50 protein-coding genes, 2 pseudogenes and 1 riboswitch (2 of these 53 only partly in view) are annotated in these 56094 nt (G+C 68.6%); of the genes and pseudogenes, 32 read left to right on the forward strand and 20 right to left on the reverse strand.

The features are described 5' to 3' along the window. The 6 genes from ACFV6V_RS06505 to ACFV6V_RS06530 all read left to right on the forward strand — a co-directional run. A protein-coding gene (locus ACFV6V_RS06505; RefSeq protein WP_067395620.1) for a DUF2469 domain-containing protein crosses the window boundary here: on the forward strand, window positions 1-7 show its end. 302 nt of this gene lie to the left of the window's left edge; 7 of the gene's 309 nt are visible here — the last part of the coding sequence; its start codon lies beyond the left edge, outside the window; it ends in the stop codon at window positions 5-7. Between the two features lie 117 nt (window positions 8-124). Then, complete coding sequence (locus tag ACFV6V_RS06510; RefSeq protein WP_385559954.1) at window positions 125-532, forward strand: YraN family protein; 408 nt, start codon at window positions 125-127, stop codon at window positions 530-532. Next, window positions 532-2166, forward strand: coding sequence for a YifB family Mg chelatase-like AAA ATPase (locus tag ACFV6V_RS06515; RefSeq protein ID WP_385559955.1), 1635 nt, complete (start codon window positions 532-534; stop codon window positions 2164-2166). The genes ACFV6V_RS06510 and ACFV6V_RS06515 overlap by 1 nt, the downstream gene beginning before the upstream one ends. Continuing rightward, on the forward strand, window positions 2163-3341 hold the full coding sequence (dprA, locus tag ACFV6V_RS06520; protein ID WP_385559957.1) for a DNA-processing protein DprA: 1179 nt from the start codon (window positions 2163-2165) through the stop codon (window positions 3339-3341). The genes ACFV6V_RS06515 and dprA overlap by 4 nt, the downstream gene beginning before the upstream one ends. A gap of 249 nt (window positions 3342-3590) precedes the next feature. Continuing rightward, window positions 3591-4427 carry an RNA polymerase sigma factor WhiG gene (gene whiG / locus ACFV6V_RS06525; RefSeq protein ID WP_385559959.1) on the forward strand — a complete coding sequence of 279 codons (837 nt, stop codon included), beginning with the start codon at window positions 3591-3593 and terminating at the stop codon, window positions 4425-4427. Between the two features lie 111 nt (window positions 4428-4538). After that, window positions 4539-5099, forward strand: coding sequence for a TetR/AcrR family transcriptional regulator (locus ACFV6V_RS06530; protein WP_385560212.1), 561 nt, complete (start codon window positions 4539-4541; stop codon window positions 5097-5099). Between the two features lie 274 nt (window positions 5100-5373). Here the strand turns inward: ACFV6V_RS06530 and ACFV6V_RS06535 are convergent. Continuing rightward, window positions 5374-5829 (reverse strand): annotated as a pseudogene (locus ACFV6V_RS06535) (peptidoglycan DD-metalloendopeptidase family protein); the annotation flags it as partial. Window positions 5830-6083: 254 nt separating this feature from the next. Here ACFV6V_RS06535 and rpsB point away from each other — a divergent pair. The 5 genes from rpsB to ACFV6V_RS06560 all read left to right on the forward strand — a co-directional run bounded on the left by rpsB (window position 6084) and on the right by ACFV6V_RS06560 (window position 10806). Further along, window positions 6084-7034: a 30S ribosomal protein S2 gene (gene rpsB, locus ACFV6V_RS06540; protein WP_385559961.1), complete on the forward strand. Its 951-nt coding sequence runs from the start codon at window positions 6084-6086 to the stop codon at window positions 7032-7034. Window positions 7035-7130: 96 nt separating this feature from the next. Further along, window positions 7131-7967, forward strand: a complete 837-nt coding sequence (gene tsf / locus ACFV6V_RS06545; RefSeq protein ID WP_385559964.1) for a translation elongation factor Ts — start codon at window positions 7131-7133, stop codon at window positions 7965-7967. Window positions 7968-8129: 162 nt separating this feature from the next. Continuing rightward, window positions 8130-8912 carry a UMP kinase gene (pyrH, locus tag ACFV6V_RS06550; RefSeq protein WP_385559966.1) on the forward strand — a complete coding sequence of 261 codons (783 nt, stop codon included), beginning with the start codon at window positions 8130-8132 and terminating at the stop codon, window positions 8910-8912. A 209-nt stretch (window positions 8913-9121) separates the two neighbouring features. After that, complete coding sequence (gene frr, locus ACFV6V_RS06555) at window positions 9122-9679, forward strand: ribosome recycling factor (RefSeq protein ID WP_385559969.1); 558 nt, start codon at window positions 9122-9124, stop codon at window positions 9677-9679. Next, entirely contained in the window at window positions 9679-10806 is a 1128-nt protein-coding gene (locus ACFV6V_RS06560; RefSeq protein WP_385559972.1) for a phosphatidate cytidylyltransferase, read from the forward strand. Before frr ends, ACFV6V_RS06560 begins: the two co-directional genes overlap by 1 nt. Before the next feature lie 75 nt (window positions 10807-10881). On the opposite strand, the gene ACFV6V_RS06565 is transcribed toward ACFV6V_RS06560, so the two are convergent. Then, complete coding sequence (locus ACFV6V_RS06565; RefSeq protein ID WP_385559974.1) at window positions 10882-11691, reverse strand: hypothetical protein; 810 nt, start codon at window positions 11689-11691, stop codon at window positions 10882-10884. Between the two features lie 141 nt (window positions 11692-11832). Here ACFV6V_RS06565 and ACFV6V_RS06570 point away from each other — a divergent pair, with 141 nt between their 5' ends. Then, window positions 11833-12087: a hypothetical protein gene (locus ACFV6V_RS06570; RefSeq protein WP_385559976.1), complete on the forward strand. Its 255-nt coding sequence runs from the start codon at window positions 11833-11835 to the stop codon at window positions 12085-12087. An 81-nt stretch (window positions 12088-12168) separates the two neighbouring features. Here ACFV6V_RS06570 and ACFV6V_RS06575 read toward each other — a convergent pair whose 3' ends face one another. From ACFV6V_RS06575 to ACFV6V_RS06585, 3 genes are all read right to left on the reverse strand, one after another. After that, window positions 12169-12303 (reverse strand): hypothetical protein, encoded by a 135-nt coding sequence (locus ACFV6V_RS06575; protein ID WP_385559978.1) that lies wholly within the window; start codon window positions 12301-12303, stop codon window positions 12169-12171. 465 nt (window positions 12304-12768) lie between these two features. Next, window positions 12769-13197, reverse strand: coding sequence for a hypothetical protein (locus ACFV6V_RS06580; RefSeq protein ID WP_385559980.1), 429 nt, complete (start codon window positions 13195-13197; stop codon window positions 12769-12771). 2 nt (window positions 13198-13199) lie between these two features. After that, the gene (locus ACFV6V_RS06585; protein WP_385559982.1) at window positions 13200-13637 is read right to left on the reverse strand and encodes an ATP-binding protein; all 438 of its coding nucleotides are present in this window, start codon (window positions 13635-13637) and stop codon (window positions 13200-13202) included. A gap of 495 nt (window positions 13638-14132) precedes the next feature. On the opposite strand from ACFV6V_RS06585, the pseudogene ACFV6V_RS06590 reads away from it, so the two are divergent. Beyond that, window positions 14133-14688 (forward strand): annotated as a pseudogene (locus tag ACFV6V_RS06590) (proteasome ATPase); the annotation flags it as partial. A gap of 249 nt (window positions 14689-14937) precedes the next feature. After that, window positions 14938-17676, forward strand: coding sequence for a LuxR C-terminal-related transcriptional regulator (locus ACFV6V_RS06595; RefSeq protein WP_385559984.1), 2739 nt, complete (start codon window positions 14938-14940; stop codon window positions 17674-17676). Window positions 17677-18142: 466 nt separating this feature from the next. On the opposite strand, the gene ACFV6V_RS06600 is transcribed toward ACFV6V_RS06595, so the two are convergent. Beyond that, complete coding sequence (locus tag ACFV6V_RS06600) at window positions 18143-19177, reverse strand: hypothetical protein (RefSeq protein ID WP_385559986.1); 1035 nt, start codon at window positions 19175-19177, stop codon at window positions 18143-18145. A 755-nt stretch (window positions 19178-19932) separates the two neighbouring features. Here ACFV6V_RS06600 and rlmN point away from each other — a divergent pair. From rlmN to ACFV6V_RS06620, 4 genes are all read left to right on the forward strand, one after another. Continuing rightward, window positions 19933-21039, forward strand: coding sequence for a 23S rRNA (adenine(2503)-C(2))-methyltransferase RlmN (gene rlmN, locus ACFV6V_RS06605; RefSeq protein ID WP_385559989.1), 1107 nt, complete (start codon window positions 19933-19935; stop codon window positions 21037-21039). Window positions 21040-21092: 53 nt separating this feature from the next. Next, a riboswitch (TPP riboswitch) is annotated at window positions 21093-21203 on the forward strand. Window positions 21204-21291: 88 nt separating this feature from the next. Continuing rightward, a complete protein-coding gene (locus ACFV6V_RS06610) occupies window positions 21292-22377 on the forward strand; it encodes a thiamine ABC transporter substrate binding subunit (RefSeq protein WP_385559992.1) in 1086 nt (361 codons plus the stop codon). Between the two features lie 74 nt (window positions 22378-22451). Continuing rightward, window positions 22452-24068, forward strand: a complete 1617-nt coding sequence (locus tag ACFV6V_RS06615) for an ABC transporter permease (RefSeq protein WP_385560215.1) — start codon at window positions 22452-22454, stop codon at window positions 24066-24068. Further along, window positions 24068-25105, forward strand: a complete 1038-nt coding sequence (locus tag ACFV6V_RS06620) for an ABC transporter ATP-binding protein (protein ID WP_385559995.1) — start codon at window positions 24068-24070, stop codon at window positions 25103-25105. Before ACFV6V_RS06615 ends, ACFV6V_RS06620 begins: the two co-directional genes overlap by 1 nt. 25 nt (window positions 25106-25130) lie before the next feature. Here ACFV6V_RS06620 and ACFV6V_RS06625 read toward each other — a convergent pair whose 3' ends face one another. The 6 genes from ACFV6V_RS06625 to ACFV6V_RS06650 form a co-directional block, all read right to left on the reverse strand. Next, entirely contained in the window at window positions 25131-26042 is a 912-nt protein-coding gene (locus ACFV6V_RS06625; protein ID WP_385559998.1) for a hypothetical protein, read from the reverse strand. 100 nt (window positions 26043-26142) lie between these two features. Continuing rightward, complete coding sequence (locus tag ACFV6V_RS06630; protein WP_385560001.1) at window positions 26143-27276, reverse strand: LOG family protein; 1134 nt, start codon at window positions 27274-27276, stop codon at window positions 26143-26145. A gap of 43 nt (window positions 27277-27319) precedes the next feature. Next, on the reverse strand, window positions 27320-28474 hold the full coding sequence (locus ACFV6V_RS06635; RefSeq protein ID WP_385560004.1) for a hypothetical protein: 1155 nt from the start codon (window positions 28472-28474) through the stop codon (window positions 27320-27322). Continuing rightward, window positions 28456-29184: an ABC transporter ATP-binding protein gene (locus ACFV6V_RS06640; RefSeq protein WP_385560007.1), complete on the reverse strand. Its 729-nt coding sequence runs from the start codon at window positions 29182-29184 to the stop codon at window positions 28456-28458. The genes ACFV6V_RS06635 and ACFV6V_RS06640 overlap by 19 nt, the downstream gene beginning before the upstream one ends. Before the next feature lie 180 nt (window positions 29185-29364). After that, window positions 29365-30753, reverse strand: coding sequence for an aspartate aminotransferase family protein (locus tag ACFV6V_RS06645; protein WP_385560010.1), 1389 nt, complete (start codon window positions 30751-30753; stop codon window positions 29365-29367). Next, window positions 30738-31229 carry an Lrp/AsnC family transcriptional regulator gene (locus tag ACFV6V_RS06650; protein WP_361288339.1) on the reverse strand — a complete coding sequence of 164 codons (492 nt, stop codon included), beginning with the start codon at window positions 31227-31229 and terminating at the stop codon, window positions 30738-30740. The genes ACFV6V_RS06645 and ACFV6V_RS06650 overlap by 16 nt, the downstream gene beginning before the upstream one ends. Before the next feature lie 218 nt (window positions 31230-31447). Between ACFV6V_RS06650 and ACFV6V_RS06655 the strand changes: the two genes are divergently transcribed. After that, the gene (locus ACFV6V_RS06655) at window positions 31448-32887 is read left to right on the forward strand and encodes a gamma-aminobutyraldehyde dehydrogenase (protein WP_385560013.1); all 1440 of its coding nucleotides are present in this window, start codon (window positions 31448-31450) and stop codon (window positions 32885-32887) included. Between the two features lie 77 nt (window positions 32888-32964). Here the strand turns inward: ACFV6V_RS06655 and ACFV6V_RS06660 are convergent, their stop codons facing one another. Both ACFV6V_RS06660 and ACFV6V_RS06665 read right to left on the reverse strand, forming a co-directional pair. Further along, window positions 32965-33522, reverse strand: coding sequence for a TetR/AcrR family transcriptional regulator (locus ACFV6V_RS06660; RefSeq protein WP_385560016.1), 558 nt, complete (start codon window positions 33520-33522; stop codon window positions 32965-32967). After that, window positions 33519-33881: a DUF1304 domain-containing protein gene (locus ACFV6V_RS06665; RefSeq protein WP_385560018.1), complete on the reverse strand. Its 363-nt coding sequence runs from the start codon at window positions 33879-33881 to the stop codon at window positions 33519-33521. Before ACFV6V_RS06665 ends, ACFV6V_RS06660 begins: the two co-directional genes overlap by 4 nt. A gap of 160 nt (window positions 33882-34041) precedes the next feature. Here ACFV6V_RS06665 and ACFV6V_RS06670 point away from each other — a divergent pair, with 160 nt between their 5' ends. Together ACFV6V_RS06670 and ACFV6V_RS06675 are read left to right on the forward strand one after the other, a co-directional pair. After that, on the forward strand, window positions 34042-35214 hold the full coding sequence (locus tag ACFV6V_RS06670) for a spermidine/putrescine ABC transporter substrate-binding protein (protein ID WP_385560021.1): 1173 nt from the start codon (window positions 34042-34044) through the stop codon (window positions 35212-35214). Between the two features lie 144 nt (window positions 35215-35358). Further along, entirely contained in the window at window positions 35359-35886 is a 528-nt protein-coding gene (locus ACFV6V_RS06675; RefSeq protein ID WP_385560024.1) for a hypothetical protein, read from the forward strand. A 111-nt stretch (window positions 35887-35997) separates the two neighbouring features. Here ACFV6V_RS06675 and ACFV6V_RS06680 read toward each other — a convergent pair whose 3' ends face one another. Then, window positions 35998-36714 (reverse strand): glycerophosphodiester phosphodiesterase, encoded by a 717-nt coding sequence (locus ACFV6V_RS06680; RefSeq protein WP_385560026.1) that lies wholly within the window; start codon window positions 36712-36714, stop codon window positions 35998-36000. A gap of 10 nt (window positions 36715-36724) precedes the next feature. Next, window positions 36725-37834, reverse strand: coding sequence for an adenosine deaminase (locus ACFV6V_RS06685; RefSeq protein WP_385560029.1), 1110 nt, complete (start codon window positions 37832-37834; stop codon window positions 36725-36727). Window positions 37835-37863: 29 nt separating this feature from the next. On the opposite strand from ACFV6V_RS06685, the gene ACFV6V_RS06690 reads away from it, so the two are divergent. Beyond that, window positions 37864-38649, forward strand: coding sequence for a DUF4190 domain-containing protein (locus ACFV6V_RS06690; RefSeq protein WP_385560032.1), 786 nt, complete (start codon window positions 37864-37866; stop codon window positions 38647-38649). Window positions 38650-38727: 78 nt separating this feature from the next. Here ACFV6V_RS06690 and ACFV6V_RS06695 read toward each other — a convergent pair whose 3' ends face one another. Beyond that, window positions 38728-39318: an NADAR family protein gene (locus ACFV6V_RS06695; protein WP_385560035.1), complete on the reverse strand. Its 591-nt coding sequence runs from the start codon at window positions 39316-39318 to the stop codon at window positions 38728-38730. A 175-nt stretch (window positions 39319-39493) separates the two neighbouring features. Between ACFV6V_RS06695 and ACFV6V_RS06700 the strand changes: the two genes are divergently transcribed. The 6 genes from ACFV6V_RS06700 to ACFV6V_RS06725 all read left to right on the forward strand — a co-directional run bounded on the left by ACFV6V_RS06700 (window position 39494) and on the right by ACFV6V_RS06725 (window position 46798). Continuing rightward, on the forward strand, window positions 39494-41008 hold the full coding sequence (locus ACFV6V_RS06700) for a gamma-aminobutyraldehyde dehydrogenase (protein ID WP_385560038.1): 1515 nt from the start codon (window positions 39494-39496) through the stop codon (window positions 41006-41008). A 108-nt stretch (window positions 41009-41116) separates the two neighbouring features. Continuing rightward, the gene (locus ACFV6V_RS06705; protein ID WP_385560040.1) at window positions 41117-42367 is read left to right on the forward strand and encodes a PotD/PotF family extracellular solute-binding protein; all 1251 of its coding nucleotides are present in this window, start codon (window positions 41117-41119) and stop codon (window positions 42365-42367) included. A gap of 55 nt (window positions 42368-42422) precedes the next feature. Next, window positions 42423-43574 carry an ABC transporter ATP-binding protein gene (locus ACFV6V_RS06710; protein WP_385560043.1) on the forward strand — a complete coding sequence of 384 codons (1152 nt, stop codon included), beginning with the start codon at window positions 42423-42425 and terminating at the stop codon, window positions 43572-43574. Next, complete coding sequence (locus tag ACFV6V_RS06715; protein ID WP_385560046.1) at window positions 43571-44512, forward strand: ABC transporter permease; 942 nt, start codon at window positions 43571-43573, stop codon at window positions 44510-44512. Before ACFV6V_RS06710 ends, ACFV6V_RS06715 begins: the two co-directional genes overlap by 4 nt. Next, entirely contained in the window at window positions 44512-45318 is an 807-nt protein-coding gene (locus ACFV6V_RS06720) for an ABC transporter permease (RefSeq protein WP_385560049.1), read from the forward strand. The genes ACFV6V_RS06715 and ACFV6V_RS06720 overlap by 1 nt, the downstream gene beginning before the upstream one ends. 64 nt (window positions 45319-45382) lie before the next feature. After that, complete coding sequence (locus ACFV6V_RS06725; RefSeq protein WP_385560052.1) at window positions 45383-46798, forward strand: NAD(P)/FAD-dependent oxidoreductase; 1416 nt, start codon at window positions 45383-45385, stop codon at window positions 46796-46798. A gap of 32 nt (window positions 46799-46830) precedes the next feature. Here the strand turns inward: ACFV6V_RS06725 and ACFV6V_RS06730 are convergent, their stop codons facing one another. The 3 genes from ACFV6V_RS06730 to ACFV6V_RS06740 all read right to left on the reverse strand — a co-directional run bounded on the left by ACFV6V_RS06730 (window position 46831) and on the right by ACFV6V_RS06740 (window position 49345). Then, entirely contained in the window at window positions 46831-47400 is a 570-nt protein-coding gene (locus tag ACFV6V_RS06730) for a phosphatase PAP2 family protein (protein ID WP_385560055.1), read from the reverse strand. A 391-nt stretch (window positions 47401-47791) separates the two neighbouring features. Beyond that, entirely contained in the window at window positions 47792-49126 is a 1335-nt protein-coding gene (gene gabT / locus ACFV6V_RS06735) for a 4-aminobutyrate--2-oxoglutarate transaminase (RefSeq protein WP_385560058.1), read from the reverse strand. 48 nt (window positions 49127-49174) lie between these two features. Continuing rightward, complete coding sequence (locus ACFV6V_RS06740; protein WP_385560061.1) at window positions 49175-49345, reverse strand: hypothetical protein; 171 nt, start codon at window positions 49343-49345, stop codon at window positions 49175-49177. Between the two features lie 51 nt (window positions 49346-49396). On the opposite strand from ACFV6V_RS06740, the gene ACFV6V_RS06745 reads away from it, so the two are divergent. The 4 genes from ACFV6V_RS06745 to ACFV6V_RS06760 form a co-directional block, all read left to right on the forward strand. Further along, window positions 49397-51526, forward strand: a complete 2130-nt coding sequence (locus ACFV6V_RS06745) for an ATP-binding protein (RefSeq protein WP_385560064.1) — start codon at window positions 49397-49399, stop codon at window positions 51524-51526. A 141-nt stretch (window positions 51527-51667) separates the two neighbouring features. After that, complete coding sequence (locus ACFV6V_RS06750; RefSeq protein WP_385560067.1) at window positions 51668-53236, forward strand: PucR family transcriptional regulator; 1569 nt, start codon at window positions 51668-51670, stop codon at window positions 53234-53236. Between the two features lie 389 nt (window positions 53237-53625). Beyond that, window positions 53626-54597: an EamA family transporter gene (locus tag ACFV6V_RS06755; protein WP_385560069.1), complete on the forward strand. Its 972-nt coding sequence runs from the start codon at window positions 53626-53628 to the stop codon at window positions 54595-54597. 141 nt (window positions 54598-54738) lie between these two features. Then, window positions 54739-56094, forward strand: partial view of an aldehyde dehydrogenase family protein gene (locus tag ACFV6V_RS06760; protein ID WP_385560072.1) — the 5' portion only. It continues 90 nt past the right edge of the window; the window shows 1356 of its 1446 coding nt (coding positions 1-1356); the start codon lies at window positions 54739-54741; its stop codon lies beyond the right edge, outside the window.

Below are 56094 nucleotides of genomic sequence, written 5' to 3' on the forward strand. Positions count from 1 at the left end.
CGGCTGAGTGCCACCCTTCCGGGTGACGGGGATATCCACAGCGAACCGGTTGTCCACCGAGAACCACCAAGATCCACCAGCGGGGGAGTGACGCGTCAGAGTCGGTGCCGGAGGTGGTGCCGAGATGAACGCGACACGGGCACTGGGACGCTACGGCGAAGAGCTCGCCGCACGTCGGCTGGTCGAGGCCGGCATGGTCGTGCTGGCGAGGAACTGGCGGTGCGGGCGGGCCGGTGAGATCGATATCGTCGCCCGCGACGGCGATGCGACCGTCATCTGCGAGGTGAAGACCCGCAGGGGGGCGCCCCCGGGTGGTCCTGGCCCATCGGGCCGTTCTGGCGGGGGACCCTTCCAGCATCCGATGGCCGCGGTCACTCCGGCCAAGGCGGACCGGCTCAGACGGCTGGCCGCATGCTGGCTGCACCGATGCGGTGCGCCACCACCGCAGGGCGGGGTACGGATCGATCTCGTCGGTGTGCTGGTGCCCCGACGGGGTGCGCCGCTCGTCGAGCACGTGCGGGGAGTGGCCTGATGGGATTCGCGCGCACATGCTCCGTGGCACTGGTCGGAGTGGAGGGCGTGGTCGTCGAGGTCCAGGCCGATCTGGAACCGGGTGTCGCGGCCTTCACCCTGGTCGGCCTGCCGGACAAGAGCCTTGTGGAGAGCCGGGACCGGGTCAGGGCGGCCGTCGTCAACTCCGGGGCCGAGTGGCCGCAGAAGAAGCTCACCGTAGGCCTCAGCCCCGCTTCCGTGCCCAAGAGCGGTAGCGGTTTCGATTTGGCGGTCGCCTGCGCCGTGCTCGGCGCGGCGGAGCGTATCGACCCCGCGGCGATCGCCGATCTGGTGCTCATCGGCGAGTTGGGCCTCGACGGGAGGGCCCGGCCGGTGCGCGGAGTGCTGCCCTCGGTTCTCGCGGCGGCCGAAGCCGGATACCGGCATGTGGTCGTCCCCGAGCAGACGGCGGGCGAGGCCTCGCTGGTGCCAGGGGTGTCCGTGCTGGGTGTGCGCAGCCTGCGCCAGCTGATCGCCGTGCTCTGCGAGGAACCGGTGCCCCAGGAGGAGCCGGAGGACGAGGGACGGCCCGATGCGATGCTCGCCGGGCTGCTGGTGCCCGGAGCCGGCGTCGGCACGGGGCTGGCGGGCGACAGGAGAGCCGGTGCGGGGCACACCCCCGACCTGGCGGAGGTGGTCGGGCAGCACACCGCCCGCACAGCGCTGGAGGTCGCTGCCGCGGGAGCGCACCACCTGCTGCTCCAGGGCCCGCCAGGAGCGGGCAAGACCATGCTGGCGGAGCGGCTCCCCGGGCTGCTCCCGCCGCTGACCAGGCGGGAATCCCTCGAGGTCACGGCCGTCCACTCGGTGGCGGGCATCCTCCCACCGGGTGAGCCTCTGGTGCGCACGGCCCCGTACTGCGCGCCCCACCACTCCGCGACGATGCAGTCCCTCGTGGGAGGCGGGCAGGGCCTGCCGAGACCCGGGGCCGTTTCGCTGGCTCATCGTGGGGTGCTCTTTCTGGACGAGGCTCCCGAATTCTCGGCCAAGGTCCTCGACGCGCTCCGCCAGCCGCTGGAGTCCGGGCATGTGGTCGTGGCACGCAGCGCCGGTGTGGTGCGGCTTCCCTCCCGCTTTCTGATGGTGCTGGCCGCCAACCCATGTCCGTGCGGACAGCACACCCTGCTGGGTACCGGCTGTGAATGCCCCGCCGCGGTGATCCGCCGCTATCAGGCGAGGCTGTCCGGGCCGCTGCTCGACCGGGTCGACCTGCGGGTGGGGGTGGAGCCGGTCAACCGCCTCGATCTGCTGGGACGCGAGGGCCAGGAGGGACGGGGAGAGTCCAGCGCCGTGGTCGCCACCCGTGTCCAGGAAGCCAGGTCCAGGGCGGCCGCCCGGCTGGACGGCACACCGTGGAGCGTGAACAGCGAGGTGCCGGGACATGAGCTGCGCGTCCGCTGGCGGGTGGCGTCCGGCGCGCTCGCCGCGGCCGAGCGGGACATGGAGCGGGGGCTGCTCACCGCCCGGGGACTGGACCGGGTCCTGCGGGTCGCCTGGACCGTCGCCGACCTCCGCGGCCGCGACCGCCCCGCTGCCGAGGACGTCGATCTGGCCCTGCAACTGCGCACGGGCATCTCCCGGGGTGTTCCGGCCGCTGTCGGAGGCTGGCCATGAGCGCCCGGACAGCCGCCGGGGTGAGCGAGGAGGAGCGGCTGGCGCGGGTCGCGTTGACCAGGGTCGTCGAACCGGGTGATGAACACGGCGGGCGGTGGCTGCGCGACCACGGTCCGGTGGGGCTCATGGAGCGACTGTGCTCCCGCGGCCGCCCTGACCTCGCGCACTCCGGAGCCGGAGATCAGCGGATCGAGGGATACCGGGTACGGGCCCAGGCGGCACGCCCCGAGCAGGACCTTGAGGCGGTGACGGCGCTCGGCGGCCGTTTCCTCTGCCCTGGCGACCTGGAGTGGCCCACCCAGCTCGATGACCTCGGCGACACCAGACCGGTCGGCCTGTGGCTGCGGGGAGGCGCCGACCTGCGGAAATGGGCGCTGCGGTCGGTGGCGGTGGTGGGAGCCCGGGCATGCACCGCCTACGGGGCGCACATGGCGGCACGTCTCGGTTCAGGTCTCGCCGAGCGCGGCTGGGTCATGGTCTCCGGAGCGGCCCACGGGGTCGACGGAGCCGCTCACCGCGGTGTTCTGGCTTCCGAGGGGGCGACCGTCGCCGTGCTCGCCTGCGGGGTCGATGTCGCCTATCCACGCTCCCACGCCGGGCTGATCGGCCGCATCGCCGAACAGGGCCTGGTGGTCGCCGAGTTGCCGCCGGGCGCCCACCCGACACGCAGCCGGTTCGTGCTGCGTAACCGGGTGATCGCCGCCCTCACCCGGGGCACGGTCGTCGTGGAGGCCGAGCTGCGCAGCGGCTCGCTGGTCACTGCCCGCGCCGCCCAACGGCTCGGACGCTGCACCATGGGGGTGCCCGGCCCGGTGACCAGCGGACTCTCCGCGGGAGTGCATGAGCTGCTGCGCGCGGGGGCGGTGCTGGTGACCGACACCGACGAAGTGGTCGAGGTGGTCGGGGACATCGGTGAGCTCGCACCCGTCCGGCGCGGCCCGGTGCTCCCACGGGATCTCCTGGGCCTCGAGGAGACCAGGATCCTGGAGGCGCTTCCGGCGCAAGGCGTGCTGAAGGGGCGGGATATCGCCCTCAGGGCGGGGACCACCCCGGATGAGGCGCTCGGCAGGCTGTACGAACTCCAGTCGCTCGGCTTCGTCGAACGGCTGGGCTCAGGCTGGCAGTTGGCGTGGGGCGCGCTCCAGGCGGCGAACTCCCGGCGAGGCGGTGCTTGACCTGGAGCATTCGGGTGAAAGGGTGATCCCGACGACCTTCGCCGTGCCCCCGAGGTCCCCCGGACACCGGCGCGGACGACGGTGGGCGCGCTAATCGAAGGTCTGCCCGATGCCCCCTACCCTCACAGGCGCGATCCACCGCTGTTCGCGCACCGCAACCGTTCAGTCACGCTACGCTCCAGATTCCCTCACCGGCCAACCCCACCGACAGCCCCTCACACCCCACAGCAGAACGGCTCAAGGCAACGCATGCCCCAGCACACCTCCGGGTCTGACCGCGCGGCGGTGCCCCCCGCCGCCCGTGGCCCTGTGCGCCCGCCGGCGCCCTCGTCGCTCGACGAGTTGTGGCGGTCGTACAAGGCCACCGGTGACGGACGGCTGCGGGAGCAGCTGATCCTGCACTACTCGCCGCTGGTGAAGTACGTCGCTGGACGGGTGAGCGTCGGACTGCCGTCCAACGTGGAGCAGGCCGACTTCGTCTCCTCCGGGGTCTTCGGACTCATCGACGCCATCGAGAAGTTCGACATCGAGCGGTCGATCAAGTTCGAGACATATGCGATCACCCGCATCAGGGGCGCGATGATCGACGAACTCCGGGCGCTGGACTGGATCCCCCGCTCGGTCCGGCAGAAGGCCCGGGCCGTGGAGCGTGCCTACGCCACGCTGGAGGCGCAGCTGAGACGCACACCGTCCGAGAGCGAGGTCGCCGAGGAGATGGGCATCGGGCTCGAAGAACTGCACGCGGTGTTCAGCCGGTTGTCCCTCGCCAATGTGGTGGCCCTGGAGGAGCTGCTGCACGTCGGAGGTGAGGGCGGCGAGCGGCTCAGTCTCATGGACACCCTGGAGGACACCGCCGCCGACAACCCGGTCGAGGTCGCGGAGGGCCGGGAGCTGAGACGGCTCCTCGCCCGCGCGATCAACACGCTGCCCGACCGCGAGAAGACCGTTGTCACGCTGTACTACTACGAGGGCCTCACCCTCGCTGAGATCGGCAACGTCCTCGGCGTCACCGAGAGCCGGGTCAGCCAGATCCACACCAAGTCGGTCCTCCAGCTCCGGGCCAAGCTCGCGGACGTCGGCCGCTGACACGTGCCCCGCGCGTAGTCGCCGTGGCCAGCCCTCAATCCTGTTCGTCCATGTCCGCCGGGACCACGCCGCCCGTACAGTGGTTCCGTGCCAAGGATTCGAGCGGCCTCTGTGGCCGAGCACCGGACCATGCAGCGCGGCGCCCTCCTTGATGCCGCGCGCTCCCTGCTGTCCGAAGGCGGTACGGATGCACTGACCTTCCCCGCCCTCGCCGAGCGCACCGGGCTCGCCAGGTCCTCGGTCTATGAGTACTTCCGCTCACGGGCCGCAGTCGTCGAGGAGCTGTGCGCCGTCGACTTCCCGGTCTGGGCCGCCGAGGTGGAAACCGCCATGGAGCGGGCCGCGACGCCCGGTGGCAAGGTCGAGGCCTATGTCCGCCGCCAGCTCGATCTGGTCGGGGACCGGCGCCACCGGGCCGTTGTCGCGATCTCCGCGAGCGAACTGGACGACGGCGCACGCGAGAAGATCCGCGCCGCGCACGGCGGCCTCGTCGCGATGATCGTCAAGGCCCTCGAGGAGCTCGGCCACCAGCAGCCCCGTCTCGCCGCCATGCTGCTCCAGGGCGTCGTGGACGCCGCGGTCCGCCGTATCGAGCTCGGCGCCGCCGAGGATCCCACCGAGATCGCCGAAGCCGCGGTGTCCATGGCCCTGCGGGGCGTCCGGGGCGACTGACCCGTCCGAGCGGCGGCGGGCCGCGTAGCGCGCGGTGCGACCAGACCGCCACCGCGGCCAGGGCCACCCCCTGGAAGACGTCGGCTCCGGCCCGCGCCGGCCGTGCCGCGGCAGCCATCAGACGCCCGGACCCCGACGCGGGCAGTGGCACTCCGAAGACCGGCAGCAGCCGGGAAGGACCACGTCGCAGCGCGGACGCGGGCAGCAGCGACAGCGGATCGAGATAGGCGTCCCCACGCCGCAGACCCCAGTGCAGACACCCCTGGGCACAGTGCGAAGGCGCCTCGGCGCGGACGGCCACCACCTCCCCCCTGATGACCTCGGTGCCCGGCCGGACCAGCGGGCGCACCGGCTCATAGGTGATGCGCAGGGGAGGCTCCCCGGTGCCCGCCAGAACGATCGACAGCACCCCGCGCCCCGCCACCGGTCCCGCGAAGGACACCCGCCCCGCCATCGCAGCCCGCACCTCCGCGCCGGGTGGCGCGGCCAGATCGACCCCGCGATGCCCAGGTCCATAGGGCCCGGCCGGGGGCTCGAAGCCCCGGACCACCACCGGCCGCGGCTGTCCCAACGGCCTCACCGGCCAGGTCCCGGCCGGCTCCGGCTCCTGCTTCGGCGCCCCGCCCCGGGCCTCGGCGCCCGCGCTCACCAGGCTCACCCACGCGAACACCACCACGGCGAGCGCCCGGGCGAGCAGCGCGCCCCTCACGGACTTCGCTACGCGTCTCATGCCCCGACCGTGCCGGATTCGCGTCAACCTCGCTGATCATGGCCGGGATCTGTGGACAACCGACCGCTTGTGGACAGTGCCGTCACCCGGCACTGCGCGGGTCCCGTACACTTCTTCTGGCGATCCGGGCCACCGGGTCGACTTCGCACGCCCCGCCACCACCCCTTTCAGCGGTCGGTGGTCGCGCCCCTCGGTCCTCGCGGCACGGCGCGCCGGGGCGTCAGGACATAACCGAGAATCAAGGAGATACGGCCATGGCCGTCGTCACGATGCGGGAGCTGCTGGAAAGCGGCGTCCACTTCGGTCACCAGACCCGTCGCTGGAACCCGAAGATGAAGCGCTTCATCTTCACCGAGCGCAACGGCATCTACATCATCGACCTGCTCCAGTCGCTGTCGTACATCGACCGCGCCTACGAGTTCGTCAAGGAGACCGTTGCCCACGGCGGTTCCATCATGTTCGTCGGCACCAAGAAGCAGGCCCAGGAGGCCATCGCCGAGCAGGCGACGCGCGTCGGGATGCCGTACGTCAACCAGCGTTGGCTGGGCGGCATGCTCACCAACTTCTCCACCGTCTACAAGCGCCTTCAGCGTCTGAAGGAGCTTGAGGCGATCGACTTCGAGGATGTGGCCGCCTCCGGCCTCACCAAGAAGGAGCTCCTGGTCCTCTCCCGTGAGAAGGCCAAGCTGGAGAAGACCCTTGGTGGTATCCGCGAGATGCAGAAGGTGCCGAGCGCCGTCTGGATCGTCGACACCAAGAAGGAGCACATTGCCGTCGGTGAGGCGCGCAAGCTCAACATCCCGGTCGTCGCGATCCTCGACACCAACTGCGACCCCGACGAGGTCGACTACAAGATCCCGGGCAACGACGACGCGATCCGCTCCGTCACCCTGCTCACCCGTGTGATCGCCGACGCCGTCGCCGAGGGCCTCATCGCCCGCTCCGGCGTGGCCACCGGTGACTCGAAGCCGGGCGACAAGGCCGCGGGCGAGCCGCTGGCCGAGTGGGAGCGCGACCTGCTCGAGGGCGAGAAGAAGGCCGACGAGGCCCCCGCCGCCGAGGCCGAGAAGAAGGCCGACGAGTCTCCGGCTGCTGAGGCCGAGAAGCCGGCCGAGGCCGCTGCCGAGGCCCCGGCCGCGGACGCCGAGCAGGCCCCGGCCGCGGACGCCGAGCAGGCCCCGGCCGCGGACGCTGAGCAGGCCTGACACCTCAGGTCCGGAAGCTGACGGCGGGGGCCCAAGAAGCCCCCGCCGTTCACCCGTAGATCGTTCGACTCTTCGACTCCAGAGAGATTCACAGACATGGCGAACTACACCGCCGCTGACGTAAAGAAGCTCCGCGAGCTCACCGGCGCGGGCATGATGGACTGCAAGAAGGCGCTGGACGAGGCCGAGGGCAACGTCGACAAGGCCGTCGAGGCGCTGCGCATCAAGGGCCAGAAGGGTGTCGCCAAGCGTGAGGGCCGCTCCGCCGAGAACGGCGCCGTGGTCTCCCTGATCGCTGACGACAACACCTCCGGCGTCATCCTCGAGCTGAAGTGCGAGACGGACTTCGTCGCCAAGGGTGAGAAGTTCCTGGCCGTGGCGAACACCCTGGCCGCCCATGTCGCCGCCACCGGCCCGGCCGACCTCGAGGCGCTGCTCGCCTCCGAGATCGAGTCCGGCAAGACCGTCCAGGCGTACGTGGACGAGGCCAACGCCAACCTCGGCGAGAAGATCGTCCTGGACCGCTTCGCCCAGTACTCCGGTGCCTACGTGACCGCGTACATGCACCGCACCATGCCCGACCTGCCCCCGCAGATCGGTGTGCTGGTCGAGCTCGACAAGCCGAACGCCGAGGTCGCCAAGGGCGTCGCGCAGCACATCGCCGCCTTCGCGCCGAAGTACCTCTCCCGTGAGGACGTCCCGGCCGAGGTCGTCGAGACCGAGCGCCGTGTCGCCGAGGAGACCACCCGCGCCGAGGGCAAGCCCGAGGCCGCCCTCCCGAAGATCGTCGAGGGTCGCATCAACGGCTTCTTCAAGGACGCCACCCTCCTTGGCCAGCCGTACGCGCTCGACAACAAGAAGTCCGTCCAGCAGATCCTGGACGACGCTGGTGTCACCCTGAAGCGCTTCTCGCGCATCAAGGTCGGCATCTGAGCCGGTACGCGAGCTACACGGGAGCCCGATAGGGTTTTCCCAGCAGTCGTAGGCCGCGTGAACGCCGGACGACGACCGCAGATCTGACGAGGAGGCCATTGCCGCAGGGACACCAGCACCCATCGGCAGTGGCCTTCTTCGTATGTGCACGAGGAGATCTCCATGAACAAGGGCGCGGACGCCAACCAGGCAGCCGACGACAAGAGCGACCACACCGGCATGAAAGCCGGCCGCTTCATGCTGAAGCTGTCCGGTGAAGCCTTCTCGGGCGGAACCGGTCTGGGCGTCGACCCCGACGTCGTACACGCCATCGCACGGGAGATCGCCGCGGTCGTCCGTGACGGGGCAGAGATCGCGGTCGTCATCGGCGGCGGCAACTTCTTCCGCGGCGCCGAGCTCCAGCAGCGCGGTATGGACCGGGCCCGCTCCGACTACATGGGCATGCTCGGCACCGTCATGAACTGCCTCGCCCTCCAGGACTTCCTGGAGAAGGAGGGCATCGACTCGCGTGTCCAGACCGCCATCACCATGGGCCAGGTCGCGGAGCCGTACATCCCCCTGCGGGCCGTACGCCACCTGGAGAAGGGCCGCGTCGTGATCTTCGGCGCCGGTATGGGCATGCCGTACTTCTCCACCGACACCACCGCGGCCCAGCGCGCCCTGGAGATCGACGCCGAGGCGCTCCTCATGGGCAAGAACGGTGTCGACGGTGTCTATGACTCCGACCCCAAGAGCAACCCGGACGCGGTGAAGTTCGACGCGCTGGAGTACGGCGAGGTGATCTCCCGCGACCTCAAGGTCGCCGACGCCACCGCCATCACCCTCTGCCGTGACAACTCGCTGCCCATCCTCGTCTTCGAACTGCTCGCCGCGGGCAATATCGCGCGGGCCGTCCGGGGTGAGAAGATCGGCACGCTGGTGAGCGACCAGGGCACCCGGGGCTGACCCGGCCCGCCCTCCTCTCCAGGGGGGCGGGATGGACAAAGCCCTGCCGGTCGGACACCGTGCAGGGGAACGCGACGCCAAGTTTCTCCGGCCTCGTACTCGTAACGCGCACTCGAAACCGGACTCGCGAGCGCAGTCGTCACGCGGATTCGTAGAGTGAACCGTCACACGTACACGCCGGGCCCACTCAAGACACGCAGGAGCAAGTGGTGATCGAAGAGACCCTCCTCGAGGCCGAGGAGAAGATGGAGAAGGCCGTCGTGGTTGCCAAGGAGGACTTCGCCGCGATCCGCACCGGGCGTGCGCACCCGGCGATGTTCAACAAGATCGTGGCCGACTACTACGGTGCGCTGACACCGATCAACCAGCTGGCCTCCTTCTCGGTGCCCGAGCCGCGGATGGCCGTGGTGACCCCGTTCGACAAGAGCGCTATGCGCAACATCGAGCAGGCGATCCGGGACTCCGACCTGGGCGTCAACCCCAGCAACGACGGCAACATCATCCGAGTGGTGTTCCCCGAGCTCACCGAGGAGCGCCGCCGCGAGTACATCAAGGTCGCCAAGGGCAAGGCCGAGGACTCCCGGATCTCGATCCGTTCCGTGCGCCGCAAGGCCAAGGAGGCCATCGACAAGCTGATCAAGGACGGCGAGGTCGGCGAGGACGAGGGCCGCCGGGCGGAGAAGGAGCTCGACGACACCACCGCGAAGTACGTGGCGCAGGTGGACGAGCTGCTCAAGCACAAGGAAGCCGAGCTGCTCGAGGTCTGATGAACGACTCTTCCTGGGGAGCCCCGCCGAGTGCGGGCTACAGCCCCGACCACTGGGGGCCGCCCGACCAGCGGGCCGCCTCGGCGGGTCCCGCATACGATGTGCATGACGCCCGTCAGACGCGGCCCATGCCCGTCGTGCCGGACGTTCCCGACACAGGTAGAGACGCAGAAGACCGCGACGACCGCTACCGGGGGGCTGCTCGATGGAGTGGCTCCCCGGTCCGCGAAGAGATGCCGCAGGAGCCCATGCCCATCCCCCCGCCGTCTGCGGCTTCCGAGCCGCCGCAGCCCTCGCAGCCGCCGCAGAAGAAGCGTGCCGGCCGGGATCTGCGGGCGGCGATAGGTGTCGGTGTGGGGCTCGGCGCGGTGATCATCGCGTCCCTCTTCATCGTCAAGGCCGTCTTCGTGGCCGTGATCGCGGCTGCCGTGGTCGTCGGCCTGTGGGAGCTGACCTCGCGCCTCAAGGAGCGCAAGGGCATCAACGCGCCTCTGGTGCCGCTCGCGGTGGGCGGGGCGTGGATGGTCGTGGCCGGCTATGTGCGCGGTGCGGAGGGCGCGTGGGTGGCCACCGCGTTCACCGCGCTGGCCGTGCTCGTCTGGCGGATGACCGAGTCCCCCGAGGGCTACCTCAAGGACGTGACGGCGGGGCTCTTCGCCACCTTCTACGTGCCGTTCCTCGCCACGTTCGTGGCGATGATGCTCACCGCCACCGACGGGCCGCAGCGGGTTTTCACATTTCTGCTGCTGACCGTGGTCAGTGACACCGGTGCCTATGCGATCGGCTGGCGATTCGGCAAGCACAAGCTCGCGCCCCGCATCAGCCCCGGAAAGACCCGCGAGGGTCTGTTCGGCGCTCTGGCCTTCGGTATGGCGGCCGGTGCGCTCTGCATGCCGCTGCTGATCGACGGCGGCACCTGGTGGCAGGGCCTGCTGCTGGGTCTCGCGATCGCCGCCAGCGCCACCCTGGGCGACCTGGGCGAGTCGATGATCAAGCGTGACCTCGGCATCAAGGACATGGGCACACTGCTGCCCGGCCATGGCGGGATCATGGACCGTCTGGACTCGCTGCTGCCGACGGCACCGGTCGCCTGGCTGCTGTTCGTGCTGTTCGTGGGCACCGGCTGACGATCCGCCGTCGTCACACCGAGGGGGCTCACCGGTCCCGCCGACCAGGGTGAGCCCTCTCGGCGCGTCCGGGATCTATTCGACGGGGCGTTTCGCCTCTTCCTCCGCGGAGTCGGGCTTCAGCGCCCGGGCCCCCAGCAGGCCGACGACGATCAGGGCGATGCCCAGCCAGGTCGCGTCCTCCGCGATCAGGACGACGACGCCCAGCGGGATCAGCAGTCCGACCAGCGGGTAGATCAGACCGCCCGCCGTCGGCACGTGCTCGCTGCCACGTGCCTTTGCCCGTACGTAGTCCGGGTACCACTCGGTGAAGCGGATCGCGACGATGATCGCCAGGACCGGGAAGATCCACGCGGTCCAGATGTTGTCCGGCTCGCGCAGGACGAGATCACCGATGCCGCCCGAGACGGCCGCAACCAGGAACGTGAGCCCCCAAACGGCCGTGATCACGTAGTTGGTCCGCACGAAGGCGGGGGTCTTCCAGTACTGGGGGTCCACCTGTTCGCGGGCGTACTGCACGGTGAAGGGCACCCGGGCCGCCATGGAGCCGAAGGCGATGAGCGCGAGGACGACGTTGGCCACCTCGTCGGCGTACGTCTCCAGCCACTCGTGGGTCGCGTCACTGGCGGTCGCGCCGATGATCGCCAGTATCGCGAAGAACACCACATCGGCCACTTCGAGGATCTTGAACGAGGTGCCCGGGTGCAGGACCCTTCCGAGGACGACGAAGACGACCGAGATCCCGAGGGCGATCAGCACCGCCACCTCGAAGCGCCCCGGGCCGGAGAGAACGGCGAAGACGATCCACGGAGCCATCCCCACGACCGGCTGCTCCAGGAAGCCCGCGAGCCACTTGCCCACTGCGGAATCGGCCACGGCTTTCATGGGCGCACCCCTCGGGACTACGACGTGCGGAATTCCAGCCTGAACCCGAAGCGACGAATGCGCGACAGCGGTGTTCGACGGCCGTGCACGACGTGCAGCCAGGGCAGCGGATTCGATCTGCGACACTGGTACGCCGACACGTTGGACCAGCTGCTGGGCTACCTGGTTTGGCGCGACACGAAGGCCGCTCTCCTGCTCTTCATCCGTACGGAGAATCCCACGGAAGTCATCGCCAAAGCCGCAGCCAAGTTCGGCGAGCACCCGAACTTCAAGCGGCTCGGACGCTACGCCAGCGATGAGAGGCACGACTTCATCTTCCGCTCGAACGAAGATCCACACCGAGAGATCAAGCTCGCCTTCATGCCCTTCCACTTGCCGCGGTCGACCCCCGCTTGATCCGCGGGCGGCGTCAGTGCTGGTGGTGCCTGGCACGCTGCCCTCGTCGGTCTCGGTGCGCTTAACCCAGCCGCGCAGGGCTTAGGGATGCACGTCGAGCTGGTCAGCGATCCCCTTGATCGCACCGGCCCTGCCGGTGGGGTCCTTGCGCGCCTCGACCGCCAGCCGCGTCGCACGTTCGCGCAGTTCGTCGGCGTCCTTACGGGGAGCAGCCATGATCGGCATCCTTCCGGGTCTACGATGTCTCCATAAAACCCGGGGCGATTCACCGGAATGTATGGCAGCAGCTCGCACCCTGGCCTGGAGAGTCGAAGGAGCCCGGTTGCGGTCGGGTCTCATCGGCCCGGATCCCTTGGATGCGTTGACGGATGCGCGGTCATCGATCTGAGTCGGCGCTCTTCCGGCACGCTGTACGTGTTTTCGATCAAGTCAAGGAACAGCGACTTCATCTTCGCTGGGGAGGGGTTCTTGCAGGGGCAGGTTGAAAGGCAGTGCATGAGTTCTCCCAAGATCGTGGCAATTTCTGCAGAGTAGATCTCCCATTCAGGGGTCGCTGTCCTCGCGAGGATTTCTATCTCGTGAGCTCACGGTGCCCTGTTCGCACCAGAGCGAGAACGCTATGGTTGCGATGGCGATACCAATGATCGGAATGGCTGCGATCATATTCAGGACCATTTTGGATCACTGCCTTCCGCTTACGTTCCACTGCGGGACCAGCAGGGAAAGATCGACACCCGGAAACGCTCGCTGTAGCGTGCCTTTTCGCCTTGCTGAAGCTCTAATGGATGCGGTGATCTCACCGCCGAGCCGCACTCCCGCGATCGAGGTGAATGCATGTGTCTCGGTGAGGTGAAGTTCAGGCAGATCGACCCGGTCGATGCGCAGGAACCGCACGTGAGCGTAGGGGATATAGAGCCATGCGAGCTCAGGCTCGTTGGGGTCGGCGTTGCATGCGGCGAGGACGAGGACATCGCCGGGTAGGACAGGCTCAAGGTGGCAGCTGGTTCCAGTCCTGCAGTCCTGCGGAAGGCGCCATTCCTGCAGCTTTCGTGCGCTGTTCAGCCTGGCTTGCTGGGCTATCTCGCTGGCTGCGACATGCAGGGCAAGCATTCTCACGAATCCTCCCAGTGGTTATGGATTGTGAAGACGCTACCGGGCTCCATGGAAATGGTGTCGACTACGAGGTGACCTCGGCCGTGCTCTTCCGGCTCGCAGCTTCTCGTCCACGTGCCATCCTGTGTGGCGGGGCCGCCATCCGTGACTTCGATGCCTACGGCTGCTTTTCCCTGATCTTGGAGTATGTGCAGCTCCAATACCACAGGGGGGAGGGCATGTTCAGTTGAGTTCGTGACCAGTTCTGAGACGACAAGAAGCGCGTCGTAGATCTCTTCCTCACTCAGATTCCATCCTTCCAATACGGCCCTGGCCTCTTGGCGCGCGGTTGATGCGGCTGTGGGGCAGTGGGGGAGTCGGTACTGGTAGCTGTCGGTTGCGCACGACTCCGATGCCTGCACCGGCGGCAACCCCGATGTCTCTCGCAGCGTGTTCATGTCTCAAGCGAACAGCAAGAGCGAGCTGCGGCACATGCGCCGTACATACCTATTTGCACCCTGCGGGACAGGAAGCGGCTTACGCGCCTGGCCGAGCCTGGGCGGGAAGGCGGTGAACCTTGCTCGTTGGCTTCGCTGCCCCGACTGCCCCGTCTATGCCCATCCACCGGATTGGCAAGGAATGGGCATGTGTGACTCATGTTCCTGGGGCGAGCGATGCGGTGCAGTGCGAAGACGAGAGCAGCACCGCAGCACACTGGAAGGGATCTTGATTGTGAATGGCGTGAATCTGCGCAGCCTGGATGTGAGTGATCTTGCGGAGGAGTTTCCGCTGGTTGCATTGTGCGCGGCGTTCGGGTGTCGGGAGGGGTGCGGGGGCTGTGGGGTGGAACGGCGGTGCAGGAGCGGCGGAAGGCGGAGTATCCGCCGCAGCGTAGAGCTGATCCCTCGGAGTTCTTCAAATCGCGGGAGAGTGGGCGATGGCGTCCACACAGGGTGAGGACGAGCAGGCCACAGGGGGCAAGCCCCAGACAGACCGGTTCGGATCCTGCCGGCCAGGTCGCCTCCCTTCGGGAAGAGGTTGCGGTTCTGTGCCGCAGGCAGGGTGACTGGTCCGCGGTCGCACGAGGATTCTCGAGAAGAGGGTCGTCGAGCTGCAGACAAACCTGGCCGGTGTTTCCGCGCAGAACGAACAGCTGGCGAACACGCTCCGTGAGGCTCGATCAGAGCGTGGCCCTCCAAGAGGAGGTCGACCGGTTGAGCCCAGCCGCCAGCCGGCTTCGGTGTCTTCCTCCATGCCAATGAGGACGACACCACCGACATCTTCACCGGGGGCCGCAAGCTCCGAGTCGATGTCAGCCCGAGCATCGAGAGCGACGATCTCTGGCGCGGCCAGGAAGTCATGCTCATCGAGGCGCTCGTCGTGGTCGAGGCCATGGAGTTCGAGCACACCGGGGAGCATCGTCACCCTCAAGGAGATACGAGGAGCGGTTGGTACGGCACGCCGAGCCGCTAGGCCACCATCCGCCCGGGCGACGCCCTGCTGCTCGAGCTGGCCGTGGCTCAGAAGCCGTGCTGTTTACTTCCCACGAGCGACATAGGACCCGGCCGCAGTCGCGTGATCCGATATCGGCGACACGGCGTCAAGTCGCGATGCGGTCCGCGGAACCATGTTCGCCGTAGAATCCTAGGCACGCCACGGCGACTGCGGTCACGTGCCTAGGCTCTGTCGGCAAGACCATGCGGACACCGAGGGGTTTTCGACAGCAACTGCCATGAGCGCGGGTGTGGCACCAGAGGAATGCGCAACGCGCACCCGGAAACTCTCTCCACGAACCGATCCATCTACCTTGTCGAAGAGCAGGTGTGTGCGTTGGTCAGAGTAACTGGGACTTGGCCGTTCACCGGACGGGACTCCGAACTCGCCATTTTTAGGGAAGCTTTGGCAGATTCCTCCTGCCGTGCATTTCTCATCGCTGGGCCGCAGGGAGTGGGGAAGAGTCGGCTCGCTGAGGAGTGTTTGAGAGCAGCCGAGGATGCTGGATACAAAACGTGGCGGACCATTACTTTGTCTGGGGCACTCTTCCCTCTCGACGCACTGGCTAATGCGGTTCCTCAAGGGCTCGATCCAAATAATCCATTGGCGTCATTCCGGAAGATCGTCGAGTACCTTCGAAGTGGGAGTAAGCGGAGGGGGGGCGACAGGCCTATTGCGATTCTTGTGGACGATGCCAATCTACTGGATGACGCGTCGGCTGCCGTGCTGGAACTGCTAACCGGTTCGGGAATCGCATTTATGATCGTCTCGATAGATGAGTACAGGGAAACACCGCGAAGTGTATCCAGACTTGTATACCGCGACTCTACCGCGCGCTGCAATTTGTCCTACCTGGATAGGGAAGCGATTGTAGAACTACTGGAGGCCACTCTCCAAGGGCTGATCGAACCGCGTAGCGTCGACTACCTCTTTCACGTGAGCGAAGGGAATGTGCTTTACCTGCGCGAGTTAGTGATTGGTGCATTTGGTGCGGGAACCCTGCGCTTTGACGGTAATCTGTGGGAAATCTCTGGCGTGCAGAAACCAACTCCTCACCTCATGGATTTGGTCCAGAAAAGAGTCGACAGCGTCGAACCAGAGGGGAGAGCTCTCTTGGAGACGCTGGCACTTTGTGGAGTCTCCGGCGTATACAATCAGAAGGAAGTCTCCGCTCTCGAGTCAGCAGGCCTTGTAAAAGTAATTTGCCACGGGCGCCGGACAGTGTTGGAGCTTACCCACCCTGTCTATGGTGAGGTTCTTCGCGCGCAAGTAACCCCAACACGCAAGAGCGAATTGCTGTTGGAGCAAGCTGAGCGTGTACGTGCGGTCGGAGCACGTAGGGAGGAAGACTTCCGCTTCATCGCTCAGTGGGAACTCTCAGCGCGGGCTGAAGTCGATGCCAGCACCCTACTTAAGGGGACACGAGTAGCGAGGCGGTCGTATGACTATGAGCAGGTGAAGGTCCTGGCCGAGGCTACATGCCGAGTGGACGACGGATTCTGGCCGCGGTTCTTGCTAGGCGAGGCTTTGTACGAGCTGGGGGAAGTGCAGAGGTCGGTTGAGGTGCTGAAATCGGCAACTGCGCGGGCGCGAGGTGAAGACCAGTATGTCTATGCCACTTTGGCCCTCTGTCGCGTGCTGCTCTGGGCGTTGGCCGACCCTGACGAGGCATTCCGGCTAAACTCAGTAGCTGCAGAACGCTCACATACACCAGAAGGCAAGGCCACGCTGACTACGGCGCGTGGCGTGGGGCTGGCGTGCATGGGCAAGATGGATGAGGCTTTTGAGCACTTGAGAAACGTTTCCGACATCCCTAACGTTCACATCCGAGCGGTCGGTCAGGGAGCACTCGGTGCTGTCCTCGCCTTGCGAGGGAGGGTAGAAGAAGGCCTCGCCACCGCGCGGGAAGCCTATGAGGAGCGTCAAAACTTGATCGACCCTCCAGCGCTCCTCCACCCCTCGGAGAACATTGGAGCCGTAGCATGTGCCCTCCAAGAGGCTGGATCACTAAATGAAGCCTACACGCTCATTCTCAAAGGCTGGAATGACGCAAGCGCTGACAATGATCCCGTAAGTATGACCTTGATGGCTTCCTCGCTGGCTCGCGCAGCCCTGCTTAACGGGCGCCCGCGGACTGCCCGTCGCTGGGCATCACAGGCGGCGGCCCTAGCGCGTCGACAGAAATACGATGGACCGCTTTATCCAGCGCTAGCGCTTCTTGCGGAATCTTTTGCCCTCATTCAGGATAAGGCAGCTGCCCTACGAATCGTCAACGAAATGCAAGGTATGACACCATGGGGCACCTTTCTACCGGAGTTGTGCCTAGGTAAGGTTTGGCTGGCCGCTACCAGGGGACAGCTAAGCAACGCGCGCGCTTACCTAGTGGACGGAATCGCTTTCGCGCGTTCTATGGGACACCACTCCAGTGAAGCGCGACTGCTCACGGACTTCTGCAGACTTGCCGGCACGGATAGTCGGATAGTTGAGAGGCTGTCTTCCCTAGCAGAAGTTTCGTCTGGCGGCTTCACTGCGATGCGTGCTCGATTCGCAAAGGCGACGCAGCATCGCAATGCGGACGATCTAATGCGTTCCGCTCGCGAATTCAAGGATGCTGGAGCACTGCTACTGTGTGCAGATGCTACGGCACAATCAGCAGCCGTATTGCAGCGCAACGGAAACACTCGAGGAACAATGGCCTCCATTCGCCTAATGAACCGGATGCGAGGGAAGTGTGAGGGTGCCTGGACCCCGATGATGGCTGCAGCGGCAGCAGAAGTGCCTCTCACTGGTCGCGAATTGGAGATTGCACTGCTCGTTGCCGACGGGCATACCAATGCCGAGGTCGGTGAACAGCTATTTGTGTCCAAGCGGACCGTGGACAACCACCTCCTCAGTGTCTTCCGTAAACTGGGAGTGGACAGTCGACGAGATATCAAGCGTGCCCTTTGGGATACGTGCAAACACGAACCCGTTTCGGGAGGAGAGGAATCTACAAAGAACTAGTACGGTCGTTGTAGGTTTAATATCATCGATAATTACTTGATATCTGCCCGTCCGACTGTGGTGTATGCCCGCATGTGAGTCACCCCCCGAATTCCGGAGAGCGAACCCGGTAAATTTTCTACCGTGTCAGTTCGTGAGGAGATACCATTGCTTCGCGCGGTCTGCCCTTGTGTTCCAGACCTCTGCTGCAATACTGCGGCCTCAGCGCACAGAAGCAGTGCCCCGATTTCTTGTACTCGTCTGCCGATTTCATGAGGTGTTGCTGGTTGGGCCACCAGGGAGAAAGGGGCCCCAACGCGCTGATTGCGATTACGGTGAAGCGGCAGGTCCAGCGCGGGGCAGGGTGAGACATCAACAGAAAGATGCCCCGGGTGCGACGGCTGCTCTCAACGAAGCGAAATGAAGCCGTGGAGACGGCCTGACCGAGCCAGTCTCCACGGCACTCTCTATTTTCTAGAATTGATCCCTAGTCCAACCAGGGCTGGGGCCATACCTTCATCTTGAAATTTTGCGCTGGTCGATACACGCCCGTACTATCTCTACAGTCTACGCGAATGTATGCCCCAGCAGGGCCAGGTGATGTGATTCCTGCTGCCGTGCTTTCAGTTCCCGCTCGGGTGTACTGGTATACGCCAAGTTTTGATCCAGTCATAGGGTATACGTAAGTCTGTGCGACGATCGGAGACTTGCCGACAGCTTGAACCGATACTCTGGTGTATCCGCTACACCCGGCGCTTCCCGGGTTGTACGAAATCGCGAAGTATTTCCATGGCTTCAAATTTGCGCGCATTGTTACTACGCCATTCTTGGGGTTCTGACCAGCGTTCCCAGACCATTCGGCAACGTTACAACCGGCGGTGCCGGGCACTTCAGCGGCTGACATGAAGATTGACTTCATTGTCATCACCGACTGCGAACCTTTGGCCGGCAGATTTATGGTGAAGTGGCGGTAGGATTCTTTATTTCCGTACTGGAAGGTCAGTGGATTCATTCCCCCCAATCCCCAACGAGGTGGGCTGCTGCTTTGGTCGCCGAGGTACCACACCTTTCCGTTGGCTTCCACCGGATACCCGGCCGGGAGGCCCAGAATATCCGCCCCGGTCAATTCGACGCGATACTTTTGAAGAATCGGTGCGAAGTAGGCCGACGCCTTGCTCAGAGGATCTCCCTTCCAGAAGCGCCTGAACTCCGTGCCGCTCGATGTTTCCGCCGAGGTCTCGTATCCGAATTGCGTTTCAAAGGCCTGCTCGAACGAATAAGTGAACGTATTTGAGATCTTGGTCTCTATTCCGGATCCCAGGAGCCCCGCCTTCTCTGTGAGTTCGATCGCAAGAGAGTTGCTGATTCCCGTCGTTGTGGACTCGCTGGTAGATATGCTTTTTGTTACCGAGTCCTTCACCGATCTGCTGGTGACGTACTGATTGTCTGACAGGTTATCCGTGCAATTTTTGTTGATTGTAGATCCGGCCAGATAGTCTGTGCCCTTAAACGTCCCTCCCACGGGAACTAGATTCCACTTGCAAGCCCCTGCATGCCTGCCACACCATTCCAAGTAGTCAGCCATAGCGGCCGCGGAGTCCGAAGCTGTATTGAAGCGATGATGAACAAAGTCCCCCGAAGATGCATAGTCGTACCATGTGTAATTATACGATCTACCGTTGTAGGTCGTTCGCGTCTCCGCCTGTGCTGCCGTCGGGGTTAGACAGGAAAGTATTACCGAAGGGGCAAGCAAGCTAATGACCGCAGTTCGTCTGAGTCGTGCTGGGCTCATCTTTCCTCCACTCTTGTTTGATTTCTTGAATCCGTTCTCTATTGATGTCCACCTTTGAATGGGAAGGGTAAACGTATGCATCGCTTGTAGCCTGAGTACGTTGTACTCAGAAAGCTCATGGGTGATTGGCGCTGGCACGTCAAAGCGTTGATTCCTGATCACGTGCGCGTGGTGGAGAACGGACGCGTTCAGTGGTCGTCCACCGGCAGAAACAGCCGGGATCGAGAGGGCCTACCACTGGCGCCGCCGGCAAGCCGCACTCGGCCGGCTGACATCAGTCGAATGCGAGACCGTCATGACCACGCCGGCCCTCCAGGCCGCGTGACAGAACCTGTCACCCGAACCTGCACCAGGCCCCCGCCTCGGACTGGGCCGTGTGTGGGCCGTCCAAGGAATGCCAGTCACGACCAGTGACGACTAATGACGACCAGGTTCACCGGTTGGCGCCCAGGGCAGCGGATTCGATCTGCGACACTGGTACGGCCATGCCTAAGCCCGGAGAACTCACTTTCGTCGCGCCCCGCGGAGCCAAGAAGCCCCCGCGGCACCTCGCCGACCTCTCGCCCGCCGAGCGCAAGGAAGCGGTGGCCGCGATCGGCGAGAAGCCGTTCCGCGCCAAGCAGCTCTCGCAGCACTACTTCGCGCGGTACGCGCACGACCCCGGCCAGTGGACCGACATCCCCGCCGCTTCCCGGGAGCGGCTCGCGGCGGAGCTGCTGCCGGAGCTGATGTCCGTCGTGCGGCATGTCTCCTGCGACGACGACACCACCCGCAAGACGCTGTGGCGGCTGCATGACGGCACGCTGGTCGAGTCGGTGCTGATGCGCTATCCCGACCGGGTCACCATGTGCATCTCCTCGCAGGCGGGCTGCGGTATGAACTGCCCGTTCTGTGCGACCGGCCAGGCGGGGCTCGACCGCAATCTGTCGACCGCCGAGATCGTGCACCAGATCGTCGACGGTATGCGGGCGCTGCGCGATGGTGAGGTCCCCGGCGGACCGGCGCGGCTCAGCAACATCGTGTTCATGGGCATGGGCGAGCCGCTCGCCAACTACAACCGGGTCGTGGGAGCCGTCCGCCGCCTCACGGACCCCGAGCCGGACGGCCTCGGGCTCTCGCAGCGGGGCATCACCGTCTCCACCGTCGGGCTCGTCCCGGCGATGCAGCGGTTCGCCGACGAGGGCTTCAAATGCCGGCTCGCCGTCTCCCTGCACGCTCCCGACGACGAGCTGCGCGACACCCTCGTGCCGGTGAACACCCGCTGGAAGGTGCGGGAGGTGCTGGACGCCGCCTGGGAGTACGCCGAGAAGTCGGGCCGCCGCATCTCCATCGAGTACGCCCTCATCCGCGACATCAACGACCAGGCATGGCGCGGAGACCTCCTGGGACGGCTGCTCAAGGGCAAGCGGGTGCATGTCAACCTGATCCCGCTGAATCCCACGCCGGGCTCCAAGTGGACGGCCTCCCGTCCCGAGGACGAGAAGGCGTTTGTCGAGGCGATCGCCGCTCATGGGGTGCCGGTCACCGTGCGCGACACCCGGGGGCAGGAGATCGACGGGGCCTGCGGTCAGCTCGCCGCATCCGAGCGCTGAGCCTTCGGCCGGGTCTCCAGGGGGCCCATGTACGCTGGGCCCCGAACATTCACATATTCCGACAGGGGAGCGCCACAGCGCTGAGAGTGCGGTGATCGTCAGACCGCAGACCCTCTGAACCTCGCCCGGGTCATTCCGGGTAGGAAGTTCGGACGAGACTCAAGCTGTTGCGCCCTGCCCGGCTCCGGATCCCCGGGATCCGCTGACCTGGCAGGGCCGCGTCTCTTCCTGGTCACCCCAGGAGGAAGCTCAGTGAGCACCACCAAGAAGATCACGGTCGCGGCCCTGTTCGCGGCCCTCGGCGCGGGCACGCTCACGGCCTGCGGCGGGGAGTCCGAGGACAGCGGCTCCGGGGCGTCCAAGACCGTGACGCTCGTCAGCCATGACTCCTTCGCCGCCACCCCGGCGGTGCTCAAGGAGTTCACCCGGGAGACCGGTTACACGGTCAAGGTGCTCAAGAGCGGCGATGCCGTCGAGGCCCTCAACAAGGAGATCCTCACCAAGGGATCCCCGCAGGGCGACGTGTTCTTCGGCGTCGACAACACCACTCTCTCGCGGGCCCTCGACAACGGCGTCTTCACGCCGTACGAGGCCAAGGGCCTGGACCGCGTCCCCGAGGACCGGCAGCTCGACAAGGACGAGCACCGGGTCACGCCCGTCGACACCGGCGACATCTGCGTCAACTACGACAAGAAGTACTTCGCCGACAAGAAGCTGGCCCCGCCGCAGACCTTCGACGATCTGGCCAAGCCCGCCTACAAGAACCTCCTCGTGGTCGAGAACGCCGAACGCTCGTCGCCGGGCCTCGGCTTCCTGCTCGGCACCGCCGCCACGTACGGGGACAAGAACTGGCCGGACTACTGGGCCAAGCTCAAGGCCAACGGAGTCAAGGTCGTCGACAGCTGGGAGCTCGCCTACAACCAGGAGTTCTCCGGTTCAGCGGGCGGCAAGAAGGCCAAGGGCGACCGGCCGCTCGTCGTCTCGTACGCCTCCAGCCCGCCGGTCGAGGTGCTCTACTCCGAGCCGCAGCCCAAGGAGGCGCCCACCGGAGTCGCCACCGGCACCTGCTTCCGCCAGACCGAGGCCGCGGGTCTGCTCAAGGGCGCGAAGAACGAGGCCGGGGGCAAGGCCCTGCTGGACTTCCTGATCAGCAAGAAGTTCCAGGAGGACATGCCGCTCAACATGTTCGTCAACCCGGTCGTGAACGACGCCAAGCTGCCCGCGCTCTTCACACAGTTCGGTGCCGTGGTCGACAAGCCGGAGACCATGGCACCCCAGAAGATCGCCGACAACCGCGACCAGTGGATCCAGTCGTGGTCCTCACTCGTCCTGAAGTAGACGAGCTCGCCAGGACACCCGAGTCGCCCGGGTCGCCGGGGACGCGAGGGGGCAACGCGGCGCGGCTCGCCCTGATGGCGGTGCCCGTCGCGTTCTTCGCGGTCTTCTTCGCGTACCCCGTGGCCGGGATCGTCGGCCGCGGGCTCCGGCCGGACGGCGTCTGGCGTTTCGGCCACATCGGCGAGGTGCTGAGCCGACCGGACATCCTGGACGTCCTCTGGTTCACCCTGTGGCAGGCGCTGGCCTCCACCGGTCTCACCCTGCTGCTGGCACTGCCCGGCGCCTATGTCTTCGCCCGCTTCGACTTCCCGGGCAGACACCTGCTGCGCGCGGTCGTCACCGTGCCGTTCGTGCTGCCGACCGTGGTGGTCGGCACCGCCTTCCTGGCCCTGCTCGGGCGCGGCGGGCTGCTCGACGAGCTGTGGGGCGTGCGCCTCGACACGACCGTGTGGGCGATCCTCCTCGCGCATGTCTTCTTCAACTACGCCGTGGTCGTACGGACCGTGGGCGGACTGTGGTCGCAGCTCGACCCGCGCCAGGAAGAGGCCGCGCGGGTGCTGGGTGCCGGACGGTTCGCCGCCTGGCGGAAGGTCACCCTGCCCGCGCTCACCCCCGCCGTGGCCGCGGCGGCGCTCATGGTGTTCCTGTTCACCTTCACCTCCTTCGGCATCGTCCAGATCCTGGGCGGACCCGCCTACTCGACGGTCGAGGTCGAGATCTACCGGCAGACCGCCGACCGGCTCGACCTGCCGACGGCCGCGGTGCTGACACTGCTCCAGTTCGCCGCCGTCGGCGCCATCCTCGCCGTGCACGCGTGGACCGTACGGCGGCGTGAGACGGCCCTGAAGCTGGTCGACCCCGCGCTGACCGCGCACCGGCCGCGCGGTGTGGGCCAGTGGGCGATGCTCGCGGGCGTACTCGCCACCGTCGCCCTGCTGATCCTGGCCCCGCTGGGCGTGCTGGTCGAAAGGTCCCTGGACGGTCCGGGCGGCTACGGCTTCGCCTTCTACGAAGCCCTCCGGTCGGCAGAGGCCAGTGGCGGCACCTTCCTGGTACCGCCACTGGAGGCGGTCTGGAACTCCTTGCAGTACGCGCTCGCCGCCACGGCCATCGCCCTGCTGATCGGCGGGCTGGCGGCAGCAGCCCTGACCCGCAGGGCCGGGCGGCTGATCCGCGGCTTCGACGCCCTGCTGATGCTGCCGCTCGGGGTTTCCGCCGTCACCGTCGGCTTCGGCTTCCTGATCACCCTCGACGAGCCGCCGTTCGATCTGCGGACCACGTGGATCCTGGTGCCGCTGGCCCAGGCGCTGGTCGGGGTGCCCTTCGTGGTGCGGACGATGCTGCCGGTGCTGCGCGCCGTGGACGTACGGTTGCGCGAGGCGGCGGCCGTTCTCGGCGCCTCGCCCCTGCGGGCCTGGCGCGAGGTCGATCTGCCGCTGGTGCGCCGGGCGCTGCTGGTGGCCGCGGGCTTCGCCTTCGCCGTCTCGCTCGGTGAGTTCGGGGCGACCGTCTTCATCGCACGCGCGGACAACCCCACCCTGCCGGTCGCCGTGGCCAGATTGCTCGGCCGCCCGGGCGAGCTCAACTACGGGCAGGCGATGGCGCTGTCCACCATTCTCATGCTGGTCTGCGCGGCGGCGCTGCTGCTGCTCGAACACATCCGGCCCGACCGTTCCGCAGGGGAGTTCTGATGCTGACGCTGGAGGCCGCGACCGTACGGTTCGGGCAGCGGGCGGCTCTCGACACGGTGGATCTCGAAGTCGCCGACCAGGAGATCGTCTGTGTCCTGGGGCCGAGCGGCTGCGGCAAGTCCACGCTCCTGCGCGCCGTCGCCGGACTCCAGCCGCTGTCCGGCGGCCGGGTCCTGCTCGGCGGAGCGGACCAATCGGGCGTACCCGTGCACCGGCGCGGGGTCGGGCTGATGTTCCAGGACCATCAGCTCTTCCCGCAGCGCGATGTCGCCGGGAACGTCGCCTTCGGCCTGCGTATGCACGGCGTGCCCCGCACGGAGCAGCAGCGCCGGGTGGCGGAGCTGCTCGACCTGGTGGGACTCCCGGGCGCCGGGCAGCGGGCCGTCGCCTCCCTGTCGGGCGGTGAGCAGCAGCGGGTCGCCCTCGCCCGGGCGCTCGCCCCGCGCCCGAGACTGCTGATGCTCGACGAACCCCTGGGCCAGCTCGACCGTACGCTCAGGGAACGGCTCGTCGTGGAACTGCGCGGCCTCTTCGGGCGACTGGGCACCACCGTGCTCGCCGTGACGCACGACCAGGGCGAGGCGTTCGCGCTCGCCGACCGTGTCGTGATCATGAGGGACGGGGCCATCGCCCAGAGCGGCACCCCGCGCGAGGTGTGGCAGCGCCCTGCCTCCTCGTTCGTCGCCCGGTTCCTCGGCTTCGACAACATCGTGTCCGGAGAGGTGAACGGCCAGGCCGCCGACACCCTCTGGGGCAGGATCCCGGTACCGGACGGCTCTCCCCAGGGACCGTGTGCTCTGCTGGTCCGCCCCGCCGGTGTCCGGCTGGGCGGCCCGGGGGACGGCCTGGACTGCGAGGTGGTCTCCCGCACCTTCCGGGGTACGCATGCCGCCGTACGGCTGCGGCCCGCGAGCGGCCCCGCGCTGGAAGCCGAATGCCGCCTGACCGACGCCCCCGAGCCGGGGACCCGCGTCGGCGCCGGCTTCACCGCGGACGACGTGGTGCTGCTTCCGGCTCGTGGCCCGGACGCTCCCTGAGCCGGTCCCGCCGGTCCGGACGGTCTCACCGGACTCCGGCGGGCTCCCGATCGGGAAGGGATACGGGAACGGGGTCCTCGGTCTCCGGCCGTCCGAACCAGGCCACCGCCACCGCCCCCGCCACGGCCAGCACGAAGCCGGCGACCGCCAGCCAGCCGTATCCCGCACGGGACGTGTCGTTCAGCCAGAGCACACCGACCGCGCCGGGCAGCACGGTCTCGCCCACCACCAGGGCTGCCGTGGCCCCGTTGACCGAACCGATCTGGAGCGCCACCGTGTGCAGATACATACCGCCGGTGCCCGCGATCAGGATCGCGTAGAACGCCGGGTCGCAGACGAGAGCGACCGGGTCGAACGGGTCGATACCGTTGAGCACCCGCACACCGACCCCGAGGGCGCCGAAGCCCATTCCCGACAGCAGCCCCGCGAGGATCGCGGCCCGGGCGCCGAGTAGCCGCACCACGACGGTGCCGCCCACGATCAGCAGCAGTGAGATCGCCAGCAGCCACCAGTGGGTGGCGACGGGGGTGTGTCCGCTCCCCTCCGGACCGGCAGCCGTGGCCAGCAGGATGAGGGCGGAGCAGACCACGGCGATGGACGTCCACTCGGCACGTGTCAGCCGGATTCCGAGCAGCCGGATGCTCAGCACCGCGGTGATCACCAGATTCGCGCTGATGATCGTCTGCGACAGGAACAACGGCAGCAGCCGGGCCGCCACCGCCCCCAGCCCGAATCCGACGAAGTCCAGGATCGTGCCGACGATGAACTCCCAGGTCATCGCGGCCTTCGCGGTCGAGGAGAGGCTCGGGCCGCCGTGCTGGGTGACACCGCCGGAAGCCTCTCGCCGGGCGGACTTGCGGGAGCCCACGGCTTGCAGCACCGACCCCGTTCCGTAGCAGATCGACGCCGCCACGGCGGTCAGCAGTCCTATGAGCACCGAAGGCCCCCCTTTTTTTCACGCTGGTCGGCGGGGCAGCGGTGCGGCCCCGTATGTTCCGATTGCCAGACGTGAGCCGGGGCCCGGAAGTTGCTTCCGGTTATCCGGCCCGCATGGCGGCCAAGGCCTCGGGTACCTCGTCCACCGAGTCGACGAGGGCGATGCGGGACTCCATCGAGCGGCCCGCGGCCAGCGACCGCAGCAGGGGCCAGGCGGGGAGCCGCTCCGTCCAGTGGGCGCGGTCCACCAGCACCATCGGGGTGGGCTCCCCGCGGGATTCGTAGTAGTTCGGGGTTGCCTTGTCGAAGATCTCCTGAAGGGTGCCCGCGGCGCCCGGCAGGAACACCACGCCCGCGGTGGAGCGGGCGAGCAGCCCGTCCTCGCGCGTGGCGTTGGCGAAGAACTTGGCGATATGGCCCGCGAAGGGGTTCGGCGGCTCATGGCCGTAGAACCAGGTGGGGATGCCGATCGAGTCGCCGCCCCGCGGCCAGCGCGAGCGGACCTCGAAGGCCGCCGACGCCCAGTCCGAGACGGATGGGGCGAACGAGGGGGCCTTGGCCAGCAGTTCCAGGGACTCGTCGAGCATCTCGTCCTCGAACGGGGCCGCGTATCCGCCCAGGTTCGCCGCCTCCATCGCACCCGGTCCGCCACCGGTGGCGACCAGCAGTCCGCTGCGGGACAGTGCGCGCCCGAGCCGGGCGGCGCCCGCGTACGCGTCTGTGCCGCGGCGCATCGCGTGCCCGCCCATCACCCCCACGACCGGGACATCGGCGATGAGTTCGTCGAGGGCGTCGGATATGGCGTCGTCATGGATCGCCCGGAGCATCGAGGCGTAGATGTCGCGGTCGTCCTTGGTCTGCTGGAACCACTCGTACGCGAGGGCGTCGGGAGTGCCTTCGTAACCGGCCTCGGCGAGCCCGGCGAAGAGCTCGTCGGGGGAGTACAGCAGCCCGCGGTACGGGTCGAAGGGCAGATCGGGAATCGGCGCGAAGACCAGCGCGCCGTCACCGCGCACCTTGGCGCACGCATCCGGTTCCATGGCGCAGCCGAGGAACACGGCACCGGTGGTGTCGCTGGACAGGAGTGCGAAGGTGCGCTGCGTCAGATCGACGGACTGGACGCGCTGGCCCGCCAGGGTGCCGCGCCCGACCACCTGGTCGAATTCCTCGATGGTCTCTATCTCACGGTCGTCGTCGTAGGACGACCCCAGCTTGTGCCTTTGTCCCAGCGCCATCCGCACACGATAGGGCTCCGCCCGGACGCGGCCCCGACCGGGGTCAGGGCCGCAGCGGCATCGTCGCGAGCTGCGCCACCACCCAGGTGAGCGGCGCGAACACGGCGAGCAGAACCACCGTCCGCAGCACCGCCGACGCGCGCAGAGTCGAGGACCGGGCGCCGAGGCCCCGCAGCCCGGACCTGATGATCGCGCGGGCGTGCCTGGCCTCAAGGGCCGAGGTCAGCAGCGTCGCCGCCGTGCAGGCCAGCACGAGCGTGGCGCCGAGACCGGTCAGCTCACCGAACGGCCGCGGCCAGTTCGCGTCCTGGGCGAGTACGGTCACGGCGACGACGGCGGAGGACACCGCGCAGAGCAGCCCGAGGGGCCGCCCGATCCGGACGGCGTCCGCCATCAGGGCCCGCCCGGCGAGCAGCCGTACCGCTCCGGGCCGCAGCGACTGGACCGCGATCCCGCACACATAGACGATCCCCGGCCCCGCCACCGCCAGTCCCAGTACGGTCAGGGCCCAGCCCGCCATCACTCCGGCCGGGGCATGAGTGCCCACGTCGACGGTCGCGACGGGGCCCGTGTACGACCGCAGCGCGAGTCCCGCTGCGGTGAGTGCCACACCCCAGGGCAGCCCGGCCGGCGTGGCCTCCGAACGGGGCTCGCCGCCCTCGAACTCGAAGCTCTCCTCCCGCCTCGTACCGCGCGGGCGCAGCGCGAGTGCCGCCGCTGTCGAGGCCGCGAAGGGTACGAGGGCGAGCAGGGTGAGCACCGCTCCCAGCGGCAGTGGCTGGCCGGCCGCGAGCAGGGGTCCGGCCGCCCCGTCGAACGGAAGCCCGGTCAGATCCCCCCGCAGATGCAGGAATACCAGGAGGGCCAGCGCGCTGCCGAGTGTGCAGGAGACGGCGGTCGACACCGCGGCCAGCACGGTGAGCCGGGCGGGGCCGAGACCGACTGCGGACAGCCCGGGCCGTGGCCGGGTGGTGGGATCCGTACGGGCCACCGCCACAGCGAACTGCACGGTCGCGGCGAGCGGCAGCAGGCACCACAGCAGTCGCGCCACCGGTTCCGGGGACGGCTCCGACCGGGCCGCCGCGTCCGCCAGGGTGCACAGCAAGAGGAACCCGACCCCGCCGGAAGCCGCGGCGACGAGTAGCCGCCGCAGTTGCACCAGGGCGTGGGCGCCACCGGCTAGACGGAGAGAGAGCACGCCGCCCGGCCTTCCGTACCGGAGCCGTCGGCGGGCGCGACGCGACGGCCGTCGACCAGTGCCACCATATGGTCGGCCAGCGTCGCCACCTCCGCGTCGTGCGTGGCGAGAACGAGGGTGATCCGGTGGGAGCGTGCGGCTGTGGTGAGCGTACGCAGCACCTGGGCCCGGTCCGTGAGGTGCAGGGCGGCCGTGGGCTCGTCGGCGAACAGCACCGTGGGGGCGGCGACGAGGGCGCGGGCCATGGCGACCCGCTGGCGCTGGGCGTGCGGCAGCGCGCGGGGCCGCTTGCGGGCGAGCGCGCCGAGGTCGAGCCGCTCCAGCCACTCCATGGCGGCGTTCTTGGCCTTGCGGTGGGAACAGCCGCGCAGCATCAGCGGCAGGGCGGCGTTCTCCCAGACGTTCAGCTCGGGGACCAGCTGTGGCTCCGCGCCGAGCCAGCTGAAGCGGTCCCGGCGCAGCCGCTCGCGGGCGAGCGCGCTCATGGTGTGGACGGGGGTGCTGTTGAACCACACCTCGCCCTCTTTCGGGACGAGCTGGCCCGAGAGGCAGCGCAGCAGAGTGGTCTTGCCGCTGCCGCGCGGGCCGGTCACGGCGAGGATCTCGCAGTCGCGCACCCCGAGCGAGACCCCGCGCAGGGCGGGCGAGCCGCCGAGGGAGTGGTGCAGGGAGCGCGCCCAGAGCACGTCGTTGTCCGGCGGAGCCACCATGGCGTACACCTCGGTTCAGATCCGTTGGTCCGTTCCCCCGTACGGGGGAAGGACGGCGAGGCCGATACGTCACAGCACCGTAGGCACTCGGAACCGGGTGCGCGGACGGCACGCGGCCCGGGTGCCCCTGTTCTCACTCGAACAGGCGCATCCGGGCCGCGAAAAGTGGGATTTCGGGGATTACAGCTTGGTCCAGGCCTCCGTGAGAACGGACCGCAGGACCTGCTCGATCTCGTCGAAGGTCGACTGGTCGGAGATCAGCGGCGGCGCGAGCTGGATGACCGGGTCGCCGCGGTCGTCGGCGCGGCAGTAGAGACCCGCGTCGAACAGCGCCTTGGAGAGGAAGCCGTAGAGCACGCGCTCGGTCTCCTCGTCGTTGAAGCTCTCCTTGGTGTTCTTGTCCTTCACCAGCTCGATGCCGTAGAAGAAGCCGTTTCCGCGCACATCGCCGACGATCGGCAGGTCGTGCAGCTTCTGAAGAGTGCTCAGGAAGGCGCCCTCCTGGTCGAGCACATGCTGGTTCAGCTTCTCGCGCTCGAACAGATCGAGGTTGGCGAGAGCCACGGCCGCGGAGACCGGGTGGCCACCGAAGGTGTAGCCGTGCAGGAAGGTGTTGTCGCCCTTGTAGAACGGCTCGGCCAGCCGGTCGGAGACGATGCAGGCGCCGATCGGGGAGTAGCCCGATGTCATGCCCTTGGCGCAGGTGATCATGTCCGGTACATAGCCGAACTTGTCACAGGCGAAGGTCTTGCCGAGGCGGCCGAAGGCGCAGATGACCTCGTCCGAAACCAGCAGCACGTCGTACTGGTCGCAGATCTCGCGGACCCGCTGGAAGTAGCCGGGCGGGGGCGGGAAGCAGCCGCCCGCGTTCTGCACAGGCTCCAGGAAGACCGCCGCGACGGTGTCGGGGCCTTCGAAGAGGATCTCCTGCTCGATCTGGTCGGCGGCCCAGCGGCCGAAGGCCTCCGGGTCGTCGCCGAACAGCGGGGCGCGGTAGATGTTGGTGTTGGGCACCTTGTGCGCGCCGGGCACCAGCGGCTCGAACGGGGCCTTGAGCCCCGGCAGTCCGGTGATGGACAGGGCGCCCTGCGGGGTGCCGTGGTACGCGACGGCACGGGAGATGACCTTGTACTTGGTCGGCTTGCCCACGAGCTTGAAGTACTGCTTCGCGAGCTTCCAGGCGGTCTCCACCGCCTCGCCGCCGCCGGTGGTGAAGAAGACCTTGTTCAGATCGCCGGGGGCTTCGGCGGCGAGGCGCTCCGCCAGCTCGACGGCCTTCGGGTGGGCGTACGACCACACCGGGAAGAAGGCCAGCTCCTGTGCCTGCTTCGCGGCGGCCTCGGCGAGCTCCCTGCGGCCGTGGCCGGCCTGTACCACGAACAGGCCCGCGAGGCCGTCGAGGTAGCGCTTGCCCTTGTCGTCGTAGATGTAGGTGCCCTCACCGCGCACGATGGTGGGGACGGGTGCGTTCTCGTACGACGACATGCGGGTGAAGTGCATCCACAGGTGGTCGTAGGCGGACTGGGAGAGGTCGCTGCGGTCCTTGCTCACGGCTATCGGGTTCCCCACATATAGGTCTGCTTCTTCAGCTTGAGGTAGACGAAGCTCTGGGTGGAGCGCACACCGGGCAGGGTGCGGATGCGCCGGTTGATCACTTCAAGCAGGTGGTCGTCGTCCTCGCAGACGATCTCCACGATGAGGTCGAACGAGCCCGCCGTCATCACGACGTACTCGACCTCGGACATGGCGCTCAGCGCGTCGGCCACCGGGTCCAGATCGCCCTCGACGTTGATCCCGACCATCGCCTGCCGGCGCAGACCCACGGTGAGTGGGTCCGTGACGGCGACGATCTGCATCACGCCCTGATCGAGCAGCTTCTGGACGCGCTGGCGGACTGCTGCCTCGGAAAGGCCGACGGCCTTGCCTATCGCGGCATACGGACGGCGCCCGTCCTCCTGCAACTGCTCGATGATCGCCAGGGAGACGGCGTCGATCGTCGGCGACGAACTGTTTCCGGTCCTGGACTCTGCGCTTCGACTGGCCACGAGCACACTGTGCACTGGAGTCGGCTATCCCGCAACCCATCTGCGATGAAATTCGTTGTTCGACCTTCCTAATCTCACTGATTCCGTAGCTACGGGGCGTCTGGTCTGTCGAAAGCGTCGCCTGGCGGACTACCCTCAAGGACGTATGGTTGGGGTGAGTTGAGGTGTCTCACCCCTTGGACATCTCACCCGTTGGACACCTGACAGGAGGAGTGGCTGTGACCACCGAACTGCGTCGTCTGCGCAACTACATCGACGGAGAGTTCCGGGACGCCGCGGACGGGCGGACCATCGAGGTGGTCAACCCGGCCACCGGCGAGGCGTACGCGACCTCACCGCTGTCCGGGCAGGCGGACGTCGACGCCGCCATGGCCGCCGCTGCCGCCGCCTTCCCGGCCTGGCGCGACACCACTCCGGCGGAGCGCCAGAAGGTCCTGCTGAAGATCGCGGACGCCTTCGAGGAGCGCGCCGAGGAGCTGATCGCGGCCGAGTCGGAGAACACCGGCAAGCCGCTGGAGCTCACCCGCACCGAAGAGATCCCGCCGATGATCGACCAGATCCGCTTCTTCGCGGGTGCGGCTCGGATGCTCGAGGGCCGCTCGGCCGGTGAGTACATGGAGGGGATGACCTCGATCATCCGCCGCGAGCCGGTCGGTGTGTGTGCTCAGGTCGCGCCGTGGAACTACCCGATGATGATGGCCGTCTGGAAGTTCGCCCCGGCGCTGGCCGCGGGCAACACGGTCGTCCTCAAGCCCTCGGACACCACCCCGGCGTCCACCGTGCTGATGGCCGAGATCATCGGCTCGGTCGTGCCCAAGGGCGTCTTCAACGTGCTGTGCGGCGACCGCGACAGCGGTCGCATGATGGTCGAGCACCCGACCCCGGCCATGGCGTCCATCACCGGTTCGGTGAGGGCCGGCATGCAGGTCGCCGAGTCGGCGGCCAAGGACGTCAAGCGCGTCCACCTGGAGCTGGGTGGCAAGGCCCCGGTCGTCGTGTTCGAGGACACCGACATCGCCAAGGCCGTCGAGGACATCTCCGTCGCCGGTTACTTCAACGCCGGCCAGGACTGCACGGCGGCGACGCGCGTGCTGGTGCACGAGTCGATCCACGACGAGTTCGTGGCGGCGCTCGCGAAGGCGGCGAAGGACACGAAGACGGGCCAGCCGGACGACGAGGACGTGCTGTACGGCCCGCTCAACAACGCCAACCAGCTGAAGCAGGTCACCGGCTTCATCGACCGCCTCCCGGCGCACGCCAAGGTGGAGGCGGGCGGCCACCGGGTGGGCGACAAGGGCTACTTCTACGCGCCGACCGTGGTCTCCGGGCTGAAGCAGGACGACGAGATCGTCCAGAACGAGGTGTTCGGGCCGGTGATCACCGTCCAGCCGTTCCGTGACGAGGAGCAGGCGGTCGAGTACGCGAACGGCGTGGAGTACGCGCTGGCTTCGTCGGTCTGGACGAAGGACCACGCGCGGGCGATGAGGATGTCCAAGGTGCTGGACTTCGGCTGTGTGTGGATCAACACCCACATTCCGCTGGTGGCGGAGATGCCGCACGGCGGGTTCAAGAAGTCGGGGTACGGCAAGGACCTGTCGGCGTACGGGTTCGAGGACTACACGCGGATCAAGCACGTGATGACCTCGCTCGACGCGTAGTGCCTCCGGCGGGGGCGGGGCGGGCCCTTGAGCCTGCCCCGCCCCCGTTGCTTGTGTCCGGCGGGATTCCGGAGACCTCAGCTCAGCCGGGTCGTGTGGAGGGCGAACAGCAGGCGCCAGGCGTGGGAGGAGATCTCCTGCGGTGATGCCGCCATCCGGGCGTGGAGCCAGTCGGCCAGGAGGCCCGTGAAGGTCGCCGCCACCGCTGAGGCGATCACTTCGGCGTACGGGGCCCCCGCGAGCTCGCGTTCCCTGCGGCTGCGTTCGCGCAGTTCGCGGTGGAGCAGCTCGCCCAGCGGCCCGGCGCCGCCCTCCCGCAGCAGGGCACGGTAGAGCCCGGCGTGCGGCTCGATGCCGGTGAAGAACGCCGTCAGTGCCGCAGGCGGGGCCGCTGGATCCGGCACACCCCGCCACGCGTGCAGGGCGTCCACCGCTTCGCGGACGATCTCCGCACAGGCGTCCACCGCGAGGGCTTCCAGGTCCGGGTAGTGGAGGTAGAACGTGGCGCGGCCGACACCCGCCCGTCGGGTCAGGGCCGCGACGCTGACCTCCGCCAGTGGCCGTTCGCCGCACTCTTCCAGCAGCGCACGGCGCAGCCGCCCGCGGGTGCGCTCCGCGCGGGGGTCCCCGCTCATCCGGCCGCCAGTACCGCGGCCAGCGCCAGCGCGCCCGGAAGGGCCTGGGCGGCGTAGATGCGCCGGTTCGCGGTGGCGCCGCCGTACAGCCCCGCCACCACCACGCAGCACAGGAAGAACACCCGCACCTGGAAGCCGGTCGGGTCGTCCGCTATCAGGCCCCAGACGAGCCCCGCGGCCAGAAACCCGTTGTAGAGACCCTGGTTGGCCGCGAGGCGTGCCGTCGCCTTGGCCGTCGGCGCGTCGAAGCCGGAAAGGCGACGCCCTGGCGCCCGCTCCCAAAGGAACATCTCCAGTACGAGGAAATAGAAGTGCAGCGCGGCCACCAGGCCGGCCAGGACGTACGCGATGGTGGTCATCAGGACCCTTCTTAGACAGGTGTCCGGGAATTATAGACAGATGTCTACTGATCGACAGGGTGTCGGGGTGGACGCCTCGCGCTCGACGCAGCGTCGATTGCCCGATGGACCGACCGTTCGGCATGCTGCATCCGTGCCAGCGACGCCTCAGAGCTCACTCATGTCACGCCGTGGCCTGTTGCGCGCCCTCGGGGCCGCTGGGGCCGGTGCAGCGGGTCTCGCACTCGCCGGCTGCGGGGTGCCCGCGGCTTTCGTTCAACCGGGCGACCGGGCGGGTCGGGACATGTCGGCACGCGACAAGAGCCTCGACTTCGCGAACTGGCCGCTCTACATCGACGTAGATGACGATGACGCTTCCAAGCGACCCACCCTCGAGGCCTTCACCAAGCACTCCGGGATCTCCGTCCGCTACACCGAGGAGATCAACGACAACGACGAGTTCTTCGGGAAGATCAGCCCCGCGTTGATGAACCGTCAGGAGACCGGCCGGGACCTCATCGTGGTCAGCGACTGGATGGCGGCCCGCTTGGTGGCACTCGGCTGGGTCCAGGCGATGGACCGGGACCGGCAGCCCAATGTCGCCAGGTACCTCGATCCGCAGCTGCTCTCACCCGCGTTCGACAAGGGGCGCCTGCACAGCGTCCCCTGGCAGTCCGGGATCACCGGCATCGCGTACAACCGCCGCAAGCTGGGTCGCGAGATCCGGCACACCGAGGATCTGTGGGCCGCCGACCTACGGGGAAAGGTGACGCTGCTGTCCGGGCTCGACGAGTCGTTCTCCCTGCTGATGCAGGCGGACGGAGTCGACATCACCCGCTGGACCGCGAACGACTTCCACCGGCTGTGCGACCGCGTGGAGCGGCTGGTGCGAAAGAAACACCTGCGCCGCTTCACCGGCAACGACTACATCAAGGACCTCTCCACCGGGGACGTCCTTGCCTGCCAGGCCTACTCGGGCGATGTCATCCAGCTCCAGGCGGACAACCCCGACATCGAGTTCGTGGTGCCGGAGGAGGGCGCGGAGCTCTGGGCCGAGTCGCTGATGATCCCCAATCTCGCCCGTCACAAACGCAACGCCGAGGCGCTCGTCGACTACTACTACGAGCCCGAGGTCGCGGCCGAACTCGCCGCCTGGGTCAACTATGTGTGCCCCGTGCCCGCTGCCCGCGATGTGCTGGCCGACTCCAAGGACGAGGAGCTGGCGGCGCTCGCCGAGGACCCGCTGATCTTCCCGGACGACGACATGCGCAAGCGGCTCGTCATCTCCCGTGACATCACGTCGGAGGAGCGCCCTGAACTCACCGAGCGGTGGAACGCGATCGTCGGCCTGTAGCGGACGCAGGGCGGGGCGGGTTCATGGACGGTCCCGTGCCGGACCGGTGCCGGCCGCAGGCGTCACCATGGTCTCGCACCCCGTCGCCCACAAGATCACCGGGGCCCGGTAAAAGGCGGGTAAACGCGGGCGTACGCTGCGGACATGAGCGAGCGAAGGGCGCTTCTGCGCCGCATACGCGTGTGGCTGGTCGTCTTCATCGTCTGCCTGGTGCTGAGCGGGCTGACAGCCTTCCCTCTCGTCACCGAACTGCACCTCGTCCACAGCGCGTTGACCTCCTGGGCGTCGCCCGCCGCAGATGCCTTCCCCGGGCTGCTGGAATGGATCGCGCGGGTCCGGCGCGGACTGGACACCGCCGACGCGGACTATCCCTTCCTGCTGTACGGCACCGACTGGCTGGCCTTCGCCCATCTCGTCATCGCCGTCGCCTTCTACGGCCCCTACCGCGACCCGGTACGCAACATCTGGGTCGTCGAGTTCGGCATGATCGCGTGCGCCGGGATCATTCCGCTGGCCCTGATCTGCGGCCCGATCCGGGGGATCCCCTTCTGGTGGACCGTCATCGACATGTCCTTCGGAGTGTTCGGGGTGCTCCCGCTGCTGCTGGTGCGGCGCATGATCAAGCGGCTGGAGGCGCTGAGTGCGCCCGTGCGCGTACCGGTTGCCGTCTAGCCGCCGTATTGCCGTCCGGACCGCCGCCCCCGGCGGACCTCCGTGGGGGACCTTCGCTGCCCAGCGGTCGCGCACCCCTCGCGCGGCCCCCGAGTGTTCGACCGGGGCGTTCTATCCTTCGAGGCCTTCGAGTCCTTTTCTGGCACGGGCGGTGCGGAGCACCGCTGCCAGGGTCGCGACCCGGTTGGTGGTGATGGAATCGACCCCTCGGCGCACCAGCCTGCGCATCGTGGGGCGGGTGTCCGCGGTCCACGCGGAGAGCAGAAAGCCGTCAGCGTGGACGTGGTCCGCGAGCTCCCGGCTCACCAGCCCGAAGCAGTAGTTGAGCCAGCGGGGCCGGACCACGTCCAGCAGCACAGGACGCGGCGGGGCCAGCGTCGTCCAGGTCAGGGCGATCTCCGCGGCCGGGTCGGTGGCGCGTACGGCGACCATGGCGGCAAGGCCCCCGCAGTAGTAGACGCGGTCAGCCGCGCCGCCGTCGCGGACCGCGCCGACGATGGCGCGTACGGCGGACTCGTCGGCACCGGGCAGGTCGACCATCAACCGGTGGCTCCCCACCGCGGTGAGCGCCTCGTGCAGTGTCGGGACGCGGCCCGACGTCAGTCCGGCCAGCTCGGCGTGGGAGAGCAGGGAGAGCGGGCGGTCTTGGCCCCACAGCCGCTTCAGGGTGTCGTCGTGCAGCAGCACGGGCACCCCGTCGCGGGTCAGCCGGACATCGATCTCGACGGCGTCCGCACCGCGCTCCACGGCGGCCAGCAGCGACGGGAGGGTGTTCTCGCGGGCCACATACGGGTCCCCGCGGTGGCCTACCAGGGTGACGGTGCGCATGGCGCCGGCCTCACCTCGCCAGCCACTGCTCGGTGTAGACGTCGATCTCGGACGCGATGCGGGACTTGCCGGCGCGGTCGAGGAAGGACGCCTCGACGGCGTTCTTCGCGAGCGCGGCGACGCCCCGCTCGTCCAGACCGAGCAGCCGGGCGGCGACCGCGTACTCGCTGTTGAGGTCGGTGCCGAACATCGGCGGGTCGTCGCTGTTGATGGTCACCAGCACACCGGCCTCGACCATCTCCTTGATGGGGTGCTCATCGAGGGTCGCGACGGCGCGCGTGGCGATGTTGGAGGTGGGGCAGACCTCCAGCGCGATGCGCTGCTCGGCGAGGTGGGCCAGCAGCTCGGGGTCCTGCGGGGCGCTGGTGCCGTGGCCGATGCGCTCGGCGCGCAGATCGTGCAGCGCGTCCCAGATGGTGCCGGGGCCGGTCGTCTCCCCGGCGTGCGGTACGGAGTGCAGTCCGGCCGCGATGGCCCGGTCGAAGTACGGCTTGAACTGCGGCCGGGGCACCCCGATCTCGGGTCCGCCGAGACCGAACGAGACCAGCCCGTCCGGGCGCAGATCGACCGCGAGCCGGGCGGTCTCCTCCGCCGCGTCGAGGCCCGCCTCGCCGGGGATGTCGAAGCACCAGCGCAGCACCACCCCGAGCTCCGCCTCGGCCGCCTTGCGGGCGTCCTCGATGGCCTCCATGAAGCCCTGCTCGGGGATGCCGCGGCGGGTCGAGCTGAAGGGCGTGATGGTCAGCTCCGCGTAGCGGATGTTCTGCCGGGCCATGTCCCGGGCGACCTCGAAGGTCAGCAGCCGGACGTCCTCGGGGGTGCGGACCAGGTCCACGACGGACAGGTAGACCTCGATGAAGTGCGCGAAGTCCGTGAAGGTGAAGTATTCGGCGAGCGCGGCCGGGTCGGTGGGTACCTTGGAGTCCGGGTGCCGGGCGGCGAGCTCGGACACGATGCGCGGAGAAGCCGATCCCACGTGGTGGACGTGCAGTTCCGCCTTGGGCAGCCCTGCGATGAAGGGGTGCAGATCGGTCATCGGGTCCTCCGTAGGCGCTGGGCTGTCCCGGTCAGGGATCATCGTAGGCGGGCTGTCTGCCGCCCTGCGCGGCGCCCGTAGCATGACAAGCTCACAATGGGGGAGGACGACATATGTCAGAGCAGAGTGACCAGCTGCCGGGCGGCCATACGCCGGGGGACCCATGGGCTCCGCCGGAGCGGAGCGCTCCGCAGGGGGGACAGGGACAGTCCGGCGGGGTCGACCTCGGCAAGGCCACGGGCCCCTCGCGTCCGACCCTTGCGGATGTCCAGGACGCGCCGCCGGCCGGTCGCGGTGTGCATGACCAGCCGACCCTGACCTCGGTGCCCGGCGCGCCGAGCAGTACGGGCGGACCCGCGGACACCACCACGGGAACCGGTGCCGTGCCACCGCCGCCGACGGCCCCGGGCGGGCCCGGGCAGAGCGCCCCCGGTCCGTACGGCTACCCGGCCGCGCAGGGGCCGGTCGCCTCCGGGTACGGCTACCCGGCAGCTCCCGGGCAGTCCGGATACCCGGGATACCCGGGGTACACCGGCTCCTGGGGTGTGCCGCCCGCACCGTCGCAGAACGGTTTCGGCACCGCCGCGATGGTGCTCGGCATTCTCGCCGTGTGCACCTTCTGCTTCTACGGCCTCCCCAGCCTGGTGCTGGGCGTGCTGGCGCTGATCTTCGGCATCCTGGGGCGCAAGCGGTATGCGCGGGGCGAGGCGACGAACAACGGCCAGGCGCTCGCAGGAATCATCCTCGGTTCCGTCGGGATCGTCCTGGGAGCCGCCATTCTCGCGTTCTTCGCCTGGGCGATCGCGAACCACGACCGCTGGGACGACAACAAATACGACAGCGAGGTCGACGAGGACCCCTGGGCGACCACCCTGGTCGTCTCCGACGCCTCCCGCTGACGGACGGGCCGCCGGGCGGTCCCTCACACCGTCCGGCCCGTCCGATCAGACGGGCGCCCGTCTCCCTGCCCCGCCTGGTTATCCCTCGTCGCCGGAGGCAGGCACGGGCACCCCCGTCCGCAGCCGCTCACGCGCCTCCATCAGCGCGAAGCCCAGCAGATTCCGCCCCCGCCAGCGCGCCGGGTCACGGACCCGCTCGTCGTCCGCAGCCAGCCCGATGCCCCAGATCCGGTCCATGGGGCTCGCCTCCACCAGCACTCTGTCACCGGTGGTCAGCAGGTAGGAGCGAAGCCGCGGGTCCTGCGAGAACTTGTGCACGCTGCCCGCGACCACGATCGCGAAGCGCTCGCGCTCCCATATCTCCTCGCTGTAGCCGCGCACCAGCCGCCCCGCCTTCTTCGCGAGCGCGGGGTTCGGCGCCTCCAGCGCCTGCCGCTCCGCCTCCGTGTCGCCGAAGAGCCGTGCCTTTCCGGCCATCATCCAGTGCTCGGCGGTCGCATACTCGATTCCATCCGCGGTGAACGGCGACGGCCACCACTGACTCAGACAGGCGGGCCCTATCTCGCCGTCGTGGCGCGCTGTGTGGCCCCAAAAGTAAAGAAACTTCAACCGCTCACCGCCCCTGATCCGCTCGATCAGGGACTCGGCGGTTCTCCAGGTGCTTTCCATGCACGCGAGTGTGACAGCCGCCACTGACACTCCGTATCGGGATTGGCACCCCGATGCGACACATGGTCAACCGAATCCGTCGCGTAACCAAAAGGCAACTACGGAATCCCTTGTTGGAGAACCATCCCTCTGCCAGGATCGGCACTCACTTCGAGCTGGAACAACGGAGAGCGTCATGGTCAACCGCTTCCAGGCACAGGACCGCTTCGCGGACGGCGCGCAGTACATCGGCGGCCGACTGCGGCCGGGTGCATCGGGACGCCACCACACGGTCGTGGACCCGGCCACCGGAGAGCAGGTCCTCGCATACGAGCTGGCCGGCACGGCGGACGTCGACGCGGCCGTCGCCGCCGCGCGTGAGGCGTTCCCGGCCTGGGCGGGTGCCACCCCAGGCGAGCGCTCCGACGCCCTGCACCGCTTCGCCGCCGTGCTGGCCGAGCAGGCGGAGGACCTCGCCCAGGCCGAGTCCCTCCAGTGTGGAAAGCCGATCAAGCTGACTCGCGAGTTCGACGTGCCGGGCACGGTGGACAACGCCGCCTTCTTCGCCGGGGCCGCGCGCCACCTCCAAGGCCAGTCGGCCGGTGAGTACAGCGGTGACCACACCTCGTACGTACGCCGCGAGCCGATCGGTGTCGTCGGCTCCATCGCGCCCTGGAACTACCCGCTCCAGATGGCGGCCTGGAAGGTCCTCCCGGCCATCGCCGCAGGCAACACCATCGTCCTCAAGCCCGCCGAGATCACCCCGCTGACCTCCCTGATGTTCGCCCAGGCGGCTTCCGAGGCCGGGATCCCGGACGGTGTCGTCAACATCGTCAACGGCGCCGGCCGGGAGGCGGGCGAGCACCTCGTCGGGCACCCGGACGTGGCCATGACCTCGTTCACCGGCTCGACACCCGTCGGCAAGCGCGTCGCCGAGGTCGCCACGGCCACCGTCAAGCGGCTCCACCTGGAGCTCGGCGGCAAGGCGCCCTTCGTGGTCTTCGACGACGCCGACCTGGAGGCCGCCGTTCACGGGGCCGTCGCGGGCTCACTGATCAACACCGGCCAGGACTGCACCGCGGCCACCCGTGCCTATGTGCAGCGTCCGCTCTACGACGCCTTCGTCGCCGGGGTCGCCGATCTGATGGCGACCGTTCGGATCGGCGACCCCCTCGACCCCGCGACCGATCTCGGTCCGCTGGTCTCACACGTCCAGCGCGACCGCGTCGCCGGCTTCGTGGACCGGGCCCGTTCGTACGCCACCGTCGTCACCGGGGGCCAGGCGCCCGGCGGTGACCTGGAGAAGGGCGCGTACTACCTGCCGACGCTGATCGCCGGGGCTGCCCAGGACAGCGAGGTCGTCCAGTCCGAGATCTTCGGCCCCGTGCTGGTGGTCCTCCCGTTCGATTCGGACGACGAGGGAATCAGGCTCGCCAACGACACCCCGTACGGCCTCGCCGCCTCCGCCTGGAGTCGCGACGTGTACCGCACGGGCCGGGCCACCCGCGAGATCAAGGCGGGCTGTGTCTGGGTCAACGACCACATTCCGATCATCAGCGAGATGCCACACGGCGGCTACAAGGCCAGTGGCTTCGGCAAGGACATGTCGGTCTACTCCTTCGAGGAGTACACGCAGGTCAAGCACGTGATGTACGACAACACCGCGGTGGTCAGGAAGGACTGGCACCGCACGATCTTCGGAGACCGGTAACCGGCCTACGGCAATCGGCGAGCGGCCCATGCCGCGCGGCCCAGCCGCAGCTTCAGCGGCGAAAGAACCCCCTATAGGGCACACGATCCCCCCGAAAGGGCACAGCGCATGAAGCAGTACCAGCCCGAGCAGCTCTCGGCGGCCCAGCAGGCCGCGATACGGCGCAGTACGAGCAACGGCAGGGGCGCTCTCTCCCGCCGGTCCCTGCTGCGTGCGTCCGGTGTCGGCGCGCTCACCATCGGCGGCATGGGCGCGCTGAACGCCTGCGGGATCCCCGCGGCCAAGCGGGAGGGCGACGCCGCCGCGGCGTCCGACGACCACTCGGCGCAGGAGAAGCAGCTCAACTTCTCCAACTGGACGCAGTACATCGACGTCAGCGACGACGAGAAGGCCCGTCCCACACTGGGCGCGTTCACCAAGCGCACCGGGATCCAGGTCAAGTACACCGAGGACATCAACGACAACGTCGAGTTCTTCGGCAAGATCAGGCCTCAGCTGGCCGCGGGGCAGGACACCGGGCGCGATCTGATCTGTGTCACCGACTGGCTCGCCGCCCGCATGATCCGGCTCGGCTGGGCGCAGAAGCTCGACGCCTCCAACCTGCCGAACGCCTATGCGCATCTCTCGCCCCAGTTCCGCAGCCCCGACTGGGACCCGGGGCGGGCCTACTCGTACCCCTGGACCGGAATCTCGACCGTCATCGCCTACAACACCAAGGCGACCGGCGGGCGCAAGATCGAGAGCGTCTCGCAGCTGTTCGACGACCCGTCGCTCAGGGGCAAGGTCGCGTGCCTGTCCGAGATGCGCGACACCATCGGCATGACCCTGCTCGACATGGGCAAGGACCCCGCCAAGGTCACCGACGACGACTACAACGCGGCGATCGCCCGGGTCCAGAAGGCCGTCGACACGAAGCAGATCCGCCGGTTCACGGGCAACGACTACACGTCGGACCTCGACAAGGGCGATATCGCCGCCTGTCTGGCCTGGGCGGGCGACCTCGTCCAGCTGCGGACCGACAACCCCGACATCGAGTTCGTGATCCCTGACGCCGGCTACATGACCTCCAGCGACAACCTGCTGGTCCCGGCCAAGGCGCGGCACAAGACCAACGCCGAGAAGCTCATCGACTACTACTACGAGCTCCCGGTCGCGGCCCAGCTCGCCGCCTACATCAACTATGTGTGCCCGGTCGAGGGCGTGGGCCCCGAGCTTGCCAAGATCGACCCGGAGCTCGCGAAGAACACGCTGATCCTCCCGGACAAGGCCATGGCCGCCAAGTCCCACTCCTTCCGCTCCCTGAGCAGCAAGGAGGAGACGGCGTACGAGGAGAAGTTCACCAAGCTCATCGGCGCCTAAACGTTCCTGCTCAACTCTGCTCCCTGCTCGCCCTAGACCACCGGGACCGCGACCCATGACAGACAAGACCGCGGGCGGCGACGTCCGACTCTCCGGGATCGGCAAGACCTACGGCTCCTTCACCGCCGTGCACCCGCTCGACCTGACCGTGCCCCAGGGCTCCTTCTTCGCCCTGCTCGGCGCCTCCGGCTGCGGCAAGACCACCACCCTGCGGATGATCGCCGGACTCGAGGACCCCACCACGGGCACCGTCTTCCTCGGCGACCGGGACGTCACGGACCTCCCCCCGTACAAGCGCCCGGTCAACACCGTCTTCCAGAGCTACGCCCTCTTCCCGCATCTGACCGTCTACGAGAACGTCGCCTTCGGACTGCGCCGCCGCGGCATCAAGTCCGTGAAGAAGCAGGTCGACGACATGCTCGAACTCGTCCAGCTCGGCGACAAGGCCAAGCACAAGCCGCACCAGCTCTCCGGCGGCCAGCAGCAGCGTGTCGCGGTCGCCCGGGCCCTGATCAACCACCCGCAGGTGCTGCTGCTCGACGAACCCCTCGGCGCCCTCGACCTCAAGCTGCGCCGCCAGATGCAGCTGGAGCTGAAGCGCATCCAGACCGAGGTCGGCATCACCTTCATCCATGTCACCCACGACCAGGAGGAGGCCATGACCATGGCCGACACGGTCGCGGTGATGAACGGCGGCCGGGTGGAGCAGCTCGGTGCCCCCGCCGAGCTCTACGAGAATCCGCAGACCACCTTCGTGGCCAACTTCCTCGGCACCTCCAACCTCATCGAGGCCGAGGTCGTCGAGATCAGCGGCGACGACATCCTCGTCAGCGCCCCGGACGCCAAGCTGCGGCTGCCCGCCGGACGCTCCGCCACCCAGCCCCGCGCGGGCGGCAAGCTGCTCGTCGGCGTACGGCCCGAGAAGATCTCGCTCGCACACGCCGACGACGCGGGCAGCATCCCCGAGGGCCGCAACCGCTTCACCGGAAAGATCGCCGACTCCAGTTTCATCGGAGTCTCCACCCAGTTCGTCATCGACAGCCCGGTATGCCCGGAGCTGGAGGTGTACGTGCAGAACGTGGAACGGGACGCCCGCTTCATCCCCGGCGCCGAGGTCGTCCTGCACTGGAACCCGGAGCACACCTTCGGCCTCGACGCCGCCCAGGACATCGACGCCGGTGTCGAGACCGTGGAGGAGGCAGCATGACGACCGCCTCCCAGGCCACCGCGGCGCCGCCTGAGCCCGGGCCGGAGCCGGGCCCGGTGGAGCGCAAGCCGTCGCTGCGCCGGTCGCTGGTGCCGTACTGGCTGCTGCTGCCGGGCATCCTGTGGCTGATCGTCTTCTTCGCCCTCCCGCTCGTCTACCAGGCGTCGACCTCGGTGCAGACCGGCTCCCTGGAGCAGGGGTTCAAGGTCACCTGGCACTTCCAGACCTACTGGGACGCGCTGACCGAGTACTACCCGCAGTTCCTGAAGTCCCTGCTCTACGCGGGCACGGCCACGGTCCTGTGTCTGCTGCTCGGCTATCCGCTGGCCTACCTCATCGCGTTCCGGGCCGGCCGCTGGCGCAATCTGCTGCTGGTGCTGGTCATCGCCCCGTTCTTCACCAGCTTCCTGATCCGCACGCTCGCCTGGAAGACGATCCTCGCCGACGGCGGCCCGGTGGTGGACGTGCTCAACACCATCGGCTTCCTGGACGTCACCAGCTGGCTGGGGATGACCGAGGGCAACCGGGTGCTGGCCACCCCGCTCGCGGTCGTCACGGGTCTGACGTACAACTTCCTGCCGTTCATGATCCTTCCGCTGTACACGTCCCTGGAGCGGATCGACCCCCGGCTCCACGAGGCGGCGGGAGATCTGTACGCGAACCCGTCGACGGTCTTCAGGAAGGTCACCTTCCCCCTGTCGATGCCCGGCGTCGTCTCCGGAACCCTGCTGACCTTCATCCCGGCCAGCGGTGACTACGTCAACGCCGAACTGCTCGGCTCCACCGACACCCGGATGATCGGCAATGTCATCCAGTCGCAGTTCCTGAGGGTGCTCGACTATCCGACCGCGGCAGCGCTGTCGTTCATCCTCATGGCGGTCGTGCTGATCATGGTGACCGTCTACATCCGCCGGGCAGGGACGGAGGACCTGGTCTGATGAGTCTGGTGCGCTGGATACGACGCAATCTCGTCGTGATCGTGGGCTTGCTGACGCTCGCCTATCTGATCCTGCCGAACATCATCGTGATGGTGTTCTCCTTCAACAAACCCGCCGGGCGGTTCAACTACTCCTGGCGGCAGTTCTCCCTCGACGCCTGGAAGGACCCGTGCGGTGTCGCCGACATGTGCGACTCGCTGAGCCTGTCCCTGTGGATCGCGCTCTGGGCCACCATCGGCGCCACCATCCTCGGCACGATGATCGCGTTCGCGCTGGTCCGCTACCGCTTCCGGGCGCGTGGCGCGATCAACTCACTGATCTTCCTGCCGATGGCGATGCCCGAGGTCGTCATGGCCGCGTCGCTGCTGACCCTCTTCCTCAACCTGGGCGCCGAGCTCGGCCCGATGACCATCCTCATCGCGCACACCATGTTCTGCCTCAGCTTCGTGGTGGTGGCGGTGAAGGCACGCGTGCTGTCGATGGACCCGAGGCTGGAGGAGGCCTCCAAGGACCTCTACGCGGGCCCCGTCCAGACCTTCCTGCGGGTCACCCTGCCGATCGCGGCGCCCGGTATCGCCGCCGGCGCGATGCTGTCCTTCGCGCTGTCGTTCGACGACTTCATCATCACCAACTTCAACTCGGGCAACACCGTCACGTTCCCCATGTTCGTCTGGGGCTCGGCCCAGCGCGGTACACCCGTCCAGATCAACGTCATCGGTACGGCCATGTTCGCCATCGCCGTGGTCGTCGTGGTCACCGCCCAGGTCATCACCAACCGGCGGAAGAAGTCCGCACTGTCCAAGTGACACCCGGTAATGCAAGGCCCGGGGCCGCGACCGGCCCGGGGCGAGCTCCGAAGGAGTGGAAACCATGGCCCCAGCAGCCATGACCTTTGCCTCATCACTCTCCGACGCCCAGCCCGTCCCCTTCTGGCTGGAAGACCCCGGCAAGCCCGACGCCCTGCCCGCACTCACCCGCGACGAGCGGACCGATCTGCTCGTCGTCGGGGGCGGCTACAGCGGACTGTGGACCGCGCTCATCGCCAAGGAGCGCGACCCGGGTCGGGATGTCGTCCTGATCGAGGGCCGCGAGGTGGGCTGGGCCGCCTCGGGCCGCAACGGCGGCTTCTGCGCCGCCTCGCTCACCCACGGCCTGAGCAACGGCCTCGCCCGCTGGCCGGACGACATGGCGCGGCTCGAGGACATGGGCGCCCGCAATCTCGACGCGATCGAGCAGGCGGTCGCCACCCACGGCATCGACTGCGAGTTCGAACGCACCGGCGAGATCGACGTCGCCACCGAGCCGCACCAGCTCGAGGAACTCCACGAGCTCCACGAGGAGGCCCAGCGACGCGGCCTCGCCGGCGGTATGGAACTCCTCGACCGCGACGCGATGCGCGCCGAGGTCGATTCGCCGACCTTCCTCGGCGGGCTGTGGGACCGCACCGGGGTCGCCATGCTGCACCCGGCGAAGCTGGCCTGGGGCCTCAAGCAGGCCTGCCTGAACCTAGGCGTGCGCATCTACGAGAACACCCGCGCCCTCCAGCTCTCCTCGTCCGGGGCCGAAGCGGCCGTGCGCACCCCGTACGGCCGGATCTTCGCCCGGCAGGTCGCGCTGGGCACGAACGTCTTCCCGTCACTGGTCAAGCGGCTGCGCCCGTACATCGTCCCGGTCTACGACTACGCGCTGATGACCGAGCCGCTGTCGGGCGCCCAACTGGACGCCATCGGCTGGCAGCGGCGCCAGGGACTCGGCGACAGCGCCAACCAGTTCCACTACTTCCGGATCACGGCGGACCACCGCATCCTGTGGGGCGGCTACGACGCCATCTACCCCTTCGGCGGCCGTGTCACCGCCGAGCGGGACCACCGCCCGGAGACCTATCTGAAGCTGGCGGGACAGTTCTTCACCTGCTTCCCGCAGCTGGAGGGTCTGCGCTTCACCCATGCGTGGGGAGGCGCGATCGACACCTGCTCCCGCTTCTCCGCGTTCTTCGGCACGGCGCACGGCGGCAAGGTCGCGTACGCCACCGGCTACACCGGGCTCGGCGTGGGCGCGACGCGCTTCGGCGCCGAGGTGATGCTCGATCTGCTCTCCGGTGAGCGCACCGAGCGCACCGAGCTGGAGATGGTGCGCCGCAAGCCCATGCCGTTCCCGCCGGAGCCGGTCGCATGGGCCGGTATCGGTCTCACCAAGTGGTCTCTGGCCCGGGCGGACGAGCGGGGCGGAAAGCGCAATCTGTGGCTGCGGGCGATGGACCGGATGGGGCTCGGCTTCGACAGCTGAGAGCCGTTCCACGGGCTGACGGGCCCGGGGCGTCAGGTACTTCCGTTGCCCCTGCCCCTGGCCCTGGTCCCGGCCCCGGCCCGGGCCCGTGGCGCAGCCACTGCGGCGATCAGCAGCACCGCGCCCAGGCACCAGCTGCCGAGCACGTCGAGCGGCCAGTGGTACCCCCGAAGGACGAGCCCGGCGCCGGTGCCGAGGATCGCGGCCGCAGCCCCGAGCAGTGCCCGCCTCCGCAGCCATCCGGTCACCAGCAGGGCCGCCGCACCGTAGGCGACCACCGCCGTCGCCGCATGGCCCGACGGGTAGTAGCCGGTCTCGCCGCCGGTGAGCGGACCCTGGCGGCCGATCAGTGCCTTGAGGGGGGCGACCAGGGCCGGCACGAGGGCCATCGCGAGCAGGGCGGCCAGCGCTTCGGCCCGTCGGCGGCGGTACGCGGCCCAAGCGGCGGAAACGACCAGCACCGGCAGCGCGACCTGCATGTTGCCGAGGTCGGCGAGGAACTCGGTGACCTGGACCGGGCCTGCGCCCACGACGGCCCGGCTGAATCGCTCGTCCAGGGTGCGTAGCGGCCCGCGTGCGGCGATCTGCCAGGTGAGGAGCACGAAGAGCGCGATCGAGGCGCAGAGGGCTCCGGCGACTGCCCGGGAAAAAACCGACCGCCCCGGAACAGGGGGGTTGGCTCCGAGGCGGTCGTCCTGACCGGTGCACCGCGCGCCCCGGGGGGTTTGGGGCGGGCGGCCGTCCGATCGGTGAGGAGTTCCGGAGCCAGTGACTCCGGTGGTGTGCGCGAGGGCACGGCCAGGACGGGGCTGGGGAGGCTCCGGCCTGAAGTCGCCCGCAGTCTCCTGCGAGCGGGGTGTTTCTCTCATCTGCGGAAACCGTACGGCAGCAGGAGGGGGACCGACAGGCGTAACGCCATCCCGCCATCGGCCCCCCACACCTTCTTCACAGAGAGCGCGCGATTACGCGGAGTCACCCTCCGGAACGGTGGTCTCAGACCCCGGCGAACGCCGCCTCGATGATGTCCAGGCCCTCGCCCAGGAGGTCCTCGCCGATCACCAGCGGCGGCAGGAAACGGAGCACATTGCCGTAGGTGCCGCAGGTGAGCACCACGAGCCCCTCGGCGTGGCAGGCCTTGGCGAGCGCACCGGCGGCCTCCGGGTTCGGCTCCTTGCTGGCCGGGTCCTTCACCAGCTCGATGGCGATCATGGCGCCGCGGCCGCGGATGTCGCCGATGATCTCGTACTTCTCCTGCATGGCTGCGAGGCGGCCCTTCATGACCTCCTCGATGCGCTTGGCCTTGCCGTTGAGGTCCTGCTCGCGCATGGTCTCGATGGCGCCGAGCGCACCGGCGCAAGCCACCGGGTTTCCGCCGTACGTACCGCCGAGGCCGCCCGCGTGAGGGGCATCCATGATCTCGGCACGGCCGGTGACGGCCGCCAGCGGCAGACCGCCGGCGATGCCCTTCGCGGTGGTGATCAGGTCGGGGACGACACCCTCGTCCTCACAGGCGAACCACTGGCCGGTGCGGCAGAAGCCGGACTGGATCTCGTCGGCGACGAACACGATGCCGTTGTCGTTGGCGAACTTCACGAGCGCCGGGAGGAAGCCCTTGGCCGGCTCGATGAAGCCACCCTCGCCAAGGAGCGGCTCGATGATGATCGCGGCGACGTTCTCGGCGCCGATCTGCTTGCTGATCTGGTCGATGGCCTGGGCGGCGGCCTCGGGGCCGCAGTTCTCCGGACCGGTCGGCCAGCGGTAACCGTAGGCGACCGGGACGCGGTAGACCTCGGGCGCGAACGGGCCGAAGCCGTGCTTGTACGGCATGTTCTTGGCGGTCAGCGCCATGGTGAGGTTGGTGCGGCCGTGGTAGCCGTGGTCGAACACGACGACCGCCTGGCGCTTGGTGTACGCACGGGCGATCTTGACGGCGTTCTCGACGGCCTCGGCGCCCGAGTTGAACAGCGCGGACTTCTTGGCGTGGTCGCCCGGGGTCAGCTCGGCGAGCGCCTCGCAGACCTCCACGTAGCCCTCGTAGGGGGTGACCATGAAGCAGGTGTGGGTGAAGTCCTGGAGCTGGGCCGATGCCCGGCGTACGACGGCCTCGGCGGACGCGCCCACGGAGGTCACCGCGATACCGGAGCCGAAGTCGATCAGCTGGTTGCCGTCGACGTCCTCGATGATGCCGCCGCCGACGCGGCTGGTGAACACCGGCAGCACGGAGCCCACGCCGCCCGCGACCGCGGCGAGACGACGGGCCTGCAACTCCTGCGACTTCGGGCCGGGAATGGCGGTGACGACGCGGCGCTCCTGCGGGATGTCGGTCATGGGGGCTCCTGGGGTGTCTTTCGGACGCACTTCTTCTTTCTTCGCAGGCTAGGTCCGCTCCAGGGGGTCCGGCATGCTCCGTTCGGGAGTGGTGGAGGCGTGTCGTTGTCCGTCACGGACATAGAGCACATCGACTGCTCCGCGGAGGGCACCCGTGCCGGGCCAGCCCGCGGCGTACCCGCGTACGCGCGGATCGCTGAACTCCCCGCGGCGTGCCACTAGATTGACGGTGGCACAGACGAGGTCCTGGCTGGTCAGGGGGCAGGGTTCATGGACACCGACGGTACCTACGACGCACGTGGCACGCGTACGGGCGGCTCACATTCAGTGCCGCGCCCCGCGGGGCCTCCGCCCATGCCGGCGATGCCGTCCGTGCCCCCTGCCCCGGCACACGCCCCCGCCCCGGCCATCGGCGGCTCCCTCGCCGAGTGGCTGCGCACACCCCGCCCGCAGGCCGGGCCGGGGGTGTGGCGGTTCGGGTACCGGCCGCGGCCGGAGCAGGAGCCGGAGCCGATTCCGACCGCACGGCTTCTCACCGGAGCGCTGATCTCGCTGCTTTCCGCGCTTCTGCTCTGGTCGCTCTACGACAACTACTACATCCCGTACTGGCTGGACCCCCACTACTGGGCAGGGGCCCTGGTCAAGCTGTCCGACGAGGCGGTGGTCAAGGGCCTGATCGGAGGCGCGATCGATCTCCTGCTGCTCATCGGCATGATCGTCTTCTTTGGGCGGCTCGGCCACTGGCCGGAGCTGGCGCGCCGCTTCCTGCTCCCGGTGCTCGGGGCGCTGCGTACGCCTCGCGAGCCCGGTCCGGCACCTGCGACTGCTGGAAATCAGGACGGTCCCGGCGGATGGGCCGACCTGCGCGGCGCGGGACAGCAAGCGATTGCGGACCGCCTCACGGAGGAGATCCGGGCTGGCCGGATGAACGATGTCGACTTCGCCCGCATCCGCCGTTCCTGGCACTCCGTGCAGGCCGACCCGTCGCGCCTTGGCGCATTTACGGACACGGCACTGCGACGGGGTGCTGCCGCGTTCACCCATCCGTCGGGGGTCCGCGACCTGCCGGTACGCACCGCACGGCATGATCTGCTGGCCCACCAGGTCAGGATCGGCACCGCCGCCGACCACCCCCGCAACCCCTACGCCCGCCGCACCACCGGCGTCGCTCTCGAGCCGGCCGTTCTCGGCACCTCGCTGCTCGCGGTGGGCCCCTCCGGGTCCGGGAAGACCGTGCGCCTGGTCCGCCCAGTGGTCGAGGCGATGTGCCTCCAGGCGCTCACCAACCGGGCCGCCGTGGTGGCCGTCGCCGCACAGGGCGCGGCGCTCGGCCCCGACGAGGCCTTCGACCTGGTCATCGCCCCCGGGCGGCCCGACTCCACCCACGACCTCGATCTCTACGGCGGCGCCGACGACCCCGACGAGGCCGCCCGTGTCCTCGCCGAGGCGCTGGTCGGGGACCTGACCGTCGACAGCCGCCGGGCGGCCACCGCGCTGGCCCAGCTCATCGGCCCGTACCGCAGTGCCTACGGCCATTTCCCCGCCGTACCCGAGCTGCGGGATCTCGTCGGCGGCTCGCCCGAGGCCCTCCGCGCCCTGCGGGGCGCTCTCGAAACGGCCCAGGAGGCATCCCAGCTGCGGGAGCTCGACGCCCGCGAGCGGCAGTCGGAGCGCTCCGACGACATCGGCGTGCTGCTCGCCGAGCGGATCGCGTTCCTCGACCGTCCCGCCTTCGCTCGGTTCTTCCGCACCTGTGAGGCGGACCGGCAGTTCTCGCTGCGGGCCATCGAGCACCCGCTGCGGGTCCGTGTGGACCTGCCCGAGCGGGGGCACGCGGAAGCGTCCCGGATCATCGCCCGGCTGGTACTCGCCCAGTTCACCGAGGCCGCACTGGGCCGCGCAGACCGCTCGCTCTTCGCCTGCCTGGTCATCGACGACGCCACCCACACCCTCACAGCCGACGCGGTCAGGGCAATCCAGCGGCTGCGCTCGGCGAACGCCGGGGTGGTGCTGGCGATGCGGACGCTGGAGGACGTGCCCGAGGCGCTGCGCGGATCGCTGCTCGGCGCGGTCGGCTGCCGGATGGCCTTCGCCGGGCTCGGGCCCTGGGACGGAGGGCGTTTCGCCGAGGCCTGGGGCACGGAATGGGTGCAGACCCGGGACGTCACCAACCGGCAGATCATCTCGGACGAGCCGCTCACCAAGGCGCTGCACTTCATGCGACGGCTGGTGACGGGGAAGAACGCCACCGCCGAGGCGGTCACGGTCCGCGAGGTCGAACGGCAGCGCTGGTCGGCCTCCGAGCTCGCGCACTCCTTGCCCGCCGGGCACGCGGTGCTGTCACTGACGTCGGTGCGGGGCGAGCACTCGCCGCCGGTGCTGGTCGATCTGCGCACCTGACTCGGGTGCCGGTGACCGCACCTGAGCCAGGTACCGGTTAGGGAGGCAGGTGCCCCACGTACTCGTACGCCCTGGCAGAATCGAGCTATGCCGTTCATACGGGACGGCGAAAAACTTCTTCTGCCGAAAGCCCGCGGTCCCATGCCGGTCACCCTTGCCTCGCTCGTCCAGCACTCCGCGCTGAAGCTGACCGTGCGCGCCGGGGAGGACCGTCTCGAAACACCCGTGCGCTGGGCGCACGTCAGCGAGCTCGCCGACCCCGTGCCCTACATGGAGGGCGGTGAGCTGCTGCTCGTCACCGCGATGACGCTGGACGCCGCCGACGACGAAGCGATGCGGCGCTATGTGCGGCGGCTTGACGGTGCGGGGGTCGTCGGGCTCGGTTTCGCCGTCGGCGTCACCTACGACGACATCCCCGAGGCCCTTCTGAGGGCCGCGCGCGAAGCGGACTTCCCGCTGCTCGAAGTGCCCCGCCGCACACCGTTCCTGGCCATCAGCAAGGCCGTCTCCGCAGCCATCGCCGCCGACCAGTACCGCGCCGTCACGGCGGGCTTCGAGGTCCAGCGCGAGCTCACCCGCGCCGCGCTCTTCGACGGCCCCGCCGCGCTGCTGGCACGGCTGGCCGCCCATATCGACGGCTGGGCCGCGCTCTACGACGCTTCGGGTTCGGTCGTGGCCGCCGCACCCGAATGGGCCGCCCGGCGCGCGGCACGGCTCACCGGCGACGTGCGGCGACTGCGTGAGCGGCCCGCGCCCGCAAGCGCGGTGGTCGGCAGTACGGAGGACCGGGTGGAGCTCCAGTCCCTGGGCACCGGGCGGCGGGTGCGGGGCGTGCTCGCCGTGGGCACCGGCGCTTCCCTGGGTACCGCTGAGCGGTACGCGGTGCACTCCGCGGTCGCCCTCCTCACCCTCACCACCGAGCGCTCCCGTTCGCTCCAGGCCGCCGAGCAGCGCCTCGGCGCCGCGGTGCTGCGGCTGATGCTCTCCGGGCAGCCCGACCACGCACGCGCGGTGGCCGGGGACCTGTACGGGGGGCTGCTGGACGCCCCGTTCCGGCTGCTGATCGCCGAGCGGGCGGGCGAACCGGACCCCGCTGCCGCTCCCGCACTGCCCGCACTCGCCGAATCGCTGGAGTCCGCCGCGGCGCGGTCCGGCGAGGCGGTGCTGGCCGTCCCCGAGGGTGACGGCCGGCTCGTCGTGCTCGCCGCCGACGGGGGAGCGGTGCTGAGCGGCTGTGAGACCTACGCCGAGCGGAAGGCCGAGGACTCCGGCATCGTGGTCGGTCTGTCGGCCCCGTCAGGGCCGATCGCCGCAGCCTCGGCGTACAAGCAGGCCGAGCAGGCGCTCTCCGTCGCCCGGCGCCGTGGCCGCGCCCTGGTCGAGCACGAGGAGCTGGCTGCCGGGTCCGTACTCCCGCTCCTCGCCGACGACGCCGTGAGGGCCTTCGCCGACGGGATGCTGCGCGCCCTGTACGAGCACGACGCGACGGGCCGCGGCGACCTGGTCGCCTCACTGCGGGCCTGGCTCTCCCACCACGGACAGTGGGACGCGGCGGCTGCCGACCTGGGCGTGCACCGGCACACCCTGCGCTACCGCATGCGCCGGGTCGAGGAGATCCTCGGCCGCTCGCTGGACGATCCGGATGTCCGCATGGAGCTGTGGCTGGCGCTCAAGGCCACGGGGGACACCGCGCCGCCTGCCGCGCCGTAGGCCACGCGGTCCCCTCGGACATCGGAAAGCCGGGCGGCCCCGACTGTGCGCGTCCTGCGGCGGCGTCCTGCCACCGCAGCGGCGATCCACGACGTGCTCGTCAGGATCCGAAGCCAGTGACCTCGCAGAGGTTCGGTCCAGTGGAATTCGGTCCCTCGTGGGAACGGGGCCGACGCTCTGGACGCCGCCACGGCACGGGCCCGCCCGATCGCCCGCCGCGTACCGTCGGCGCCACGCCCGCACACCGGGCCTGATCCGGGCGTGACTCCATGACGATCCCGCGTCCAAGTAGTCCGACCTGCATTCCGCCCACAGTTCTCCCCCTCATCTGCCCGAAGTCGGGCAGAAAGCTTGGCACTCGAGCGCTCTGATCTTTAAAGTCCTGCCTCGTGACACCACGCGCTCCCGGCAACGAAGCTCCCGCAGGCGATGCCCCCACCGCCATCCCACTCATCGAGGACACGCCCGTGCGCCGCCGGATATCCGGGGCGGTGTGGGGCGCGCTCGCCATCGTCTATGTCGTCTGGGGTTCGACGTACCTCGCCATTCGCGTCGTCGTCGAGACGATGCCGCCCTTCCTGTCCACCGGCGCCCGATTCCTCACCGCGGGACTCGTGCTCGCCGCGGTCATCGCCTGGCGGCAGGGCCCTTCCGCGCTGAAGGCCACCCCGGTCCAGCTCGCCTCCGCCGCGATGGTCGGTCTGCTGCTCCTTCTCGGCGGAAACTCCCTCGTGGTCCTCGCCGAGACCGCCGTGCCCTCCGGGCTCGCCGCCCTCCTCGTCGCCGTCGTCCCCGCGTGGGTCGTGGTGCTGCGCAGGCTCTCCGGCGAGCGGCCCGGCCTCGGCGCGTACGGCGGTGTCGCACTCGGACTCGCCGGGCTCGCGGTGCTCACCCTGCCCGGGCTCAGCGGCGATGTACGTCTGTGGGGCGTCCTCACCGTCGTCGCGGCGACCCTGATGTGGTCGGTCGGCTCGTTCTCCTCGTCCCGCATCCCCATGCCCGCCAACCCCTTCGCCGTGAGCGCCTACGAGATGACGGCGGCGGGTATCGGCTGTCTGCTGGTCGGGCTGGGCCGGGGCGAGCAACATGGGTTCGTCCTCGCCGAGGTGTCCGCCCGTTCCTGGACCGCTCTCGCCTACCTCGTGGTCTTCGGCTCGCTGATCGCGTTCACGGCGTACGCCTGGCTGCTGCAGTCCGCGCCGCTGTCGCTGGTTGCCACCTACGCCTACGTCAACCCCGTCGTCGCCGTATGCCTCGGTGTGCTGGTCCTGGACGAGGAGCTGAGCTGGCCGATCGCCGTCGGCGGCGCGATCGTGGTGGCGGGCGTCGGCCTCATCGTCAGTACGGAACGCCGCCGCTGAGGCCCGTTCCACCACGGCTGACTCGCCAAAGCGGCAGGAGCGCCACGGCGACCACTCCACCCCGGACAAACGCCATCGACGGCGTATCGCCCTACCGTTTGAAGTGAAGAACTCCGCACTACTTCCGAAGGGCCGGGACACATGACTTCCACCCACGCCTTCTGGCTCGCCGGCCGCCAGGCCACCGGTGAGACGACCTTCGACGTCACGTCCCCGTGGGACGGGCGGGTCGTCGGCACGGTCTCCGTGCCGACCGCGGCCCAGGTCGAGGAGGCCGTCGCCGCCGCGCACGCCGTCGTGGACGAGTTCTCGGCGACTCCCGCCCATGTGCGCGCCGCGGCCCTCGACCATGTCTCCAAGCGGCTCGCCGAGCGCGCCGAGGAGATCGCCCAGCTGATCTCCGCCGAGAACGGCAAGCCGGTCAAGTGGGCCCGCGGCGAGGTCGGCCGGGCCGTCTCCGTCTTCCGCTTCGCAGCCGAGGAGGCGCGCCGCTTCAACGGCGGTGAGGCCCAGCGCCTCGACACCGACGCGGGCGGCCAGGGCCGCCTCGCGCTCACCCGCCGCTTCCCGAAGGGCGCCGTCCTCGGTATCGCGCCGTTCAACTTCCCGCTGAACCTCTGCGCCCACAAGATCGCCCCGGCCATCGCCGTCGGCGCCCCGATCATCCTCAAGCCCGCGCCCGCCACCCCGCTCTCCGGTCTGATCATCGGTGAGCTGCTGGCCGAGACCGATCTGCCCGCAGGCTCCTGGTCCGTCCTGCCGGTGCTCAACGAGTCCATGCCCGCGCTGGTCCAGGACGAGCGGCTGCCGGTGATCTCCTTCACCGGCTCGGACAAGGTCGGGTATGCCATCCAGCAGTCCGTGCCCCACAAGCACTGCACTCTGGAGCTCGGTGGCAACGCGGCGGCCGTCGTGCTCGGCGACTGGTCGTCCGAGGAGGACCTGGACTGGGCGGCCGCCCGTATCGGCACCTTCGCCAACTACCAGGGCGGCCAGTCCTGCATCTCCGTACAGCGTGTGATCGCCGACGCCTCGGTCTACGACCGGCTCGTACCGAAGATCATCGCCGCCGTGGAGCAGCAGGGCACCGGTGACCCGTCCGACGACGCCACCGACGTGGGCCCGCTCGTCAGCGAGGACGCGGCCAAGCGGGTCGAGTCGTGGGTCGACGAGGCCGTCTCCGGCGGCGCCAAGCTGCTCACCGGCGGCAAGCGTGACGGAGCGGCCTACGCGCCGACGGTGCTCGCCGACCTGCCCGCCGACGTGACCCTGGCGTGCGAAGAGGTCTTCGGGCCTGTCCTCACCCTGCATCGGGTCGATGACGAGGCAGCGGCCTTCGCCGAGGTCAACAACTCCAAGTTCGGTCTTCAGACCGGTGTGTTCACGCGTGACCTCCAGACCGCCTTCCGCGCCCACCGCGCCCTCGAGGTCGGCGGCGTGATCGTCGGCGACGTCCCGTCCTACCGCGCCGACCAGATGCCGTACGGCGGCGTCAAG

This window comes from Streptomyces sp. NPDC059828, assembly GCF_042731955.1.
In the GTDB taxonomy this organism is placed as follows: domain Bacteria; phylum Actinomycetota; class Actinomycetes; order Streptomycetales; family Streptomycetaceae; genus Streptomyces.

What these genes read in the sequence shown, in the direction of transcription:
- ACFV6V_RS06510 (WP_385559954.1), top strand. Translation starts at nt 125, where the DNA reads ATGAACGCGACACGGGCACTGGGACGCTACGGCGAAGAGCTCGCCGCA.
- ACFV6V_RS06515 (WP_385559955.1), top strand. Translation starts at nt 532, where the DNA reads ATGGGATTCGCGCGCACATGCTCCGTGGCACTGGTCGGAGTGGAGGGC.
- dprA (WP_385559957.1), top strand. Translation starts at nt 2,163, where the DNA reads ATGAGCGCCCGGACAGCCGCCGGGGTGAGCGAGGAGGAGCGGCTGGCG.
- whiG (WP_385559959.1), top strand. Translation starts at nt 3,591, where the DNA reads ATGCCCCAGCACACCTCCGGGTCTGACCGCGCGGCGGTGCCCCCCGCC.
- rpsB (WP_385559961.1), top strand. Translation starts at nt 6,084, where the DNA reads ATGGCCGTCGTCACGATGCGGGAGCTGCTGGAAAGCGGCGTCCACTTC.
- tsf (WP_385559964.1), top strand. Translation starts at nt 7,131, where the DNA reads ATGGCGAACTACACCGCCGCTGACGTAAAGAAGCTCCGCGAGCTCACC.
- pyrH (WP_385559966.1), top strand. Translation starts at nt 8,130, where the DNA reads ATGAACAAGGGCGCGGACGCCAACCAGGCAGCCGACGACAAGAGCGAC.
- ACFV6V_RS06560 (WP_385559972.1), top strand. Translation starts at nt 9,679, where the DNA reads ATGAACGACTCTTCCTGGGGAGCCCCGCCGAGTGCGGGCTACAGCCCC.
- ACFV6V_RS06565 (WP_385559974.1), bottom strand. Translation starts at nt 11,691, where the DNA reads ATGAAAGCCGTGGCCGATTCCGCAGTGGGCAAGTGGCTCGCGGGCTTC.
- ACFV6V_RS06575 (WP_385559978.1), bottom strand. Translation starts at nt 12,303, where the DNA reads ATGGCTGCTCCCCGTAAGGACGCCGACGAACTGCGCGAACGTGCGACG.
- ACFV6V_RS06580 (WP_385559980.1), bottom strand. Translation starts at nt 13,197, where the DNA reads ATGCTTGCCCTGCATGTCGCAGCCAGCGAGATAGCCCAGCAAGCCAGG.
- ACFV6V_RS06585 (WP_385559982.1), bottom strand. Translation starts at nt 13,637, where the DNA reads ATGAACACGCTGCGAGAGACATCGGGGTTGCCGCCGGTGCAGGCATCG.
- ACFV6V_RS06595 (WP_385559984.1), top strand. Translation starts at nt 14,938, where the DNA reads ATGCGCAACGCGCACCCGGAAACTCTCTCCACGAACCGATCCATCTAC.
- rlmN (WP_385559989.1), top strand. Translation starts at nt 19,933, where the DNA reads ATGCCTAAGCCCGGAGAACTCACTTTCGTCGCGCCCCGCGGAGCCAAG.
- ACFV6V_RS06615 (WP_385560215.1), top strand. Translation starts at nt 22,452, where the DNA reads ATGGCGGTGCCCGTCGCGTTCTTCGCGGTCTTCTTCGCGTACCCCGTG.
- ACFV6V_RS06620 (WP_385559995.1), top strand. Translation starts at nt 24,068, where the DNA reads ATGCTGACGCTGGAGGCCGCGACCGTACGGTTCGGGCAGCGGGCGGCT.
- ACFV6V_RS06630 (WP_385560001.1), bottom strand. Translation starts at nt 27,276, where the DNA reads ATGGCGCTGGGACAAAGGCACAAGCTGGGGTCGTCCTACGACGACGAC.
- ACFV6V_RS06640 (WP_385560007.1), bottom strand. Translation starts at nt 29,184, where the DNA reads ATGGTGGCTCCGCCGGACAACGACGTGCTCTGGGCGCGCTCCCTGCAC.
- ACFV6V_RS06660 (WP_385560016.1), bottom strand. Translation starts at nt 33,522, where the DNA reads ATGAGCGGGGACCCCCGCGCGGAGCGCACCCGCGGGCGGCTGCGCCGT.
- ACFV6V_RS06665 (WP_385560018.1), bottom strand. Translation starts at nt 33,881, where the DNA reads ATGACCACCATCGCGTACGTCCTGGCCGGCCTGGTGGCCGCGCTGCAC.
- ACFV6V_RS06670 (WP_385560021.1), top strand. Translation starts at nt 34,042, where the DNA reads ATGTCACGCCGTGGCCTGTTGCGCGCCCTCGGGGCCGCTGGGGCCGGT.
- ACFV6V_RS06675 (WP_385560024.1), top strand. Translation starts at nt 35,359, where the DNA reads ATGAGCGAGCGAAGGGCGCTTCTGCGCCGCATACGCGTGTGGCTGGTC.
- ACFV6V_RS06680 (WP_385560026.1), bottom strand. Translation starts at nt 36,714, where the DNA reads ATGCGCACCGTCACCCTGGTAGGCCACCGCGGGGACCCGTATGTGGCC.
- ACFV6V_RS06685 (WP_385560029.1), bottom strand. Translation starts at nt 37,834, where the DNA reads ATGCTACGGGCGCCGCGCAGGGCGGCAGACAGCCCGCCTACGATGATC.
- ACFV6V_RS06690 (WP_385560032.1), top strand. Translation starts at nt 37,864, where the DNA reads ATGTCAGAGCAGAGTGACCAGCTGCCGGGCGGCCATACGCCGGGGGAC.
- ACFV6V_RS06695 (WP_385560035.1), bottom strand. Translation starts at nt 39,318, where the DNA reads ATGGAAAGCACCTGGAGAACCGCCGAGTCCCTGATCGAGCGGATCAGG.
- ACFV6V_RS06700 (WP_385560038.1), top strand. Translation starts at nt 39,494, where the DNA reads ATGGTCAACCGCTTCCAGGCACAGGACCGCTTCGCGGACGGCGCGCAG.
- ACFV6V_RS06705 (WP_385560040.1), top strand. Translation starts at nt 41,117, where the DNA reads ATGAAGCAGTACCAGCCCGAGCAGCTCTCGGCGGCCCAGCAGGCCGCG.
- ACFV6V_RS06710 (WP_385560043.1), top strand. Translation starts at nt 42,423, where the DNA reads ATGACAGACAAGACCGCGGGCGGCGACGTCCGACTCTCCGGGATCGGC.
- ACFV6V_RS06715 (WP_385560046.1), top strand. Translation starts at nt 43,571, where the DNA reads ATGACGACCGCCTCCCAGGCCACCGCGGCGCCGCCTGAGCCCGGGCCG.
- ACFV6V_RS06720 (WP_385560049.1), top strand. Translation starts at nt 44,512, where the DNA reads ATGAGTCTGGTGCGCTGGATACGACGCAATCTCGTCGTGATCGTGGGC.
- ACFV6V_RS06725 (WP_385560052.1), top strand. Translation starts at nt 45,383, where the DNA reads ATGGCCCCAGCAGCCATGACCTTTGCCTCATCACTCTCCGACGCCCAG.
- gabT (WP_385560058.1), bottom strand. Translation starts at nt 49,126, where the DNA reads ATGACCGACATCCCGCAGGAGCGCCGCGTCGTCACCGCCATTCCCGGC.
- ACFV6V_RS06745 (WP_385560064.1), top strand. Translation starts at nt 49,397, where the DNA reads ATGGACACCGACGGTACCTACGACGCACGTGGCACGCGTACGGGCGGC.
- ACFV6V_RS06750 (WP_385560067.1), top strand. Translation starts at nt 51,668, where the DNA reads ATGCCGGTCACCCTTGCCTCGCTCGTCCAGCACTCCGCGCTGAAGCTG.